The 57,671-nt window shown below is 44.9% G+C and carries 46 protein-coding genes, 1 pseudogene and 1 other annotated feature (1 of these 48 running past the window's edge); of the genes and pseudogenes, 20 read left to right on the top strand and 27 right to left on the bottom strand.

The features are described from left to right. Nucleotides 1–776: the beginning of a methyl-accepting chemotaxis protein gene (locus RH88_RS11840; RefSeq protein ID WP_005596188.1), read on the bottom strand. Its footprint begins 856 nt before the window's first position; the window shows 776 of its 1,632 coding nt (coding positions 1–776); the start codon lies at nucleotides 774–776; its stop codon lies beyond the left edge, outside the window. A gap of 446 nt (nucleotides 777–1,222) precedes the next feature. On the opposite strand from RH88_RS11840, the gene RH88_RS11835 reads away from it, so the two are divergent. The 6 genes from RH88_RS11835 (at nucleotide 1,223) to yjjX (ending at nucleotide 8,811) form a co-directional block, all read left to right on the top strand. Next, on the top strand, nucleotides 1,223–2,668 hold the full coding sequence (locus RH88_RS11835; RefSeq protein ID WP_040757946.1) for an MltF family protein: 1,446 nt from the start codon (nucleotides 1,223–1,225) through the stop codon (nucleotides 2,666–2,668). Between the two features lie 360 nt (nucleotides 2,669–3,028). Further along, on the top strand, nucleotides 3,029–3,355 hold the full coding sequence (hpf, locus tag RH88_RS11830; protein ID WP_005596183.1) for a ribosome hibernation-promoting factor, HPF/YfiA family: 327 nt from the start codon (nucleotides 3,029–3,031) through the stop codon (nucleotides 3,353–3,355). A gap of 105 nt (nucleotides 3,356–3,460) precedes the next feature. After that, nucleotides 3,461–3,582 (top strand) — a sequence feature (Phe leader region). 13 nt (nucleotides 3,583–3,595) lie between these two features. Next, nucleotides 3,596–4,774 carry a prephenate dehydratase gene (gene pheA / locus RH88_RS11825; RefSeq protein ID WP_005596182.1) on the top strand — a complete coding sequence of 393 codons (1,179 nt, stop codon included), beginning with the start codon at nucleotides 3,596–3,598 and terminating at the stop codon, nucleotides 4,772–4,774. A 246-nt stretch (nucleotides 4,775–5,020) separates the two neighbouring features. Next, complete coding sequence (locus tag RH88_RS11820; RefSeq protein WP_005596180.1) at nucleotides 5,021–5,983, top strand: polyamine ABC transporter substrate-binding protein; 963 nt, start codon at nucleotides 5,021–5,023, stop codon at nucleotides 5,981–5,983. Beyond that, a complete protein-coding gene (locus RH88_RS11815) occupies nucleotides 5,967–8,312 on the top strand; it encodes a putative bifunctional diguanylate cyclase/phosphodiesterase (protein WP_005596178.1) in 2,346 nt (781 codons plus the stop codon). The genes RH88_RS11820 and RH88_RS11815 overlap by 17 nt, the downstream gene beginning before the upstream one ends. Further along, nucleotides 8,278–8,811 (top strand): inosine/xanthosine triphosphatase, encoded by a 534-nt coding sequence (yjjX, locus tag RH88_RS11810; protein WP_005596176.1) that lies wholly within the window; start codon nucleotides 8,278–8,280, stop codon nucleotides 8,809–8,811. The genes RH88_RS11815 and yjjX overlap by 35 nt, the downstream gene beginning before the upstream one ends. Nucleotides 8,812–8,874: 63 nt before the next feature. Here yjjX and trpR read toward each other — a convergent pair whose 3' ends face one another. Together trpR and sltY are read right to left on the bottom strand one after the other, a co-directional pair. Continuing rightward, a complete protein-coding gene (gene trpR, locus RH88_RS11805; protein WP_005596173.1) occupies nucleotides 8,875–9,177 on the bottom strand; it encodes a trp operon repressor in 303 nt (100 codons plus the stop codon). A 14-nt stretch (nucleotides 9,178–9,191) separates the two neighbouring features. Then, nucleotides 9,192–11,147 (bottom strand): murein transglycosylase, encoded by a 1,956-nt coding sequence (gene sltY, locus RH88_RS11800; RefSeq protein WP_005596171.1) that lies wholly within the window; start codon nucleotides 11,145–11,147, stop codon nucleotides 9,192–9,194. A gap of 253 nt (nucleotides 11,148–11,400) precedes the next feature. Between sltY and ettA the strand changes: the two genes are divergently transcribed. From ettA to RH88_RS11785, 3 genes are all read left to right on the top strand, one after another. Then, nucleotides 11,401–13,068 (top strand): energy-dependent translational throttle protein EttA, encoded by a 1,668-nt coding sequence (gene ettA / locus RH88_RS11795; protein ID WP_005596169.1) that lies wholly within the window; start codon nucleotides 11,401–11,403, stop codon nucleotides 13,066–13,068. Between the two features lie 227 nt (nucleotides 13,069–13,295). Then, entirely contained in the window at nucleotides 13,296–13,667 is a 372-nt protein-coding gene (locus RH88_RS11790) for a PilZ domain-containing protein (RefSeq protein ID WP_005596168.1), read from the top strand. A gap of 9 nt (nucleotides 13,668–13,676) precedes the next feature. Further along, nucleotides 13,677–14,660, top strand: a complete 984-nt coding sequence (locus RH88_RS11785; RefSeq protein WP_040757944.1) for a M23 family metallopeptidase — start codon at nucleotides 13,677–13,679, stop codon at nucleotides 14,658–14,660. A 39-nt stretch (nucleotides 14,661–14,699) separates the two neighbouring features. Here RH88_RS11785 and tyrA read toward each other — a convergent pair whose 3' ends face one another. Further along, a complete protein-coding gene (gene tyrA / locus RH88_RS11780) occupies nucleotides 14,700–15,827 on the bottom strand; it encodes a bifunctional chorismate mutase/prephenate dehydrogenase (RefSeq protein ID WP_005596164.1) in 1,128 nt (375 codons plus the stop codon). Nucleotides 15,828–15,848: 21 nt separating this feature from the next. Then, nucleotides 15,849–16,922, bottom strand: coding sequence for a 3-deoxy-7-phosphoheptulonate synthase (locus tag RH88_RS11775; RefSeq protein ID WP_005596162.1), 1,074 nt, complete (start codon nucleotides 16,920–16,922; stop codon nucleotides 15,849–15,851). 244 nt (nucleotides 16,923–17,166) lie between these two features. Between RH88_RS11775 and RH88_RS11770 the strand changes: the two genes are divergently transcribed. Both RH88_RS11770 and btsR read left to right on the top strand, forming a co-directional pair. Then, nucleotides 17,167–18,840: a sensor histidine kinase gene (locus RH88_RS11770; RefSeq protein ID WP_005596160.1), complete on the top strand. Its 1,674-nt coding sequence runs from the start codon at nucleotides 17,167–17,169 to the stop codon at nucleotides 18,838–18,840. Between the two features lie 9 nt (nucleotides 18,841–18,849). Continuing rightward, nucleotides 18,850–19,584 (top strand): two-component system response regulator BtsR, encoded by a 735-nt coding sequence (gene btsR / locus RH88_RS11765; protein ID WP_005596158.1) that lies wholly within the window; start codon nucleotides 18,850–18,852, stop codon nucleotides 19,582–19,584. A 128-nt stretch (nucleotides 19,585–19,712) separates the two neighbouring features. Here the strand turns inward: btsR and nagZ are convergent, their stop codons facing one another. Beyond that, on the bottom strand, nucleotides 19,713–20,702 hold the full coding sequence (nagZ, locus tag RH88_RS11760; RefSeq protein ID WP_005596154.1) for a beta-N-acetylhexosaminidase: 990 nt from the start codon (nucleotides 20,700–20,702) through the stop codon (nucleotides 19,713–19,715). A gap of 100 nt (nucleotides 20,703–20,802) precedes the next feature. Here nagZ and RH88_RS11755 point away from each other — a divergent pair, with 100 nt between their 5' ends. Further along, nucleotides 20,803–21,918: an anhydro-N-acetylmuramic acid kinase gene (locus tag RH88_RS11755; protein ID WP_005596153.1), complete on the top strand. Its 1,116-nt coding sequence runs from the start codon at nucleotides 20,803–20,805 to the stop codon at nucleotides 21,916–21,918. Between the two features lie 125 nt (nucleotides 21,919–22,043). Here RH88_RS11755 and RH88_RS11750 read toward each other — a convergent pair whose 3' ends face one another. Beyond that, complete coding sequence (locus RH88_RS11750) at nucleotides 22,044–22,391, bottom strand: DUF2799 domain-containing protein (protein WP_040757943.1); 348 nt, start codon at nucleotides 22,389–22,391, stop codon at nucleotides 22,044–22,046. A 211-nt stretch (nucleotides 22,392–22,602) separates the two neighbouring features. Between RH88_RS11750 and RH88_RS11745 the strand changes: the two genes are divergently transcribed. Continuing rightward, nucleotides 22,603–24,090: a carbon starvation CstA family protein gene (locus RH88_RS11745; protein ID WP_005596148.1), complete on the top strand. Its 1,488-nt coding sequence runs from the start codon at nucleotides 22,603–22,605 to the stop codon at nucleotides 24,088–24,090. Between the two features lie 90 nt (nucleotides 24,091–24,180). Here RH88_RS11745 and ispH read toward each other — a convergent pair whose 3' ends face one another. From ispH to murJ, 6 genes are all read right to left on the bottom strand, one after another. Continuing rightward, nucleotides 24,181–25,146, bottom strand: coding sequence for a 4-hydroxy-3-methylbut-2-enyl diphosphate reductase (ispH, locus tag RH88_RS11740; protein WP_005596147.1), 966 nt, complete (start codon nucleotides 25,144–25,146; stop codon nucleotides 24,181–24,183). Nucleotides 25,147–25,169: 23 nt separating this feature from the next. Further along, entirely contained in the window at nucleotides 25,170–25,601 is a 432-nt protein-coding gene (fkpB, locus tag RH88_RS11735) for an FKBP-type peptidyl-prolyl cis-trans isomerase (RefSeq protein WP_005596145.1), read from the bottom strand. Nucleotides 25,602–25,726: 125 nt separating this feature from the next. Further along, nucleotides 25,727–26,233, bottom strand: a complete 507-nt coding sequence (lspA, locus tag RH88_RS11730; protein WP_005596142.1) for a signal peptidase II — start codon at nucleotides 26,231–26,233, stop codon at nucleotides 25,727–25,729. 102 nt (nucleotides 26,234–26,335) lie between these two features. After that, nucleotides 26,336–29,176, bottom strand: coding sequence for an isoleucine--tRNA ligase (gene ileS, locus RH88_RS11725; RefSeq protein ID WP_005596140.1), 2,841 nt, complete (start codon nucleotides 29,174–29,176; stop codon nucleotides 26,336–26,338). A 64-nt stretch (nucleotides 29,177–29,240) separates the two neighbouring features. Beyond that, on the bottom strand, nucleotides 29,241–30,176 hold the full coding sequence (gene ribF / locus RH88_RS11720) for a bifunctional riboflavin kinase/FAD synthetase (protein WP_005596138.1): 936 nt from the start codon (nucleotides 30,174–30,176) through the stop codon (nucleotides 29,241–29,243). A gap of 66 nt (nucleotides 30,177–30,242) precedes the next feature. Beyond that, nucleotides 30,243–31,805: a murein biosynthesis integral membrane protein MurJ gene (gene murJ, locus RH88_RS11715; RefSeq protein WP_005596136.1), complete on the bottom strand. Its 1,563-nt coding sequence runs from the start codon at nucleotides 31,803–31,805 to the stop codon at nucleotides 30,243–30,245. A 259-nt stretch (nucleotides 31,806–32,064) separates the two neighbouring features. Here murJ and rpsT point away from each other — a divergent pair, with 259 nt between their 5' ends. After that, entirely contained in the window at nucleotides 32,065–32,325 is a 261-nt protein-coding gene (gene rpsT, locus RH88_RS11710; RefSeq protein ID WP_005596135.1) for a 30S ribosomal protein S20, read from the top strand. Between the two features lie 94 nt (nucleotides 32,326–32,419). Here the strand turns inward: rpsT and RH88_RS11705 are convergent. Then, a pseudogene (locus tag RH88_RS11705) lies at nucleotides 32,420–32,717 on the bottom strand (ArsR/SmtB family transcription factor). A gap of 118 nt (nucleotides 32,718–32,835) precedes the next feature. After that, nucleotides 32,836–33,726, bottom strand: a complete 891-nt coding sequence (gene nhaR, locus RH88_RS11700; RefSeq protein WP_005596132.1) for a transcriptional activator NhaR — start codon at nucleotides 33,724–33,726, stop codon at nucleotides 32,836–32,838. 425 nt (nucleotides 33,727–34,151) lie between these two features. Between nhaR and RH88_RS11695 the strand changes: the two genes are divergently transcribed. After that, nucleotides 34,152–35,297, top strand: a complete 1,146-nt coding sequence (locus tag RH88_RS11695; protein ID WP_040757945.1) for a Na/Pi symporter — start codon at nucleotides 34,152–34,154, stop codon at nucleotides 35,295–35,297. Nucleotides 35,298–35,816: 519 nt separating this feature from the next. Here RH88_RS11695 and RH88_RS11690 read toward each other — a convergent pair. The 5 genes from RH88_RS11690 to rppH are packed head-to-tail and all read right to left on the bottom strand — an operon-like array spanning nucleotide 35,817 to nucleotide 41,113. After that, a complete protein-coding gene (locus tag RH88_RS11690; protein ID WP_005596129.1) occupies nucleotides 35,817–36,668 on the bottom strand; it encodes a thymidylate synthase in 852 nt (283 codons plus the stop codon). Between the two features lie 9 nt (nucleotides 36,669–36,677). Beyond that, nucleotides 36,678–37,502 (bottom strand): prolipoprotein diacylglyceryl transferase, encoded by an 825-nt coding sequence (lgt, locus tag RH88_RS11685; protein ID WP_005596128.1) that lies wholly within the window; start codon nucleotides 37,500–37,502, stop codon nucleotides 36,678–36,680. Between the two features lie 42 nt (nucleotides 37,503–37,544). After that, complete coding sequence (locus RH88_RS11680) at nucleotides 37,545–38,336, bottom strand: sulfite exporter TauE/SafE family protein (RefSeq protein WP_040757942.1); 792 nt, start codon at nucleotides 38,334–38,336, stop codon at nucleotides 37,545–37,547. 9 nt (nucleotides 38,337–38,345) lie between these two features. Beyond that, nucleotides 38,346–40,592, bottom strand: coding sequence for a phosphoenolpyruvate--protein phosphotransferase (gene ptsP / locus RH88_RS11675; protein WP_005596125.1), 2,247 nt, complete (start codon nucleotides 40,590–40,592; stop codon nucleotides 38,346–38,348). Nucleotides 40,593–40,594: 2 nt separating this feature from the next. Continuing rightward, the gene (rppH, locus tag RH88_RS11670) at nucleotides 40,595–41,113 is read right to left on the bottom strand and encodes an RNA pyrophosphohydrolase (protein WP_005596124.1); all 519 of its coding nucleotides are present in this window, start codon (nucleotides 41,111–41,113) and stop codon (nucleotides 40,595–40,597) included. 618 nt (nucleotides 41,114–41,731) lie between these two features. Here rppH and mutH point away from each other — a divergent pair. Continuing rightward, nucleotides 41,732–42,397: a DNA mismatch repair endonuclease MutH gene (mutH, locus tag RH88_RS11665; RefSeq protein WP_005596122.1), complete on the top strand. Its 666-nt coding sequence runs from the start codon at nucleotides 41,732–41,734 to the stop codon at nucleotides 42,395–42,397. Nucleotides 42,398–42,418: 21 nt separating this feature from the next. Here mutH and RH88_RS11660 read toward each other — a convergent pair whose 3' ends face one another. Next, complete coding sequence (locus tag RH88_RS11660; protein WP_005596121.1) at nucleotides 42,419–42,730, bottom strand: DUF6482 family protein; 312 nt, start codon at nucleotides 42,728–42,730, stop codon at nucleotides 42,419–42,421. 218 nt (nucleotides 42,731–42,948) lie between these two features. Between RH88_RS11660 and RH88_RS11655 the strand changes: the two genes are divergently transcribed. Further along, nucleotides 42,949–43,983: an NADP(H)-dependent aldo-keto reductase gene (locus RH88_RS11655; RefSeq protein ID WP_005596120.1), complete on the top strand. Its 1,035-nt coding sequence runs from the start codon at nucleotides 42,949–42,951 to the stop codon at nucleotides 43,981–43,983. Nucleotides 43,984–44,023: 40 nt separating this feature from the next. On the opposite strand, the gene RH88_RS11650 is transcribed toward RH88_RS11655, so the two are convergent. From RH88_RS11650 to mnmL, 6 genes are all read right to left on the bottom strand, one after another. Beyond that, entirely contained in the window at nucleotides 44,024–44,275 is a 252-nt protein-coding gene (locus tag RH88_RS11650) for a hypothetical protein (protein ID WP_005596119.1), read from the bottom strand. 114 nt (nucleotides 44,276–44,389) lie between these two features. After that, on the bottom strand, nucleotides 44,390–44,512 hold the full coding sequence (locus tag RH88_RS24020; RefSeq protein ID WP_005596118.1) for a hypothetical protein: 123 nt from the start codon (nucleotides 44,510–44,512) through the stop codon (nucleotides 44,390–44,392). Nucleotides 44,513–44,822: 310 nt separating this feature from the next. Then, nucleotides 44,823–45,269: a hypothetical protein gene (locus RH88_RS11645; protein ID WP_005596117.1), complete on the bottom strand. Its 447-nt coding sequence runs from the start codon at nucleotides 45,267–45,269 to the stop codon at nucleotides 44,823–44,825. A 53-nt stretch (nucleotides 45,270–45,322) separates the two neighbouring features. Then, nucleotides 45,323–47,668, bottom strand: a complete 2,346-nt coding sequence (gene arcB, locus RH88_RS11640) for an aerobic respiration two-component sensor histidine kinase ArcB (protein ID WP_005596116.1) — start codon at nucleotides 47,666–47,668, stop codon at nucleotides 45,323–45,325. 80 nt (nucleotides 47,669–47,748) lie between these two features. Further along, complete coding sequence (locus RH88_RS11635; protein ID WP_005596115.1) at nucleotides 47,749–49,497, bottom strand: sensor domain-containing diguanylate cyclase; 1,749 nt, start codon at nucleotides 49,495–49,497, stop codon at nucleotides 47,749–47,751. 71 nt (nucleotides 49,498–49,568) lie between these two features. Next, nucleotides 49,569–50,498 carry a tRNA modification radical SAM protein MnmL/YtqA gene (gene mnmL, locus RH88_RS11630; protein WP_005596114.1) on the bottom strand — a complete coding sequence of 310 codons (930 nt, stop codon included), beginning with the start codon at nucleotides 50,496–50,498 and terminating at the stop codon, nucleotides 49,569–49,571. Between the two features lie 534 nt (nucleotides 50,499–51,032). Between mnmL and gltB the strand changes: the two genes are divergently transcribed. From gltB to RH88_RS11615, 3 genes are all read left to right on the top strand, one after another. Beyond that, a complete protein-coding gene (gene gltB, locus RH88_RS11625) occupies nucleotides 51,033–55,580 on the top strand; it encodes a glutamate synthase large subunit (RefSeq protein WP_005596112.1) in 4,548 nt (1,515 codons plus the stop codon). Continuing rightward, nucleotides 55,580–57,049: a glutamate synthase subunit beta gene (locus RH88_RS11620; RefSeq protein ID WP_005596110.1), complete on the top strand. Its 1,470-nt coding sequence runs from the start codon at nucleotides 55,580–55,582 to the stop codon at nucleotides 57,047–57,049. The genes gltB and RH88_RS11620 overlap by 1 nt, the downstream gene beginning before the upstream one ends. A gap of 173 nt (nucleotides 57,050–57,222) precedes the next feature. Further along, nucleotides 57,223–57,657, top strand: a complete 435-nt coding sequence (locus tag RH88_RS11615) for a DUF1499 domain-containing protein (protein WP_005596108.1) — start codon at nucleotides 57,223–57,225, stop codon at nucleotides 57,655–57,657. The last annotated feature ends 14 nt before the right edge of the window (nucleotides 57,658–57,671 follow it).

Raw genomic sequence — 57,671 nt, 5'->3', positions numbered from 1 at the left:
TCTTGTTGCATCGTTTGGCAGGTATCAGCCAACTGACCAAATTCATCACTACCTAATTTTTGACGGTCTATTTTATAAGTTAGATCGCCATTAATAATATGACTAGTCAGTGCCATAATACTTTGTAGCGGTGCTCTAATTTGCTTAACGAGAAGCACTCCTATGCCAATCAGGAAGATAATCACTGCAGCCATACCTATAAAACTCACAATAGAAGTATGCTTCACTCGCTCATCAGCAGTGAGAGTGTCTTCAGACATGTATATTTGGTTGAGTTTCTCTAACCCAGCCATCGCTTTAAATGCGTCTTGGTATTCATTGTAACCTTGTACGGTTAGATGATTGGCTTGATAAATATCACCTTGCATAAATGCCTGACGAAATAAACTCAACTGCTCTCTATAAACTTGCCAATACTGTTCTAAATTAGCGAAAGCAGCACGATCGCGCGCATCCCATAACCCTTCACGATAATTGTCTAAGCTAGCAACCACGCGCTTTTCGTAGTCATGCATATTTTGCTGCCAAATTGGTACAAGTTCATGATTTGGGTTAGCAACTAAAGCGTATTGATCACGGCGAATCTCTTCTAGCGTAATTTGCATATCTTTGACTAACAGAACACTTGGTACTGTTGTATCGGTAAAGACGACCAACGCATCTCTGACACTATCTACTTGCTTAACAATAAAAGTAACCAGAGAAGCGACTGAAATAATAATCGCCACAAAAATAAGGATAATCTTATTTCTTATTGAAATATCTTTAAATTTCATAATTAACAATTCTTAATGGTATATAAAAGGAAATAACCAGTATTAAATTTCACATTAAAGGTATAAAGCCAGTTTTATATACCACTGCAACTTTAAGGGGGGCATCGCAATATTTTAAATTCCCAGCCCACTTCACGGTTTACTCTGGACAATTGTAAATATTACTCGGTAAATTTTACGAATTAACTATTAATGGGGTTATTTTTAGTCTCAAGTTAACTTTTCGGAAATACATTCTGGAATGAACATCAAATTTCTTAGTGTTCAAGTAGCATAGCCAGACAACTGATAATTAAAGAGGCATGTCAAATCGCGAGGAAGTCTCCCATCATTGCCATGATAGAGTGCGTTACTGTTCAGCAGCCAATGCCTAACTTAGTGGTTAAATACTTGTTTAGATGGCATTCGCGTCTACCTTTAAGAGAACGATGTTTAAAGGTGAACGAATGATCCGAGCTCTAATCATGGGACTTTTGCTAGCAGTGCTTCCCTTACAAGTACAGGCCTTATCTCTTGAGCCGCTGACCAAAGATCCACACACCGGAGATCTAGCGGCATTGGAAAAAAAAGGCGTCATTCGCGTATTAGTCTCAGCGGATCTTGGTTTCTATTATATAGAAGCAGGACAACCCAAAGGGATCTTAGCCGAATTGCTTTATCATTTTGAAAAACAGCTCAAACAGCGTTCTTCCTATTTAAATCTACAGGTCATTCCTGTGAACCGTGACGAACTGATTCCTTCACTAGAAAAAGGTTACGGTGATCTCGTGGTGGCCAACCTAACCATCACAGATAAACGTAAACAGGAAATCGAGTTCAGCCGTCCGGTATTGAACGATGTACAGGAATGGCTGATTACTTCAAAACAAACACCGCAGTATTACCAACTCTCGCAATTAAGCGGCAAGGATATCTGGGTCAGGCCTAGTTCTAGTTACTATGAGAGCTTACAAACGCTTAATCAGCGTTTACATCAACTCGGTAAGCCTCTAGTGGAGATCCATTTTCTCGATGAAACGCTACAAGATATTGAAATTATAGAGCTGGTTAATCAAGGCCATATCGGAGCAACGGTATTAGACAGCCATAAAAGTGAACTTTGGCTCAAGGTAATGGATAACATTCACGCGCACAAAAAAGTGCCTTTGCGTCGCAGTGGGAAAATTGCGTGGGCACTGCGTAAAGATAGCCCACAACTCAAAAAACTGGTCGACAACTATTTAGATGAATATCGCTCTGGCACCTTACTTGGTAATGTAATTTACGGAAAGTACCTCGATAACACTCGTTGGCTAAAAAAGATCCTCGATCCTAAACACATTAGCCACCTCGAGTCACTTTCCAAACTGTTTGATCACTACTCCAACCAATATGATTTTGATCCGCTGATGATTTCAGCCCAAAGCTATCAAGAATCCGGACTCGATCAGAGTAAGGTTTCTCATCAAGGCGCGGTTGGCATAATGCAAGTGTTGCCCAGCACCGCCAGCGATCCCAACGTGAATATCCCCAATATTTATAAACTCGAAAATAACATTCACGCCGGTGTGAAATATATGCGCTTTCTGAAAGATCGTTACTTTAACGATGAGGCCATTACTCCAGATAACCAGGTCTATTTCTCTCTTGCTGCCTACAATGCAGGCCCAGGAAACATTCGTAAAATGCGTCGTCTCGCCAAACAACATGGCTATGATCCGAATGTGTGGTTTAAAAACGTAGAGATAATCGCGCGTAGAAATATCGGACGAGAGCCGGTGCATTATGTTTCTAACATTAATCGCTATTTCATCATCTATAAACAATTAGCATCATTGAAGAAAAATCGCGATGAGGGGAATAGTGAGCAACTTAACCCACTCTTATTTCCTATCGAGATGGGTTCGCCATAATCACATTTGATGACAAGTGAAGGATGAGACTAATTGATAGGCTGAACGTCGTCGACATGGAAAATTTCGTGTTGAAGATCACAAATAATTGCTGAACAAGGAATGAGCAGAAGGTTTGTTTAGGCCGTACTTGTTCACTAAAAAGCGAATGATTTTTAGCAAGGCACTTCTACCAATCTATAGCGTTTTTTGACTTTCTCAAGCACTTTCGTTCAAACGACTAAGGACAATTTGAGTTAGATCACAATTGACTTTAACTGGAAAAAACCCTCCCAAAAAGGTGATGTAGATCACGTTCTTTTAAACCTAAATCGTTAATCTGGAGTTAACCCATGAGGGATGACACAGAGGAAAACATTTATGAAAGTAAACATCACTGGTAAAAATATCGACATCACCTCTGCTATCCGCGATCACATTGAGAGCAAATTTAAAAAGCTAGAGAAATGGCAAGTAGACATCATCGGTTGCCAAGCTAGCTTCAGCGAAGAACCAAATAAACAGAAAAAGTTTGAAGCTGTTATTACCGTACCAAAAGGTAAGTTGGTTGCTTCAGCGATTCATGAAGATTTATACGCTGCCGTGAATGAGGTAGAACAAAAACTAGAACGCCAGCTGAATAAACTGCGCCACAAGCCAGAAGCACGTCGAACTGACAAGCCAGAGCTTGAAGAAGAAGTAGAATAAGTTAACGAATCGAGAGAGATAGCGCCGAAAGGCGCTATTTTTTTGCTTGACGCTGAAAACTCGGTTGCTTATTGTGGAGTGGACTCCATAAAGAGACTCATTTATGCCGCTGACTGATCTGTTCTTTTTTGACTTGTTTTTTCTCCACTAACCTTGGAGGCAGACTCGTTTTCGAAAGATAAGTCAAAAACGAATAGAAAGCCTCCCAAGTGGGAGGCTTTTTTATGTAAGGAAATTAGGATGACTGAACAACAATACTCGCTCGATGAAATTCGAACTCGACTCAATGAGCTAGACGACAACCTACTGCAATTATTGTCTGAACGCCGCCAAATGAGTATTGAAGTGGCGAAAAGTAAAGTTCAGACGTCAAAACCAGTGCGTGACGCTGAACGTGAACAGCAGTTATTGGTTAAGCTGATCAATAATGGCCAAGACAAATACAACCTTGATGCGCAGTATATTACTAAGCTCTTCCACACTATTATTGAAGATTCGGTGTTGCTGCAGCAATCTTATCTACAGAACCTAGCCAATCCAGAGATCAGCCGTAAACCGCTTGCCCGCGTCGCTTTCTTGGGTGCAAAAGGCTCTTATTCACACTTGGCAAGTCGTGAATTTTTCAGCCGTAAAAATACCGAACTGATTGAGCTTAATTGTGAAGGTTTCAAAGAAGTGGCGAATACGGTCGAGTCTGGTCATGCCGATTACGGGGTACTACCAATTGAAAATACCAGCTCAGGTTCAATCAACGAAGTCTACGACCTACTACAACATACGACACTTTATATTGTTGGTGAGCTGACCTTACCTATTGAACATTGCTTAGTCGCCACCAGCGATATTCGCTTAGAAAACCTCACCACCTTATATTCACATCCACAGCCGCACCAACAATGTAGTGAGTTTCTCAGCCACCTCAAAGGGATTGAGTTAAAAACCTGTGCCAGTACCGCTGATGCAATGCAGAAAGTCCGTCAGCTCAACCGTGACGATGTTGCAGCGATTGGCAATGCATCATCAGGTAAAATTTACGGTTTACAGCCAATCAAAGGCAATATCGCCAACCAAACCGAAAACCATACTCGTTTTATCGTTGTCGCGCGCAAACCGGTTGAAGTGTCACCGCAGATTCCGGCGAAGACCACATTGATCATGTCCACGTCACAAGAGGCAGGTTCACTGGTTGCGACGCTACTGGTATTGCAACGCTATGGCATCAACATGACCAAGTTAGAATCTCGTCCTATCATGGGTAACCCTTGGGAAGAGATGTTTTATGTCGATGTTGAAGCTCATTTAGACTCAGAATGCGTGCAAGATGCCATAGTTGAACTGACCAAAATTACCAAACACTTAAAAGTGCTTGGTTGTTACCCAAGTGAGAATATTAAGCCAACTCAGGTAAAATTAAGTTAAATAAAGTCTTACAGTTCAAAAAAAAACCAATAAGTGGCTGACACACCTTGTAAATATTACTAGCATCCTTGACCTGTTTTGAGCTTGCTGCTGTGTGTCGGTCACTGACTCTTATCAAAGCTCGGCGTTATCCAAACTACAAGGATCAGGTAACCCGCAATGCGTTTGACAAGAATACTACTACTCACTATTTCCTCTATTAGTGCTCATCCCGCGATATCTGCGCAGAATCAGTTAAATCTTTTCATGTGGGAAGATACCCTCTCTCCTGCCGTTATTGAGCAATGGCAAAAAGATACCGCAACCACTCTCCAATTGACCCATTTCGATAGTGATGACGAACGTAACGTCTTAATGAGTCGCAGTGAACAACTTCCTTTTGACATTGTCGTTCTTGATAACGTCTCGGCACAAGTTTATGGCCAATTAGGCCGACTAGAGAACCTCTCTGAACTTGATAATCGAAAGCATCAAAGTACTCAATGGCAACAAGCGTGTGGCGATTATGCGATACCCTACTTTTGGGGCTCAGTAGGCATTGTTTACCGCAAAGATAAAGTCCCGAAACCGCCTAAAACATGGCAAGAGTTTGTTCACCCACCACCGGAATTAGCCGGGCATATTGGGATGATCAACGATACGATTGATACTTTTCTGCCCGTTTTGAATAGTCTTGGCATTGCCCCTGATACTGAAGATGTTCAGCTGTTACAGCAAAGCTTTGCCGACATCATGGTCTTTAGCGCCAAAGTGCTAACCTACGAATATGTTCTCAGCTATGTACGCAGTAATCCCAATGCCGATAAGCTCCATATGGCACTCGCGTACAGTGGGGACGAACATTCGCTTAATCGATATCAAGATGAAATAGAATGGGGCTTTATTGTGCCTCAGGGCCCCCCTTATATTTGGGTGGATTGCTTAGCGATTAATCAAGCATCTAAAAATAAACAACTCGCCATCTCATTTTTAGAGTACCTTTCAGATCCCACTATTGCTGCAAAAAATGCAATCGACGTCAAAGCTGCAACCACCAATCGAAGTGCGCTGAAACTACTGCCGCAATGGTATTTAAATGATGCATCATTGGCAGTCCAAGGAACATTACCTCAGCAAGGACAAATTGATAGCCCACTCTCTGCCGCCAATATTAGTCTTAGAGCGAAGGTTATTAATCGCATATTGAAACATCATGAAACTCAACACTAGAGTCTTATTGTTGGTTGCCCCGGTAGTGTTGCTTAGCGCTGCCATTTCAAGCTATGGCATTTATCACAATCAAAAAGACGCATTGATCAAACGAGAAACCAGCTATTTGCAACTCACTATGGAGAAGCTGGCTGGTCACTTTAGGCAATCTTTCGCTCTCATCAATAGCTATTCACAAACGATAACCAAAAGTGAAATGGTCCGTCGCTACTTGCATCAGCAAGATAACCCTTTCAAAGAGATGGAGTTATTGACCAATATGCAGCGTATCATCTCTACCTTGCATTCCATTTCACAAGATACGATCGGGGTGGCCATTCTTGATAGTCAACGCAACACACAATTTTTTGTCGACAATCAAACCGATCCATTTAAGCAAATAGACGACAAAGCTCTACAATATGTCAAAGACACATATCGCTTGTCCGGCGCTCAGACCCACGTAGGATTTAGCAAGAACGACCAAGGGCAAAGTCTTCTTATCAGCTACAACGTACTTGATCCTCGCACCATGGAAGTCCCTCTTAGCTACAACAAAGAAGAAGTGTACTTTTTGGTGGTCTACTTAACTTTAAGTCAGTTTGATCAACTCAAACACATCATCGAATTCGACAACGATAGCTCACTGTTTTTTTCCGACCTGCCGGTCAATAAAAGTGGTTTAACCCAGTCAGTTGAATTGAAATCGACGTTATTCGCGACCCTCGACCCGGCGCAATATTTACTGGGTGATAAACTCAAAGCGATTGAAAATAAATTGCTGATTTCCTATGTCGCATCCTCAATTGCCACCGTACTGATCCTATTGCTATTACTCTATCGTCATGTCACTCGTCCAATTGCTGAGTTAGAAAAGCAATTGCTGGATGTTGAGTTACGTAAACGACATAACATTGAAAAACGCGATCATAATGATGAGCTCGGTCGGTTATCCAAGCGCTTCTACAACATGTATCAAGAGCTGCACAGCAGCTATCAAAAAACCAAAGCATTAGCCGAAAACGACCATCTAACCGGACTGGCCAACCGCTATCAATTTCAAACCTTTATTGAAACAAAGCTGAGCGACAATATTCGCCACCACTACGCGTGGATTTTGTATATTGACCTCGATAACTTCAAATACGTTAACGATAAATACGGCCATAACATCGGCGATAATCTCTTAATAAATTTCGCCCAACACGTTAAAAAAGTCTGCCGAGATTGGCAAAATAAACACGCGATTGATTGCTTAGCCTCACGCTTGTCAGGGGATGAGTTTGCTATTTTTATTGCTTCATCTCAGCAAGATGTCTACGCAGAATCACTTGCTGAAGCCATTCTAGAACCATTGTTAGTCAGTGGACGTTCGCCGCTAGGTAACTTCCCGATCACTGCCAGCATTGGTATTGCCGCCTACCCTAGCGATGGAGACAACTTTGCCAGCCTGCTTTCTAATGCCGATACGGCAATGTATCAAGCCAAACGAGCCGGCAAAAACCAACTGTCGTATTATTCCAAAGCGCTCGATAAGTCCGTTCGCCGTCGAACACAAATAGAAAGAGCACTGCGCAGCGGTGAATTTAACAAAGAATTCTCACTGCAATATCAGCCCTACTACAATCGAACGGGTGATAGGATCATGGGGGTTGAAGCGCTGCTGCGCTGGCACTCGCCAAAACTTGGTAAGGTCAATCCGGCAGAATTTATCCCAATATCGGAGCAAACGGGGATCTTTGGCCTTATCGACCGCTGGGTGATTGAGCAAGCATTCGCGAACTTTTTTGAAATTCAATCAATGTTTGAGCATGACATTCAACTCTCGATAAACCTATCATCGGCAGAACTCGACTCTCATCAATTGGCTCGTTATATCGAAGCGATGGCGCGTCACTATGATGTGCATCCGCCACTGGTTGATTTTGAAATAACCGAAACCTTTGCTACGGACTCACAAAGCTACTCTTTGTTACATGAGCTTTCGACCATGGGCTTTAAATTAGCGATCGATGACTTCGGTTCTGGCTATACATCTATCACCCAACTTGTAGAATACCCAGTACAAAAAATTAAACTGGATCGCGAATTCTTAGCAACCTTGATCAAAACCGATAATAAGAAAGTGGTGAAGCCATTAGTTGAACTGTGTCATTCTCAGTCGATGATCGTGACTGCCGAAGGCATTGAGTCGCAAGATATGCATCAATGGTTGGCAGATAATAACTGTGACTACATGCAAGGCTACTACCTTTCCTCCCCTGTCGACCTAGATCAGTTAAAAGAGCTCGTCGCCACACAAAAGGCTAAGGTACATGACCACCCAGACCGTTATCGTCGCTTCGCTTAATCCGGCAAAAATTAACGCAGTCGAAAGCGCTTTTACAGCCGTATTCCCACAGCAATCTTTCCAATTTATTGGGGTTAGCGTTCCCAGTGATGTCGCCGAACAGCCGATCAGTAACCAAGAAACGTATCAAGGGGCGCGAAATCGTGTCACCAATGCCAAACGGGCACAATGCCATGGTGATTTTTACGTCGGCCTAGAGGCCGGAATTGAAGGTGCGGTCACCTTTGCTTGGATGGTGATTGAATCCGATACACGACGCGGCGAATCTCGCTCAGCCAGCATGATGCTGCCTCCTGCAGTCGCGACACGTCTTTCTCCTGAGGTTGAACTCGGCAGTGTGATGGATGAGGTCTTTGGCACCACCAATATCAAACAAAAAGGTGGCGCGATTGGTGTACTTACCCAGCATCAACTAACACGCAGTTCGGTTTATCATCAAGCATTGATCATGGCTTTGATCCCTTTTACCAATCCTCAGCACTATCCTACTAACGTATAATCTGGTTATAAGCGAAGTAATAAAAAAGGTGCCCTAGGCACCTTTTCGTTAATCAATCTCAATTTAAAGCGACGAGCCTTTCAGCAAATCGGCGATAGCCTGCTTTTCTTCACTACTTTTCGATTTAAGTTCATTAGAACCACGAGTAATGGTCGCCACACCAACACCAAGTAATTGGCTGATTTGACGTTGGGAAAGATCACCTTTAAGCAGTTCGCGGAAAATGTTCACTCTCGCCACTAGAGCTTCTCTTTCATCTGGGGTCAACAACATGGTCAATAACATTTCATGTTGACCGGTATCGCTACTGTGCTTCACCAAATCTAAGATTTGTTGCCACTCTTTATACTCGGGTTGTAATGACATGATTTGCCGCTCGCTTAATACTTAGTATTCAATTCATTCTCATGGAGGAAGACGCCATCTTGCTTTAGCAGGCCTCGGTAGTATGTTTCAAACATCAAGATGTTTTGTACATAACCTCGAGTCTCATTGAACGGGATCGCTTCTATAAATGCATAAGCATCTAATTTTTCTTGTGTTCGTCCGCGCCACGTTTTCACTCTTCCAGGCCCTGCATTATACGCAGCAAAAGCGAAAATTCGATTGTTATCGTACTTCTCAAGCAGGCTCTGCAGGTAGCGACTGCCAATTTCAATATTTTTGCCAACCTTGTATAAATCATCCACGCCGGCATAGCCTAAATCATATTTCCGCGCGGTGTATTTCGCTGTCGCAGGCATAATTTGCATCACCCCACGAGCACCCACGGGTGATTTCGCTTCAATGTCCATGGCACTTTCTTGACGAGCAAGTGACATCAACGTCACCGGATCAACGCTGTGTTTTTCACCATAAAAATCAAACCACCAGCGATGTGCCAATGGGAAGCGTAAGGCTAAATTACCCCACATTTTGGCTTGAATCGTCGCGGTAACCGTCAAATGATGCCAACGCTTTTGTGCCGCATAAGCGGCAAGCATCTGCTTTTGCTCTGGCGTCGCGCGGTTAAGTAAATGGCGCCACTCACTTTTCGCTGCTGCTATTTTATCGCGCGCAATCAACTCTCCAATTCGTTCTAAACTGGCATTAAAAGGCTTAACCAGCGAGCGCTGTAAAGCTAGACTCGTCTGTGGGTACACCACTGCGCGGTTAAGTTGCTCTGCCGCCGCAACACTATAGAAGTTACGTTCACCCAGTATCGCCTCTAAACGGCGCTCACCTTGCGCCTTGGCGCCTGTCGCCATTTCAGATCGGCCCAACCAGTATTGCCAGCGTAAATTATTCGCTTGCTCCTCAGGCAGTGTGGCAATCCAATCCGCAATGCCAGACCAATCGGCCTCTTGAATCGCTAAACGAATACGACGCTCTTTAAGTTTGATACTACTTGAGATCGCAATCTGTTGATCACGCCACGAAATAAGCTCCGCAGAATCGGTGCTATTCACTAAGCGCAGAGCGATATAATCTGCCAATTTCTGCGCTTGCGGCGGCGTCAATTTTTGCCCATCAACCACTGTCGCCCAGGCTTGCTGCGCTTGCTCTACATTTTTACGAGCGAGTTTTTGCAGAGCCATTTCACTTTGCTTGCGATAAAAAGTATTGGCGGGCTGTTTTTTGGCAAACGCGGCAACATTTTCAGGTTGATTAAACAAAGCAATCATTTGCTGCGCTTGTTGTTGTGACTGTTTTGATTGCAGTTCTTTCGCCAGGTATTTTAATAACCCACCATTGCGCGCATCAAAGGCCAACAACATGCGATTCAATATTTGCTCATCACTACGCAGGCCTGCTTTTTGCCAAGCTTTAAACAACGGATCACACGCATCAGAAATACTGCGTCCATGTAGCCATAGATCTTCCGCACCTTTAAAGGCCAAAGCCTGATTACCCGTTTGATATTGGGCATTATAGTAATGACATTGATATTGCTCACCGCGTGGCAGATCAGCTTGAAACTCAAGTAATGTCTGCCACTGCTGTTTACGTGCAAGCATATCAATATAAGGCGCTCGAATGCGGCTCGAAAATGGAAAGCTCTTATGTTGCTCAATAAACCGTTCAACCTGTTGTGGTGACTGCTCATCCAACGTGGCTAACAAGGTGCGATAATCCACATAAGGAGTTAGTGGGTACTGAGCGATCTTTGACCGCATTGCTTGGTATTGGTCGACCTGCTTATTATCGAGCAACTGCTGTGCTTGATCGTAAAGTGCGCGCTGTTCTTCTAAATAAGAAGGGCTAGCTGCGAGCCCATTTACGCTGTATAGCATCGTTGATACGGCGATCAACGATGAAGGAAGGCGATACAACGTTTTAATAAATTTGGTTGTCATGTCTTCTCGTCCTGATGAGAAACGATATATTGAAATGCTATTAGGACTATTCTACTAAGTTCTGTAAAGCATATAGGTGTAAACAAAAATTATTTCACCTAAGTGTGACACATTTAATGAATCGTACATCAATATTAGGTAAATCCTACTGACACTTCATTTCCTGAAGCCAATGAAGATCATAGGTAACAAACCTAGATTGGTTGGTGTAAAATAGCCGTTTATGTGTAAAGCAATTTAGGAACGATCGGCAATGGCTGAATACGTATATACCATGTCGCGGGTGAGCAAGATTGTGCCACCGAAGCGTCAAATTCTAAAAGACATTTCTCTAAGCTTCTTCCCTGGTGCAAAAATTGGTGTTCTTGGCCTAAACGGTGCAGGTAAATCAACCTTGCTACGCATCATGGCCGGTATCGATACCGATATCGATGGTGAAGCTCGCCCTCAACCAGGTCTCAACGTAGGCTACTTGCCACAAGAACCCGTTCTTGATGAATCAAAAACGGTACGCGAAATCGTTGAAGAAGCGGTTGGTGATGTTGCTGGTGCACTGACTCGTCTTGATGCGGTATACGCGGCTTACGCTGAACCAGATGCTGACTTCGATGCACTTGCAAAAGAGCAAGGTGAGCTAGAAGCACTGATTCAAGCAAAAGATGGTCACAATCTAGAGAACGCTCTTGAGCGTGCAGCGAACGCACTACGCCTGCCTGAATGGGATGCAAAAATTGCGAACCTCTCTGGTGGTGAGCGTCGCCGTGTTGCAATTTGTCGCCTGCTACTAGAAAAGCCAGACATGTTGCTGCTTGACGAACCAACCAACCACTTGGATGCGGAATCAGTTGCTTGGCTTGAACGCTTCCTTGTTGATTACACCGGTACTGTTGTGGCAATCACGCACGACCGTTACTTCCTAGATAACGCAGCTGGCTGGATTCTAGAACTTGACCGTGGTGAAGGTATTCCATGGCAAGGTAACTACACCTCATGGCTAGAGCAGAAAGATGCACGTCTACAACAAGAGTCATCTCAAGAAAGCGCTCGTCAAAAAACCATCGAGAAAGAACTGGAATGGGTACGTAAGAACCCTAAAGGTCGCCAAGCGAAGTCTAAAGCGCGTATGGCTCGCTTTGAAGAGCTACAAAACAGCGATCACCAGAAACGTAATGAAACCAACGAATTGTTCATCCCGCCAGGTGAACGTTTAGGTGATAAGGTTCTTGAAGTAAACAACCTGACTAAGTCATTTGATGGCCGTGTACTGATTGACGACCTATCATTCAGCATGCCGAAAGGAGCTATCGTTGGTATCGTCGGTGCCAACGGTGCGGGTAAATCCACCCTATTCAAGATGCTAAGTGGCACAGAGCAACCAGATTCAGGTTCAATTGAACTGGGTGAGACGGTAAAACTGGCCTCTGTTGATCAGTTCCGTGACAGCATGGACGACAAGAAGACCGTTTTCCAAGAAATCTCAGAAGGCGCTGATATTCTTAAGATCAACAACTTCGAAATTCCTGCGCGTGCTTACTGTTCTCGCTTTAACTTCAAAGGTTCAGACCAACAGAAGATCATCGGCGAATTGTCTGGTGGTGAGCGTAACCGTGTCCACCTAGCAAAACTGCTTAAAGCGGGTGGTAACGTATTACTACTCGATGAACCAACCAACGATCTAGACGTTGAGACACTGCGTGCACTTGAAGAAGCACTGCTTGAGTTCCCAGGTTGTGCCATGGTTATCTCGCACGACCGTTGGTTCCTTGACCGTATTGCGACCCATATTCTTGACTACCGTGATGAAGGCCAAGTTAACTTCTATGAAGGTAACTACTCTGAGTACATGGATTGGTTGAAGAAAACCTTGGGCCCTGAAGCCGCTGAACCTCATCGCATCAAATACAAGCGTATATCTAAGTAATCACTTTTTGAGCGCGTTCATGACGTTAGCTGATTAAGTATGACCTATTGGTCCGGCAGAGAAGCCGCTTGAATTTTGTTCAAAGGCCGCTATCATAGCGGCCTTTATTGTATACGGTTAAAATGCCGTTTCATCAAAATCGAGCCTGATCACTAAGTTTGGATATTTCCACCGAGCTAGAATATTTAATCTGTTAAGCTATAAAAAACAGATCAAGAGAGCTCAGCATGATAGAACGTCGTCGATTTTCACGCATCGTATACCAAGCCCTAGCGGTTGTGACTCAAGGCCACACTCGAGTAGAGTCGAATGTAAAAGACCTATCACTCCATGGATTGTTACTGGCTTGTCCAGATCACACATCGTTAGATCCATTAACCCCGATCTCTATACAGTTTCAGTTGACCGATAGTGATATCACTATCCAACTACAAGGAAAGATTGTTGGCGTTGTTCAAGATCTCATTCGTGTCACGATTGAGCATATTGATATTGAAAGCATTGGCCATATTAAACGCATGGTTGAACTGAATGTGGGAGATGATGAATTACTTCATCGTGAAATAGAGCACTTATCCGATTTAGGTGAGTACTCCTAACAAAGTTGTATGTCGAACAAAATAATTATTAGCATCCCTACAAGTAAAGAGGTACAACACTTCTCTATCGGTAGAAAATCTCTAATCGCTTCCTTAGTGGCTATATTTGCCGTAATGGGGGGCGTCGCAGGTTACATCTCTCACAAACAAGAACATATCGAGGCATTGTCGCTACAGTTGCAGCAAAGCCAAGCTGAAAACGCAACATTAGATCAGCTCTATGCGGAACAAGTTGATGCCTCTCACTCCCTCTCCCAAGAGTTAGAAGAGAAACGTAGCCAGCTGCATATGCTAGGAAAACGCGTCTACGATGTAGAGTCGGTACTGGGTTTAGCACGAGAAGAAGAACTCGATGAAGCCAATATCGAAGATCGCTTAGATGCTGCTGCGGTTGATTCCGCCGTACGCGCGACCATGTTTCGTATGATCCCTAATGAGTCACCTCTCGATTACCAACGCATTTCGTCATCCTATGGTCGCCGTACCAACCCTATTTCAGGTAAACGCCATACCCATACCGGTATCGATTTAACTTGTAAGATGGGCACGCCAATCATCGCCCCTGCCGATGGCGTCATCGAGACAGTAAGACCAAGCAACAAAGGTTATGGCAACTACCTTACCTTGCGTCACTCATTTGGTTTTATGACCTCTTATGCCCACCTAAAAAACTTCAACGTCAAAAGTGGTCAGTTTGTCTCGAAAGGGGATGTGATTGCCAACTGCGGCAACTCCGGCAACTCAACCGGCCCACACTTGCATTATGAAACGCGCTTTTTAGGCCGCTCAATCAACCCGAAGAACACCATGGATTGGACACCGGATAACTTTAACTCTCTATTTGAAAAAGAGAAAAGCATTAAATGGGCACCATTGGTTAAATTAATTGATGATAATGTGCGCTTGCAAGTTAACCTGACCAACAATCCACCAAATGATCTTGCAGTGGAAACCGTCAGTAATTTAACTGGCGATGTAGCAAGCAGAAAATAAGCTAAAAAAGCAGCCATCGGCTGCTTTTTTTAATTGGGTTTAACCACGATGAATTGAGTCATTGGCTTGCTTAAGCAAGTTCTGACTTTCATGCATAAACTGCTGTGAATAATCACCGAACCAATCGCTGACCTTATCAAAACTTTCAATAAAGGCTTGTTTATCGCCCCCTTCTAAAATCTCGACGGCTTCACCAAAACTGCGGTGGAAACGTTTGATCATCTCGATATTCTGCTCAGAAGAAAAAATAATGTCACCGTATAGGTTTGGATCTTGAGCAAAGAGACGCCCAACCATCGCCAACTCTAAACGATAAATCGGTGAGCTAAGTTGTAACAGCTTATCAATATTAGGATTTTCACGACTTAAATGTCGGCCATAAGCAAACGAAGTGAAGTGGCGCAGCGCTTGAATCAGCGTCATACCGTGGTCATGTTCACTCGCCTCTATTTGACACAAGCTTGCCCCCCAAATAGAGAACTGCTTGAGTAGCCATTGGTAGTGCTCTTCTCCTCGACCATCACAATAAACGATGACCTGCTTCGCTAGGCTTGGAACATCAGGGCCAAACATTGGGTGCAAGCCAACCACTGGACCTCGATGAACATTAAGCATTGCTTGCAGTGGCTTGGTTTTAATGGAGGTGAGATCGCACAAAATGCAATCTTCTGGCAATGTCGATAATTTCTCAATCACACCTTCAGTAAGGTGAATAGGGACCGTGACCACCACCAAACCTGCACCATCAAGGATCTCCTCAGCGCGATGCCAATCTTGACTACCAAGGACTTTGACTTGGTAACCAGAAAGCGTAAACATACGGCCAAACAGACCACCTAATTGACCTTTACCACCGACAATCACCACCGAACGTAACTCTGGGTTTAAACATTTAAAACCTGAGTCCTTTTCACTCGCGTAAGACTCACGCATGGTGCGGCGCAAAATATCTTCGATCAGTTGCGGTGGCACACCAATCTTATCCGCTTCTGCACGTCGCGAAGCTAACATCGCCGCTTCGCGATCCGGCGCGTAAATCGGTAAACCGTGCTCGCTTTTTACTTCACCGACTTTTTCTACCAGCGCCAAGCGCTCTGCCAGTAAGTTTAATATTTGCTTGTCGACTGCATCTATCTGATCGCGCAGTGCATTTAACTGTTCAGCCATGAATGTCCCTATCTAGCTCAATTAACCTTTTAAGCGGTCTTGTAAAAATGGCACCAACTCACTGTGGGCATGTTTTAATAGTGCCTCAGTTGCTGACCAATTGATACATGCATCGGTAATTGAAACGCCATACTCCATCTCATTCAATGGCAAATCTGAAGACTGACTGCCCTCATTGATGTGGCTTTCAATCATCACACCAATAATCGATTGATTACCTTCGCGAATTTGGTGAATCACATCCTCAGCGACTAACGGCTGACGGCGGTAATCTTTACGTGAATTTGCATGGCTACAATCGACCATCAATGACGCATCCAAACCCATTTTTGCCATATCTTGCTCACACTCTGTGACAGAGACTGAGTCGTAATTGGTTTGTTTACCACCACGTAAAATAACATGGCCGTTTGGGTTACCTTGCGTGGTCAAAAGTGCGACTTGCCCTTCACGGTTAATCCCCATAAAACGGTGACTTGAAGAAGCGGCTTGCATGGCATTAATTGCAGTAGAAAGGCTACCATCTGTACCATTTTTAAAACCAATCGGCATCGAAAGACCACTGGCCATTTCACGGTGCGTTTGCGACTCGGTAGTGCGAGCACCAATCGCCGCCCAACTAAAGGTATCGGATAAGTATTGCGGGCTAATAGGATCAAGCGCTTCGGTCGCTAGCGGGATTTCCATTTCGGCGAGTTCGACCAATAGTTCACGGCCAATATGCAGTCCATGTTCAATATCAAAACTGCCGTCCAAATGAGGATCATTGATTAACCCCTTCCAACCAACGGTTGTACGTGGTTTTTCAAAGTAAACGCGCATAACAATATACAGTTGATCACTCAACTCTTCAGAGAGTGCTTTGAGGCGACGAGCATAATCCTTTGCTGCTTCAATATCGTGAATAGAACACGGGCCGCATACCACCAATAAACGGTGATCTTTTTTATGAATAATGTCGGCAACCGTTTGACGTGATTGTTGAATAAAACGACGGGCATTATCACTTAAAGGTAACTTTGCTTTCAGCGCCTCTGGGGTAATTAGCACTTGCTCGTCACTAATATTAACGTTACTCAATTCACTTTTTTGCATAACCACTACCTGTATATTATAATTTACACTCTAGCAATCCATTTGCTCAAGATTTAACTCTACATCTAAACTAACAGGATAAGACTAAATTTCAACCGTAAACAATAAAAAACACCATTGTAAATCCAAGTTTACAGCCATTCTTTTCGCTATCCAAGAGGTCTTTTATCGCTTGGCCTGTATTCTCTATTGCCGTTCTTGATTAAAATATTGAACTATTGGAATGGAATACAGGCTTGACGATATGGATCTCATCCTATCATTATTACAACAGATGTGTGTCTACTTAGTGCTGGCTTATATGCTCAGTAAAACCCCCATCTTTTTGCCACTACTGAATATATCTCACCGTTTTAGCCACAAGCTCACTATCTACATAGTTTTTTCGTTGTTCTGTATCCTCGGTACCTATTTCGGTTTACAAATCAATGATGCTATCGCCAATACTCGCGCGATTGGTGCCGTGATGGGCGGATTGTTTGGTGGGCCAGTAGTGGGCTTTTTTGTCGGTCTAACCGGTGGATTACATCGCTACTCTCTCGGTGGTTTTACCGATCTTGCCTGCGCGATTTCCACCACCGCCGAAGGTTTGATTGGCGGCTTACTGCATACTTATTTATTACGGCGCGGCAAAGGTACCTTGCTGTTTAGCCCCAGCATTGTATTTGCGATTACTCTTTTTGCTGAACTGGTACAGATGGCGATTTTGCTTCTGGTCGCAAAACCGTTTGATCAGGCTTACGTCTTGGTTTCTGCCATCGCTGCACCGATGATCATCGCCAATTCAATCGGTGCTGCGCTGTTCATGAGTATTCTACAAGATAGAAAAACCATCTTTGAAGAGTATTCCGCCAGCTTCTCTCGTCGTGCGTTGAATATTGCCGAACGTTCTGTCGGTATTCTTGCCTCTGGCTTTAATAGCGCCAATGCGGAAAAGATTGCACGCGTAGTTTACGAAGAAACCAAGGTTGGTGCTGTCTCTATCACCGACACCAGCAAAATTCTCGCCTTTGTTGGTATTGGTGACGATCATCATCGACCTGAAACCCCTATCTCCTCACAAAGCACTTTGGATGCCATTGAACAAAACGACATTATTTATCTCGATGGCAAAGAAAGGCATTATCAATGCTCGCTCTCAGCGGAGTGTAAATTAGGCTCCGCATTAATCATCCCGCTACGAGCGGGAGATAAAGTGATTGGCACGATCAAACTCTACGAACCAAAACGTAAGCTGTTTTCCACTATCAACATGGCAATGGCAGAAGGAATCGCGCAATTACTCTCTAGCCAAATTCTCTATGGTGATTATCAGCAAAAGCAATCCCTGCTCGCCCAAGCCGAAATCAAATTATTGCACGCGCAAGTGAATCCACATTTTTTGTTTAATGCTCTTAATACCATCAGTGCCGTGGTGCGTAGAGATCCCTCCAAAGCGCGTGAACTGATTCAGCACCTGTCGCAATTTTTTCGTAGTAACTTAAAGCAGAATATTGAGGCGGTAACACTGAAAGATGAGTTGGCCCATGTGAATGCTTATTTAACGATTGAAAAAGCGCGCTTTACCGACCGTTTAGAAGTGGAAATTGATATCGACTCAAGCTTGCTACAACGTAAATTACCGACCTTTACTCTGCAACCATTAGTAGAAAACGCCATCAAACACGGTATTTCGAATTTACTTGAAGGTGGAGTAATTCGAATTTACAGCCAACCAGAAGCACAAGGTCAACGCATTATCGTCGAAGACAATGCGGGTAGTTACCTCACGCCACAAAGTGAACATGCAGGTTTAGGTATGCAAATTGTCGCCAAACGACTGACCAATAAATTTGGCCAGATCAGTGACCTAAAAATTGATGTGAAAGCGAACCAATACACGCGAATGAGCTTTCTCATTCCTAATGATGATTGTTAAGGATTAACCATGCTATCTGCACTTGTGATAGATGATGAATTATTTGCTCGCGAAGAGCTTACGGAACTGTTAGAAGAAACGGGACAAATCGAGGTTATCGGCCAAGCTAGCAATGCCATTGAAGGACTAAAAAAAATCAATCAGCTCAAACCCGATGTGGTGTTTCTCGACATTCAAATGCCACAAATTACCGGCATTGAGTTGTTAGGCATGCTTGACCCTGACACCATGCCATATGTGGTCTTCGTGACGGCTTATGATGAATTTGCTGTACAAGCGTTTGAAGACAATGCTTTCGACTACCTGCTCAAACCCGTTGATACGCAAAGATTGGCGAAAACCGTACAACGACTCATCAAGTCCGGACAGTTCATGTCTGGCCCACAAAATCTACAACCAGTCAGTGCCATTGCGCCACAAAGCCTTGATCAAGTCCCTTGTATTGGCCTGAACCGCATCATGATTATCCCCACCCATGAGATTGAGTTTGCCTACAGTGATATCAGTGGCGTGCATGTACAAACTCCACAGCAGTCAGCCACTAGCCAGTTAACGCTTAAAATACTGGAAGAAAAAACGCCTTTAGTGCGCTGTCACCGCCAGTATTTAGTGAACGTTAAAGCAATCAAAGAAATCAAACTGCTGGAAAATGGCTTAGCCGAAATCTTAACTCATAGCCAGCAGCCCATTCCTGTTAGCCGCCGTTACTTAAAGCCGCTCAAAGAGCGTTTAGGCTTTCAGTAAACAGCGTTTGGATCATGATGAGTAAAAAGATCATCATGATCCAAATGCTCTAATGCTTCTCCATCTATCGCGTCTGCTGCGATCAAAAAGAGCCACATAATGTGGCTCTTTCACTCTGGGTTTATCCCTTATTCACCCTCAAGCATGCGCTTCATCGCTTCTGAGGCTTGACGCCACTTCTCACTACTTTGCAGTTCACTCAAAGAAAAGTTCTTTTTCTTCATTAGACCCAATGCTTGTGGGGTTTCCATGATCGGTAAGTTATCGAGTACTTCAATCTGTTGGTCGCGATTGTTACATAGCAGTAGCATGTCACAACCCGCCACCAGCGCTTGATGGGAGCGTTCCGCCGGGCCACCCATGATAGCAGCGCCTTCCATATTGAGGTCGTCAGAGAAGATAATGCCTTTAAAACCCAGCTGCTCGCGCAGTACTTGTTTAAGCCAAAATGACGAACCGCTAGCGGGCTGATCATCATAATGCGAGTAAATAACATGTGCCGGCATCATCGCATCAAGCGTGCCCGCTTCAATTTGGGCTTTAAAGATCGCCATATCCTTTGCAAGAATGGTATCACGCTCATCATAGGGCGTTTCCAAATGCGAGTCGGCCAACACGCCCCCATGACCAGGGAAATGCTTACCGGTCGTAGCCATACCAACCGCCTTCATACCGCGCATAAACGCACTGCTGTAGCGTAAGATGCTATCAACATCATCGCCAAAAGCGCGGTCGCCAATCGCTCGGCAATCGTGGCCTTTGTCCAGTACTGGCGCAAAACTCAAATCGATATCATGCGCGATCAGTTCCGCCGCCATTAACCAGCCACCTAACTCAGCTAATTGCTCGCCTTGAGCTTGCTCACCAAACAATTTCGCCGCCGGGATGCGGGAAAAACCTTCACGGAATCGTTGTACGCGCCCGCCTTCTTGATCAACACCAATCAGAATTGGGCGTTTTGCCGCTTTACGGATGGCGGTATTGAGTGCCAACAACTGTTGATTATCGTGATAATTACGCGAAAACAGAATCACGCCCCCAACGGTTGGGTGCTGTAAAATCTCTTTATCTTCGGCAGTTAACTCATACCCTGCTACATCCAGCCATAACGGACCCATAATTTCTCCTGATTGCGGTCGATTTTCGCTATGGTTTCGAGGTTATTCTGATTGTTCTCGGTTTACAATGGATATGTCACCCTATTGGTAAAAATTGGATATGAATACAAAACAACGCTTTATTGGTGTGATGTCAGGCACCAGCATGGACGGTGTCGACACCGCACTGGTCGAAATCGAAGGCAACCAAATTCAGCTATTGGCGGCGCATGATTTTCCGATGCCCGAGTCGCTCAAGCAGCGTCTGTTGAATATTTGTATCGGCCAACCGACCAGCTTGGCAGAAATTGGCGAACTGGATCATTTGCTCGGCCACCTCTTCGCTGACGCCGTCAATGCGCTATTGGCAAGCGCGAACTGCAGTGCCGAAAGTATTACTGCTATCGGTAATCATGGCCAAACGGTCTACCATAGGCCAGAAGGTGATGCGCCTTTTACTATGCAGCTTGGTGATGCCAATATCATTGCCGCTCAAACAGGTATTGATACTGTCGCCGATTTCCGCCGTAAAGATATGGCGCTCGGCGGCCAAGGTGCTCCGCTGGTGCCAGCCTTTCATCAGTGCTTATTTGAATCAACGAATTCGAGTGTGGTGGTGTTAAACATTGGTGGGATTGCCAATATCTCGGTACTGCGCCCTAATCAAAAAGTGATTGGCTACGATACGGGCCCAGGCAACATGCTAATGGACGCGTGGATACAAAAACATCGCGGGGATAAATACGATAATGATGCTTTATTTGCCCTGCAAGGTGTCATCAATCAGCCATTACTAGATGATCTACTCAATGAAGATTATTTTGCGCGCCAAGCACCAAAAAGTACCGGCCGTGAACTGTTTAATCTACCGTGGTTAGAGAAAAAACTCACTACACACACCTTATCGACACAAGATGTACAGCGCACCTTATGTGAGTACACCGCGGTGACGATTGCTAACGATGTGTCGCGTTATACGCACGGTGAACAGCCTGAGTTATTAGTCTGTGGCGGCGGTGTACGCAATCCTCTACTGATGCAGCGCTTAATTGAATTGTTGCCTAACTGGCGCGTCGCTTCCACCGAAGATAAAGGGGTCGATAGTGACAATATGGAAGCGATGGCTTTTGCTTGGTTAGCACAACGACGTATGCATAACTTACCAAGTAATTTGCCTGAAGTGACTGGAGCAAGCCAATTAGCTTCATTAGGTGTGCTTTACTATGCCGATAAGTAAAGCGGCTAGATTACCCAGGAAAAAAAACTAAACCGCTAAAACTAAACCGCTAAAATAATAAAGGCTTGGATAACCAAGCCTTTTCATTGCTGTCATGGCGTGACAGCAACGCATATGTCATTGGCTTAATAGCTATTTTGCTGATCGTTCCAGCCTCGTTGCCATTCCATACGAAATTTCTGTGCATCTTCAGTGCCTTCACAAACACCTTCATAATATTGGCCAGACAGACCAATTTGGTAAGCAAAATTGGGATTACAATACTCTTCTACACCCGTTAAATAACCTTGGGTATAATCCGCTTGGTTTGCCTCGCCCAGTTTGGCTAAATCTGAGAATGAACGCTCGGTGTTACCGCTCACACCATCTTGATAACCCACTTGATACCAATCACCCGTTTTAGCCAACTGCTCCACTGAACTGGCACAGCCAGCCAGAATGGTAAGTAGTGCCACTGCCATTAGCTTTCTCATTGTTTTTCCTTATTGTTCTTTCCTTGCTCTAGTGTAACCACTAATCACTATCGATGACCACTGATGGTGAGTGATGAGCAACAATAAAACCACTTAATACCAACCAGAACCACTTAAATCCCCATATGACCACTCAAGGTAAAAGCGGATGTTTCTCGCCTAAGCGTTGTTTATTATCGACCATGAATCCAATACCCAAGGGACAGAATTTATGTTGTGGTTTTTATCCTGTGTCGCTGCATTGATCGGCGGCTACTTTATTTATGGCGCTTTCGTTGAGAAAGTATTTGGTATCAATGAACAGCGCAAAACCCCAGCGCATACCAAAACCGACGGCGTAGACTATGTACCAATGTCGACCCCTAAGGTCTATCTGGTTCAGTTACTTAACATCGCAGGCGTAGGTCCAATCTTTGGTCCAATCATGGGCGCACTCTACGGCCCTGCTGCAATGCTATGGATTGTGATCGGTTGTATTTTCGCAGGTGCCGTACACGACTATTTCTCTGGCATGCTTTCTATTCGCAACGGTGGTGCTTCTGTTCCAACCATCACAGGTCGTTACCTAGGCAATGGCGCCAAACATTTTATGAACATTTTTGCCATTGTTTTGCTGCTTCTTGTCGGTGTGGTTTTTGTATCAGCGCCTGCTGGAATGATCACCAACCTTATCAATGAACAGACCAGCTTGAATGTCAGCATGACTACCATGGTTGTGATCATTTTTGCCTACTACATTCTGGCAACGATTGTTCCGGTTGATAAAATTATTGGTCGTTTTTACCCGCTCTTTGGCGCTCTGCTGATCTTTATGTCGATTGGCTTAATCAGCGCAGTGGCATTCTCAAGTGAACATCATATTTTGGGTGGCTTTGAAGTGACGGACATGTTCACTAACCTCAACCCAAATGACATGCCAATTTGGCCAGCCTTGTTTATCACCATTGCTTGTGGTGCAATTTCTGGCTTCCACGCCACTCAGTCACCACTGATGGCGCGTTGTATGGAAAATGAAAAAAATGGTCGCTTTGTTTTCTACGGAGCGATGATTGGCGAAGGTATCATCGCTCTAATTTGGTGTGCGGTTGCACTTTCTTTCTTCGGTTCTCTAGAGTCTCTGCAAGAAGCCGTCGCAAATGGTGGCCCGGGCAATGTCGTTTACAGCGCTTCATTTGGCTTACTGGGTGTGTTTGGCGGTATCATTGCCTTCCTAGGCGTGGTCATTTTACCTATCACATCTGGCGACACGGCATTTCGTTCAAGCCGTTTGATCCTAGCTGAATACTTCAACATGGAACAAAAAACACTGCGTAACCGCCTATTGATGGCTGTGCCTCTGTTTGTTGTCGGTGGCGTGTTGACCCAAGTGGACTTCGGCATCATCTGGCGCTACTTCGGTTTTGCTAACCAAACCACAGCCGTCATGATGCTATGGACAGCGTCGGCTTACCTACTGCGTTACAACAAGCTACATTGGATCACCACCATTCCAGCCGTATTTATGACTGCGGTGTGTGCAACCTTTATCTTGAACAACAGCACGCTAGGCTTTGGCCTACCAATGCAAATCTCAACTATCTCTGGTGTGATATTTGCCCTAGCGGCAATGGTTTATGTGATTAAGATTTCGAAAGGAAAAGGCGATAAAGACCTAGCTGACGAAGACTCAACGACCACTGCAGAAACAAAAACGGCGTAAGTTACCGATCTAGAAAATTAACAACGTTTGGCTTATCAATACAAAAGGCTCCCTCGGGAGCCTTTTGTTTATATCTATTTCACTGAGCGACTAATCAACTAATTTGATTTGCAGCTCTTTAGGCACTTCAAAGAACATGTTCTCTTCGCGGCCCGACACTTCTTCAACCGAGCGCGTACCAACCAATTCTTTGATACGTTCCAGAATTTTGTTCACTAGCTCTTCTGGCGCTGAAGCACCTGCGGTAACACCGACTTTGTGTTTACCATCAAACCAAGCACTATCGATATCTTCAGGACAATCGGTTAAGTAACCCGGTGTGCCGAGTTTTTCCGCCAGCTCTTTTAATCGCGTTGAGTTTGATGAGTTTTTCGAACCAACTACAATCACCACATCAACATCACCGGCCATTTCACGTACTGCGTCTTGACGGTTTTGCGTCGCATAGCAAATATCATCTTTGCGCGGGCCTTGAATCTCAGGAAATACTCGGCGTAGTTCCATAATGACATCGGCCGTTTCATCCACCGATAAGGTGGTTTGACTGACATAGTGCAGCTCGCTTGGGTCTTTGACTAAGCTTAATAATCTTTCGACATCTTGCGGCTTTTCAACCAAGTACATGCCACCTTCAAAGCTAGAGTACTGTCCCATCGTACCTTCAACTTCAGGGTGACCAGCATGACCAATCAACACCACTTCCATATGTTTACGGCTGGCACGTGCAACTTCCATATGAACTTTTGTCACCAATGGGCAAGTCGCATCAAAGACGGTTAATGCGCGCTCTTTTGCTTCCTGACGAACGGCTTGTGATACGCCATGAGCTGAAAAAATGACGATGTTGTCATCTGGCACTTCGCTAAGTTCTTCAACAAAGATCGCGCCACGCTGTTTTAAGCCTTCCACCACAAAGCGATTATGTACCACTTCATGACGTACATAAATTGGCGGCTGGTAAAGTTCTAAAGCGCGCTCAACGATACTAATCGCGCGATCAACACCCGCACAAAAACCACGTGGGTTGGCTAATAGGATTTTCATTTCATTGCTCATGGAATTGTTATCTTCTTGGGGCGTTATTCTACTGACAAAATTTCGACTTCAAAAGTCACATCTTGTCCTGCTAAGGGGTGATTAAAGTCAACGGTGACCGAATCGCCAGCGATATCGGTAATAATACCAGGGATTTCCATCCCATCGCGGCCACTAAACGCCATTATTGTTCCCACTTCCACTTCAGCATCACCAACAAATTTGCTGCGATCCATGTAGTGAATATTATCTGGATTTGGCATACCAAAAGCATCAGCAGCGGGTAAATCTATCGCTTTTTTATCGCCAGTTTGTAAGCCAAATAAACACTGCTCAAAATTCTCACTCAAGCTACCATCACCAATGACTAACTTAGCCGGCTTGCCCATATTGTAAGTGCTGTCGGCTACTGAGCCATCTTTCATTTTAATCGTAAAGTGCAATGTTACTGCCGATTGTTGAGCGATTATCGTCACGAGACTGCTTCCTTGTCATTGTTATGCTGCGAAGGGGAATACTTCAAAACAAATAGAGACGTCTATTAAATGAAAAAGCGCCGTCCAAATCAACAGACAGCGCTTAGGGTTATTCAATATTTGCTCTATTGAGCGGTTTGTTTATCTTTGTTGCGAAAGCCATCAAGAATAATCATCGCCGCGCCAATACAAATTGTGCTATCAGCAAGATTAAAAGCGGGCCAATGATAATCACCCCAGAAGAAATCAAGATAATCGACCACAAAACCATGCACGATACGATCGAACACATTACCGACTGCGCCACCAATGATCATCGCGTAGGCAATATTGTTCCATTTCTCTTTCGCGGGTAGTTTGCTCATCCAGTACGTCAGCATCGCGGTCACAACAAAGGCGATCGCGGTAAAGAACCAGCGCTGCCATCCAGCTTGATCGCTTAGAAAACTAAAAGCCGCACCGTAGTTATGGACATAGAGAAAATTAAAGAAAGGCAACACCTCAACTCGATTTGCCCAGCCATAACCCATGTTATCCATAACAAACAACTTGATAGCAATGTCTGCCACAAAGATTACGACAGCAAGCCAAAGCCAACGTACGCCTGATTGTTTTAGTGGAATGTTACTCATTAAAGTTCCTATAAAATCATGAACGAGACACTACAGTTAAAAATAACCCCAGCAAATACTGGGGCTATAAATTTCTAATAAAGTTCAATCGCTAAAGCGAGATTACGCAAACTTACGTACTTCGCCTTCACCATCAACGTTGGTCACACAGCGGCCACAAATTGTCTCGTGTCCTGCGATAGTGCCTACGTCAGCAGTGTGGTGCCAACAACGGTCACACTTCTCGCCTTCTGAAGCTGCAACTTCAACCAATAGGCCTTCGATGTCAGTTTCTTTCGCCGCTTCTGTCTTCTCAGATAGAGGTTTAACAGCCGCTTTTGACGTTAGTAGAACAAAACGTAGTTCATCTTCTAGCTTATTGATCTTCGCCGCTAGCGCTTCATCAGCAAACAGAGTGATCTCAGCTTGTAGTGCGCCACCAATCACTTTCTCGCTACGTGCAGCTTCTAGAAGCTTGTTCACGCTGCCACGAACCGCTTGGATTTCTGCCCAGAATTCGTTGTTCAGCTCTTCGTTTTCAGTAAGACCGAATAGACCATCGAACCATTCGCCAGTGAAGACAAACTTATCGCGTTGACCTGGCATTTCATTCCAGATTTCATCTGCAGTGAACGACATGATTGGTGCCATCCAACGAACAAGTGCTTCTACGATGTAGTAAAGCGCAGTTTGACAGCTACGTTGGGCATGACCACCACGTTTCGCTGTGTACTGACGGTCTTTAATTACGTCTAGGTAGAATGAACCCATTTCGATTGAACAGAATTGCATTAGACGCTGAGTTACACCATGTGTGTTGTACTCTTCGTATGCTTTCACAATCTCTTCTTGAGCCGCTAGAGCACGACCTACTGCCCAACGATCCAATGCCACCATTTCTTCAGCGGGTACTAGATCGGTTTCTGGGTTGAAACCGTTTAGGTTTGCTAGGAAGAAACGTGCTGTGTTACGGATACGACGGTACGCATCTGCAGAACGTTTTAGGATTTCATCAGAAACCGCAACTTCGCCAGTGTAGTCTGTTGAAGCAACCCATAGACGTAGAATGTCTGCGCCTAGTTTGTTGGTCACATCTTTTGGTGCCACAACGTTACCGATAGATTTAGACATCTTACGGCCGTGACCATCAACCACGAAGCCGTGCGTTAGTACTTGTTTGTATGGCGCAACGTCTTTCATCGCGATAGATGAAATTAGAGAAGATTGGAACCAACCACGGTGTTGGTCAGAACCTTCTAGGTAAAGATCCGCACTGTGGCCATTGAACTCTTCACGAGCATCAACAACGGCATAGTGTGTTACACCTGAGTCAAACCATACGTCTAGTGTATCAAGCACTTTTTCGTAGTTTGCAGCGTCATCAGCGCCCATCAGTTCAGCAGCATCAACATCCCACCAAGCTTGAATGCCTTTTTCTTCCACTAGCTGTGCTACTTTTTCAATGAGCTCTAGTGAATTAGGGTGTAGCTCTGCGGTCTCTTTATGAACGAATAGAGCAATTGGCACACCCCAAGTACGTTGACGAGAGATACACCACTCAGGACGACCTTCAATCATACCTTCGATACGGCTTTGGCCCCATTCAGGCATCCACTGAACACCTTTGATTGACTCTAGTGCTTTTGCACGTAGGCCAGCTTGATCCATTGAAATGAACCATTGTGGTGTTGCACGGAAGATGATTGGCGTTTTATGGCGCCAGCAGTGTGGGTAGCTGTGCTCGTAAGCGTGGTGATGCAGTAGCGCGCCTTTTTCTTTAAGCACTTCAAGCACTGAATCGTTCGCTTTGAAAACGTGTTGACCAGCAAATAGCGGAGTATCTGGTAGGTAAACGCCGTTTGAACCAACTGGGTTTGCCACTTCTAGACCGTACTTTTGACCAACCACGAAGTCTTCTTGACCGTGGCCAGGTGCAGTATGAACCACGCCCGTACCTGATTCAGTCGTTACGTGATCGCCAAGGATCGCTGGAACGGTAAAATCGTAGAATGGGTGGTTGAATTGTAGCAACTCAAGATCAGCACCTTTCGCAAAACCAAGGTTATGGAAATGCTCGATACCCGCACGATCAATTGCATCTTTCGCCAGCTCAGAAGCGACGATGATACGTTGCGCAGGCTGTTCGCCATTCGCTTCAACTTGAATCAGTGCGTACTCTAGATCATCACGTAGACATACTGCGCGGTTTGCTGGCAGAGTCCATGGCGTGGTTGTCCAGATAACGATTGAAAGCTCACCTTCACCGGCATGACCATCCGCTAGTGCAAACTTAGCCAGTACAGCCGCTTCATCCGTCGCTGCAAATTTCACATCGATAGATGGTGATACTTTATCTTTGTACTCTACTTCTGCTTCAGCCAATGCCGAACCACAGTCTGTACACCAGTGAACAGGTTTGAAACCTTTTAGTAGATGGCCTTTATCAGCAATCTTACCTAATGCGCGAATGATGTTTGCTTCTGTAGCAAAATCCATCGTGCGGTATGGTTTGTCCCACTCGCCCATGATACCAAGACGTTTGAAGCTCTCTTTTTGACCTTCAACTTGACCGGCTGCATATTCGCGACATTTTTCACGGAATTCTGCTGCCGTTACTTTTTGGCCTGGTTTGCCGACTTTCTTTTCTACCATCAATTCGATAGGTAGACCGTGACAGTCCCAACCTGGAACGTACGGCGCATCAAAACCCGAAAGCGTTTTGGATTTAATAATAATGTCTTTAAGAATCTTGTTTAGCGCGTGGCCAATGTGAATATCACCGTTAGCGTATGGAGGGCCATCGTGTAATACGAAAGATTTTTTGCCTTTCTTCGCTTTACGGATTTCACCGTAAAGATCTTCTTTATACCAACGCTCAAGCATTTCTGGCTCACGATTGGCCAGATTACCACGCATTGGGAACCCTGTATCAGGTAGGTTCAGGGTATCTTTATACTCACTCATCGATTCTTAATTCCGTTGTATTGGGCGAAAGTTAGACATTATGGTTAACGGTGGAATAAACCGATTAACGCTTAAACTGACGCAGCCACACCCTTGCTGCCTCAGCATCCAATTCAATTTGCTGTTTTAAAGCATCGAATGACTCAAATTTATGTTCATCACGAAGCTTTTGCAAAAGTACTATTTCTAGTTGTTTGCCATATAAATTGGCCTGGAAGTCAAATAAGTGTACTTCCAGTTGCTGACGAACGCCATTGACTGTTGGTCTTTGGCCAATATTCGCCACCCCTCCTATCGCTTGTTCTCCAAGCCCTAACGCCTGTACAACATACACACCTGAAACAGGTGAGACACAACGTTTTAGAGGGATATTTGCCGTAGGAAAACCGATCGTTCTCCCCAGCTTGCGGCCATGTGAAACACGGCCACTAATACTGTAATCACGCCCCAACATTTGTGCGGCGGCTGGTAAATCATCTTGCGCGAGGGCATTGCGAATTGCAGTACTGCTAACACGCAGTTGCTGCAAACAAAAACTCTGCGTACTGACGACGTCAAAGCCGTAGCGTTTTCCGGCTTGTTGCAGCATCGCAAAGTCACCTTTGCGGCCACGGCCGAAACAAAAATCATCACCAATGACGAGAAACTTAACACCCAATCGCTTGACCAACAAGTCAGTAATAAATTCATCTGCCGTTAAGCTGGCAAAATAAGTATTAAAACTAACGCAGAGCAAACGATCGATATCCAACTTATTCAGTTGAACAAACTTGTCTCTCAATCGAGTTAAACGCGCCGGCGCTTTGTCTTTGGCAAACAATTCCAAAGGCTGAGGTTCAAACGTCATCACCATTGAAGGTAGATCTAACGCCTTGGCTTGCAGGGAGACTTGTTCAAGTACTGCCTGATGACCAAGATGGACGCCATCAAAGTTTCCTATGGTAAGCACACACCCTTGATGGTGCGGCTGAATGTTGTGAATGCCTCGAATCAATTCCATTGGGAGTTGCTTACTGCCTTTTCAATTTGCACGACGTGAAACCGACGGATTATATACCAAGCGCAGCTACTCTGTCGCTGCTTTTAAATCTTTAAGGCGCACACCTAGTACCAGTAGACAAACCAGATAAACCGTCGCACCTAGGCCGATCAGCATGGTTAGCGCCATCACTCGTTCAACAAAGCTCCATGCTAGCCAAACATCGATTTCTTCTAGTTGCCACACAATCGCCGCCACCATTGCACCACCAGCAATCACCAGACGAGCGATGAAAAATAAGGTTTTCTTGCTGATCTGATAAACACCTTGCAGATGTAGTCCTCTATATAGCAACGCCATGTTGACCAAGGCAGACAGAGCCGTTGCCATTGCAAGTCCTACGTAACCATAGAAATAAGCAAAAATCGCGTTAAACACCATATTGGTGCTCATTGCGATAATGCCGTATTTCACTGGCGTCTTGGTATCTTGTCGCGAGTAATAGCCAGGCGCTAACACCTTAATCAACATAAAGTTTAAAAGACCCGAGGCATAGGCAAACAATGAGAGTGATGCTTGCTGAACATCATGGGGAGAAAATTCCCCCCGCATAAACAGCACCATCAGCATCGGTTTTGCCAGCACCATTAAACCTAGCATAGCGGGTAAACCCAGTAAGATAACCATGCGCACCCCCCAATCCATGGTGCTAGCAAAGCCTTCGCTATGCGCATCAACGTGTTTACGGGATAAAGCCGGTAGGATTACTGTCGCAATCGCGATGCCAAATAGGCCTAATGGAAACTCCAGTAGACGATCAGAGTAGTACAACCAACTGATTGAGCCGGTTTGCAAGAAGCTGGCAATAAACGTATCAAGCAGTAAGTTAATTTGGCTAACCGAAACGCCAAATAACGCCGGGATCATCAGGGTACGTATTTTCACTACACCCGGATCGCGCCACCCCCATTGAGGTTTCACCATCACACCCGCTTTGATTAGAAACGGAATTTGAAACAGGAACTGTACTAAACCGCCCAGAAAAACCCCAATCGCCAAACCAATCTCAGGCTGCGACAACTGTGGAGCGATAAACCAAGCCGAAAAAATGATCATTACGTTTAGGAAAACCGGCGTAAATGACGAGACAGCAAATTTACCTAAGGTGTTGAGTATCGCCCCAGAGAGTGCGACAAAGGTGATGAACCATAAATAAGGAAAGGTAATTTTGAGCATGAAGCTCGCCAACTCAAACTTTTCAGCAGAAGGACCACCGTTAAGCCAATCTAAAAACCAGCCAAAGCCAAATAAAGCAGTGACAACGCCAGAACCTAAAACCCCCAGCAACGTCACAATAGAGACAATCACACCAAGTGTCCCCGCCGCCCGAGCAATAAGTTGACGGGTTTTATCCATATCGCCTTGGGCGTAGTTTTCAGTTAATACCGGTACAAAGGCCTGTGAAAAAGCCCCTTCCGCAAACAAACGACGCAGGAAGTTCGGGATTTTATTGGCAAAGAAAAACACATCGGCACTCGCCCCTGCGCCCATTAAATTGGCAACGACCACATCGCGGACTAAACCAAGCACACGAGAAATTAAAGTCATCGCGCTGACGATCATGCCAGACTTGAGTAGACGTTTACTCACAAACACCTCAAAAATATGCAATACTTGGTTAATCTGACCTAATAGATGAAGGAAAGTCGGATTCAAGGCAGATAAGTATTAGCATTGAAAAAAAAATACTGATAGAATCCCCGCCATCTTAACCGTGATGACTCGTTGAATCCAAAATTTGTTTTGGCTGAGACTGGTTTTTGCACAAATCAATTGACATTTCGGCGCAAATAAGGGATATTCCCTGCCCTTAAATTGTCACCGAACTAAGTTTTTGGGAGTTAGACCCTTGGCAAATAGTAAATCTGCTAAGAAGCGCGCTATCCAAGCTGAGAAACGTCGCCAGCACAACGCTAGCCGTCGTTCTATGATGCGCACTTACATGAAGAAAACTGTTGCTGCTATCGAAGCAGGCGACAAAGAAGCTGCAACTGCTGCATTTGCATCAGTTACACCAATCCTAGACCGCATGGCGACTAAAGGCCTTATTCATAAGAATAAAGCTGCTCGTCACAAGTCTCGTTTTGTTGCTGCGATCAAAGCTCTTTAATTAGAACTCTGATTCCCAGTGAAGAAAAACCGGCTCTCGCCGGTTTTTTTATATCTAAAATTTGGTTGTTCTGACCGTTTCCGTGACTATCCACTTAATCGCTACAATAAATATTGTGCAATAGTTCGATCATCGCCTTCACTTCTTTGCTGCTTAACGTGTAATAGACGGTCTGCGCTTCTTTACGTGTATTGACTAACCCATCACGACGTAGCCACGCCAAATGCTGAGATAACGCTGATTGGCTCAATGCCAATTTATTACACAGCTCACCCACCGACATTTCCTGATTATGCAACATGCAGAGGATCTGTAAACGCCGTTCATTCGCCATGGCTTTTAATAACACCACCGCTTGGGTAGAGTTTTTTTTCCATCTCTTGCACATTCATCAGGTACTACTCCTCGGAACAGCAAAACTTCTCACAAGAGGTTTTGGGTAAATTAGACTAAATTATCAATTAGATGTCTCAATGATGTTAATCGATCTCGTTTGCTGAGTAAAAGCGATCAATTAAATAGAGTGCTAAAATCCGCATCACATACGTTTTTTACCGCAGGGTGTTGAATCATTCTCTCTGCAAATATGACGTAGTACTCTTCTTTGAGCTCATCGATGTGGCCAATTAACTGTAATGGAATGTCATCGCCCACTTCAGTCATATATAAAGAGGGCGCTAAAAAAATCACATCTTTGTGGTAACGAGCAAAAGCCTTCATTAAGGCAACATCATCAAACTCACCTAACACATTAGGCTGAATACCTTGCCTATCAAACCACTCTATGACTTTACGCCCCATCGCGGTGCGACTACCGGGGATCAAAAGCTTACGCTGTTCTAAGATGGCAGGAAACGACAAGTCATCAACATTGCCGGAGCAGAAAAAACTCATGCGACTTTCACCGAGTTTTTTACTAAACAAACCAGGGCTCTGGCCAGAATCCACTGGGCAATCCGATAAAATCATATCCAACTTATGCTGCGCGAGTTGTTCCAATAGCATTTCGTGAGTCGATTCAAAACAGCGTAAATGGATGCTGTTATCGCTTGGCACCGTGGTCATTAAAATTTTACTGACGAGCCGTTTTGACAATGCATCAGCGACACCGACATCAAATAAAATGTTTGAGTGCTGGCTGTAATTGACAATATCCAGCATTTCATAACTAAGGCCGAACATGCGATCGGCATACTTAAAGACCAATTGCCCCAACTCTGTTGGCTCAACACTGCGGCCATTACGCTTAGTTAACTTACCATCCAAGCGTTCTTCGAGCGCTTTGATTTGCCCTGTGACTGTCTGTGGGGTAAGGAAAAGAGCCTCCGCCGCTTTCGTCACTGAGCCTTGCTTGCAGACCATCCAAAAATAGTACACATGGTTATAGTTTAAATGGGACATAAGACTTCTTTCGCACTCAATTCGGTAATGATATCTCTGCTTTAGATTATCTCAGCTGTAAAAAATGACAACAATAACTCGCTATATACGAACAATCTCCGGAATTTGGAAAGTTTTTCCGAATCCAAAAAAGCATTTATGACAGCGTACTGTCATAAAACAGCTGATAAAAATGGCTTTAAACGCTTTTTTTGATAATTTTTGCGACTTGCACAACATTTAAACATACCAATAAAATCCAATTGTAATCAGCAACTTAAATGCAATTCATTTCCCTGTAAACATAGATCACCACCTATACATCATAAAATTCGATTTGTTACATCGAACTGTAATATTACTGAAATATTTCCACTCTAGTATCGCCCTCAGATTAAACATACAGACCAAAACGAAGATTCTAACGGTCAATGGAGAAAATTATGATGAACCAAGCTACTTCTACAGCAGCGCCAATTTCGAGCACTACTCGCTGGTTACGCTGGGCTAACTTGGCATTCATGTTGTACTTACTACTGCTTGCAGTTTCTATGGTAGGTACAGGTTTTAAATGGTCAGTCGGTGATCAAGCGAAGGTTCTATTTGAATTTGCTTCGCACCCAGTCGCTGGCTTAATGATTGGTCTTGTTGCTACGGCACTGATTCAATCATCAAGTACCGTTACTTCTATTATCGTCGGCCTTGTAGCTGGTGGTTTACCTGTAGAGACAGCAATACCTATGGTTATGGGTGCCAATATCGGTACAACTGTAACAAATACTCTTGTGTCTCTTGGTCATATGCGCTGTAAAGAAGAGTTCCGCCGTGCGTTTGCTAGTGCAACCATTCACGACTTCTTCAACCTATTGGCAGTATCTATTTTCCTACCACTTGAGATGATGTTCGGTATTCTGGACAAGATTTCTCATTGGTTAGTATCGCCACTGCTAGCAACTGGTGATATGAGCATGGGCGGTTTTGACTTTATCAAGCCAATCACTAAGCCAGTGATCACCGCTATCCAAGGTCCTCTAGGTTCATTTGGTAACACGGTTGGCGGCGTAATGCTAATCGTACTAGGTATCGCGACTATCTTCCTAGCTATCACCGTAATGGGTAAACTAATGAAAGGCCTAATGGTTGGTCGTGCTCGTGACATTTTGAAGAACGCGATTGGTCGTGGCCCTATCCACGGTATCGTTTCAGGTTCAATCGTAACAGTGTTGGTTCAGTCATCTTCTACAACAACAAGCCTAATGGTTCCACTAGTAGGTACTGGTGTGTTGAAAGTACGTGATGTTTACCCATTCACTCTAGGTGCGAACATCGGTACGTGTATTACAGCTCTACTGGCAGCAACAGCAGTTTCAGGTGAGTTTGCAGTATTCGCACTACAGATTGCTCTGGTACACCTAGTATTCAACCTAATGGCAACCGTATTCATCTTTGGTATCCCGTTCCTACGTGAGATTCCGGTGAAATGTGCTGAATGGCTTGCTGATATGGCAATCAAAAACAAAGCAGTTGTAGCCGCATACTTACTATTCGTATTCATCGTGCTACCAGGTTCAATCCTAGCGCTGACTGTATAATAAAACGTTCCACACCTTTGCTTGCTAAGCCCCCGTCGAAAGTCGGGGGCTTTTTTTCGTTCTTAAGAGTGAAAAGGAATCGAGAATCTAGAGATGAGAATCGAGAAAAGAGCAGGAGGCTCTGCTGCGAGCAGCGAGAAACTGAAAGGAGCGCCGAGAATCTAGAGAGCAGAATCGAGAAAAGAGCAGGAGCGCTTTGCTGCGAGAAGCGAGAGACAAAAAAGAGCGTCAGAATCTAGAATCGGGAAAGGCAACTGGATCGGTAATTGATGGTTTTATCGTATCCAACAAACCAAAGGCTAGATTCCCTATCCTGTGCTGACGCACTGTAGGGAATGACATCAGCACGCTTCATCGTGGTAAAAAATCGGCTACCTATAACCTCAAGAGATGAAGTCGAGTCCCCATCTCGATTCCCAACTCTCTACTTCTCGCCTCTCAATTCTGCTCCCCCCACCTTCTGCAAGGCAAAAAAAAGGCTGACACTCGGTCAGCCTTCTCTCATAACGCTCTTGGGAGTTAAACCGAGAACGGGAATTTAATTGCTTCGTGTGACTCGTAGCCTTCGACCCAAAAGTCATCCAAGGTTACCCACGTTTCTAAATCTTCCAATGACTTAATTTCTGGGTTGATATGGAAAGTCGCTGGTGCCAGCGGTTCACGCTTTAACTGCACATCACGCATCAGCTCTAACTGATCCTCGTAAATATGTGCATTCACAATCTTATGGTAAGCCACACCCGCTTTCTTACCGGTGATTTGCGCCATAATCGCGAGGAAGACGTAAACCTGAACCATATTGAAGTTCAAACCAAGAGGCACATCACATGAACGCTGCGTGCTGTTGAGATACAGAGTATCACCGAGCAGTGAAAAATGGTGGCTGTACATACAAGGACGCAGACAACCCATATGGAACTCACCCGGGTTATAGAAATTCAAAATTTCACCACGGTCATCCACGCCACGCGTTAGATCATCAACAATCTTACGCAATTGATCGATATGACCACCATCTGGTTTTGCCCACGCACGGCCTTGTACACCGTAGACGCGGCCCATATCATCTTCACCTTTACGGTATGGGTTATTAAGCCAAGCGTCGTTCAAGTTTGCGTTGGCATCCCATGTTTTGGTGCCTAGCTGACGAAAATCTTCTGCATTGTCGTAACCACGAATGTAGCCAAGCAGCTCAGCAACCGCTGATTTCCAAAAGCTCTTACGCGTCGTCACTAACGGGAATTGGTTGTTAGCCACATCGTAGGTCAAATCGGCATTAATCACCGTAAGGCAACGCTTACCCGTACGTTCATTTGCTACCCACTCACCATGGTCAACGATTCGCTGACAGAGATCTAAATACTGTTTCACACCAATTCCTTACTTCGCGTTCTGTTGAGGGAGTTCATCTTTGTAGTGACCACGTTTGTATGCCCAAACCATCAGGGATACACCAATCACAATCATCGGCGTCGATAGAATTTGTCCCATAGAGATAAATCCACCAAACAAGCCTAGCTGTGCATCGGGCTCACGTACATACTCGACTAAGAAGCGGAATGTACCATAACCGGCTAAGAAGAGTCCTGACACAGATCCAAGTGGGCGTGGCTTTTTGATAAACCAGTTCAAAATAAAGAACAACACGATGCCTTCAAGCGCCATTTCATATAGCTGAGATGGGTGACGAGGAAGCGGTCCGCCATTAGGGAAAACGATCGCCCAAGGCACATCAGTCACGCGGCCCCAAAGCTCACTGTTCATGAAGTTCCCCATGCGTCCCATACCTAAACCAAACGGTACTAATGGCGCGATAAAATCAGCAACACCAAAGAAAGTGCGACCGTTTTTACGTGCATACCAGAACATGGCCGTGATGACACCTAATAAGCCACCGTGGAATGACATACCACCGGTCCACACTTTGAATAGATAAAGTGGGTCTTGCAGAAATAAATCAAAATTATAAAACAGCACGTAGCCAATACGGCCACCAATCACAACCCCTAAAAAACCAGCAAACAGGAGATCAGAAACCTGCTCACGATTCCAGCCACTCCCCGGCTTATCTGCACGGCGATTCGCCAGCCACAGAGCAAAAGCAAAACCGATCAAATACATCAAGCCATACCAGCGAATAGACAGTGGGCCGATGGAAACTAAAACAGGATCGATATTAGGAAATTCAAAGTATCCCTGAGACATAAACAGATAACTCTTGTAATGATTGATTTAGATGAGATTACGTTATAGCAGCATAGTTCCTGCTACGAACATCAAAAATAGTGCAAATATTTTTTTCAGTACTGTTGTTGGCAGTGAAGTGGCTAACTTAGCACCAACACGCGTGGTCAACATCGACGTTGAAGCAATCGCAGCCAATGCTGGCAAGTAAACATAGCCTAGGCTAAAAGCTGGCAAATTATCCGCACTGTAGCCATTGAGGATGAAGCCTATCATGCCTGAGATAGCAAGAACACAACCGCACACCGATGACGACCCGACGGCCTTGCGCATTTCAACACCATGACGATTAAGAAATGGCACGGTAAGAGAACCACCGCCAATGCCCGCTAGACTCGAAACAAGTCCAATCAGCGAGCCATAAAACGCCGTTAAACCGCTTGCTGGCATGCTTCTTTGTGTGATGCTCTTCATTGACATTAACATCTGTAACGCTAAGCAAAGCACTATAACGCCAAACACTTTCGGTAGATAATCGGCAGGAATCCATTCAGCGATATTGGCTCCAATGAAGCCACCAATGACGACACCGGGCATCAACCACTTAATGACGAACATATCGACATTGCCCAGTTTTAAATGATTGAGTGCAGATGAGCCGGAAGTCACAATGATGGTCGCGAGGGAGGTTGCAAGCGCAATATTCATTGAAATTGCAGCATCAATGCCTGCTTGTGGTAACAGAATCAATAAGGCAGGTACGACGATAAGCCCGCCACCAATTCCAAGTAGCCCGGCCATAACGCCAACAAAAGATCCCAAGATTAACATTAGGATCAACAATTCTATCGTCACGCTATACCCTTATTTGTTACCAGCTCGAATAAAGCCAGAGAAGCCTTTCTGCTCGAAAAAATCTTGCATCATAGTATAAATATCTTTGCCGTATGGCTGCATCAGTGCTTTGTCAGCTAACTGTTTTAATTCATCCACTTGTGTATTGCGCAGTAAGTATTTTACCTTGGCCACATTAGAAGTGTTCATACTCAAGCTGCGATAGCCAAGGCCAACCATCAATAATGCGCCAATCGGGTCACCCGCCAACTCACCACAAATACAAACGGGTAGCCGCAACTGTGCGCAGCTTTGATGGATATGATTCAACGCCATAATCACCGCAGGATGCATCGACTCATACACATCCGAAACCCGTGAGTTATTGCGATCGACGGCTAACAGGTATTGAGTTAAATCGTTAGTTCCGACGGAGACAAAATCGACTTTATCCGCAATCAATGGCAACAAATAAAGCATCGATGGCACTTCAATCATAATACCGATGTGTGGTCTAACGATTCGGGGATCAAGCAATGACAGCTCTTGATAGGCTTGTTCAATAAAAACAATCGCATCATCCAGCTCTTGCGCTCCAGAGATCATTGGCAACAGAATGCTCAAGTTCTGCGTCTCTGCACTCGCCTTCATCATGGCGCGAATTTGCATTAAAAAGATATCGGGATGATCGAGCGTAAAACGGATACCACGCCAACCTAAAAAGGGATTGTCCTCTTCAATTGGCAAATAAGGTAATGCCTTATCACCGCCGATGTCCAAAGTCCGCATCACCACACGTTTGTCAGGGTAAGTACTTAATACTGAATGATATTGCTGTGTTTGCTCTTCTTCTGAAGGAAAGCGATGCTGCAGCAAGAAACTAATTTCGGTGCGATATAAACCCACGCCATCAACGCCTTGGTTAACCGCAATATTGGCATCGGCACTCAAGCCTGCGTTGAGTAAGATTTCGATTCGTTCGCCATCAGCGGTAAAGGCCGACTCTTCAATACGTTGATTGACCATGTTGGCCAATTCACGCTCTTCGTTGGCTAAAGCGCGGTATTCTTTTAATAGTTGGCGACTTGGCGAGACTAAAATTTTGCCACTATAACCATCGACAATGCCTTTTTTACCATTAATGCTATCGAGGTTAAGGTTAACGCCCATCACGGCAGGAATGCCTAATGCGCGCGATAAAATGGCGGCGTGAGAATTAGCAGCGCCTTCAAGTGAAATCACCGCCAGTAACTTGTCTTTGGGAATAGAAGCAATCAGCGACGCGGTCAGTTCACGGACGACAAAAATAACCGGTTGCTCAAATTGATGTTGTTCTTGCTCGGCATTGTGGAGGAAAAACAGCAACCGCTGGCCAAGTTCACGCACATCTTGCGCGCGCTCTTTTAAATAGCCATCGGTCATACGAGCAAAACGGTTGGAATACGTTTCAACCACTTGGCGTACCGCCCAGTCAGCGCGATCACCTTCTTGGATCTGTGCCTTAAGATCTTTGCGTAACATGGGATCATTAAGCAAGTGAGTAAACAGATCAAAAATGGCTAAGGTCTCTTTATTGATTTCGTTATCAAGCTTTTTACGCATTCTGCGGAAATCACTCAATGCCTCTTCAATCGCGAGCATTAACCACTCTTGTTCACGCTCAATATCAAGCGTAGAGGCCGGACGAACATCAGCGAGTTGCGGCTGTGAGTCATCCCACCAAAATGTGCCGATAGCGACACCAGAAGAAGCTGGTATACCACGAATGGCTTGCTGTTTCTTCTCTAAACGCCACTGACCTTGGGTTTGTGCATGCGCGATGATGACCGCCAACTGTGCAGCCAACGTGACAAGGAAAGACTCTTCCATTTCATCGAACTGACGGGGAGCCTTCTGCTGCACAACCAGCACGCCCAGCACTTGTTTTCGATAAATGATCGGCGTACCGAGAAAGCTCTGGTAAACCTTTTCACCTAGCTGAGAGAAGTATTTGTAGTTAGGGTGTTTTGATGCTTCAGCAAGGTTAAGTGGCTCGGCACTGCGTTTCACCAGCCCAACCAAACCTTCTTTGAAATGAATGTGGATTTTTTTGCCTTTGAAGCGCAAGCCTTGAGTTGCCATCAACTCAAGGCGCTGCATCTCTTCATTGGCGAGGTAGATGGTGCAACACTCCGTATTCATCGCAAGACACGTTTGTTGAACCAATAGCTCTAACGCGCTATGCACGTTTTCCACTTTGGAAACTTGTTCAACTATGTCCCTTAGTTGAGAAAGCATCACTACCCTCTTCGCGGTTTACGCTTACCTTTTGCTCGACGTTCTTTAAACGGCATAGCCATAGAAGCAAACTCCTTCATCGCTCGACGATATACATCGCGCTTAAAAGAGACGACTTGACGCACTGGGTACCAGTAACTCACCCAACGCCAACCATCAAACTCAGGGGAATTGCCACGTTGCATATTAATTTTGGACTCTTCACAATCCAAACGCAGCAAAAACCATTTCTGTTTTTGGCCGATACAAACAGGCTTTGAATCCCACCTCACCAATCGCTTTGGTAACTTATATCTTAACCAATGACGACTGGTCGCAACGATTTTGACGTCTTGCTTAGTGAGACCGACCTCTTCATACAATTCACGATACATGGCCTGTTCTGGGTTTTCCCCATCATCAATCCCCCCTTGAGGAAACTGCCATGAATGTTGTCCGTATCGTTTAGCCCAGAAGACCTGACCATGGTTGTTACAGATTACAATTCCCACATTTAAGCGGTAACCATCGCCATCTATCACTGGCCAACCTCTAATAAAATCTTTAATTACCGCGATTTTTCCACATATCCCCAAACGGAGCAAACTTACTAGTGTGACTAACACAGAAATTATCGCCGAATATCACCAAACTGGATAACTATTCGTCAGTTATGCGGTTATTCACACACTAATGAGACATAGACCACATTTATTCACCTTTTCTGTGTATAACTATGTGAAAAAGCGATCAACAAACATTTCCGTTGGAATAACACCTTGTTTGCGCAACAACAACACCATCAAAAACAAACTACAAAAACGAACAAAAACAAAACCTTAAACAAACAAGCGCATGAGTTGCCATTCTAAAATCAGTGATTATTAACACCAAGCAACGGAACGGTCAAAGATCAACCAACTGCATGTTTATCCACACACAGAGCAAAACGAATTAGGATCACCACAGAAAATCAAGCGTTATATGATCACAAAAACCTGTAAATTCATACATATGTCACCAAGATTAATAATTTTTACCATTTGCTTGTGGATAAACCCTGAATGACGATCTTTTCAGCAACTCGATGAGATTGACAGCAAGTCGCTATTTTTTTAGATCTCGCTACAATATCGGTAACTCAATCACGATATGACATGATGAAGCCAGAACCTCAATCCGAACAAGAACTGCTCGCACGCGCTCGCGATATTGCCGGGATCACTTTTGCCGAACTTGCCAATGAAGCAAAAATCAAAATACCGGCCGATCTTCGACGAGATAAAGGCTGGGTTGGCCAACTATTAGAGTGGCATTTAGGCGCAACCGCAGGAAGTAAGCCTCAACAAGATTTTGAGCAACTCGGTATTGAGCTAAAAACTATTCCGATTGGTTATCACGGTAAGCCACTTGAAACGACCTTTGTTTGTGTCGCGCCACTGACAGGCGTGCATGGTTTAACGTGGCAGCAAAGCCATGTTCGCAACAAGTTATCACGGGTATTGTGGGTGCCTGTTGAAGGCGAGCGCGAAATCCCGCTAGCCGAACGTCGAGTAGGCTCTCCGTTAATTTGGTCTCCAAACCAACAAGAAGAGCAGCAACTACAAACTGACTGGGAAGAGTTGATGGAGTTAATTGTCCTCGGCCAAGTTGAAAAAATTACCGCCAAACATGGTGAAGTGTTGCAACTCCGTCCCAAAGCGGCCAACAGCCGAGCACTAACCGATGCTTATGGCGCAAGTGGTAAAGTCATCAAAACGTTGCCACGAGGCTTTTATTTACGCACTCAATTTACCGCCAAGATCCTCAGTAATTACTACGCATAAGTCGACATAAATGTTTAGCGCTTAATGCGTCGTTAATGACATTTCAATATCGTGATACATCGGTCCATCAGTGGCACCAAATTCGTCATAAGTATTGTGCAAGCGCAAAAAAGCACGTTCGACACCTAAACGCAGCAACTCATCTTTCACCTGATCAAGCGACTCAAAATGAATGGGTTCGTTATCCACCAGCACAGGCTCAACCTTATGTTTGTACTCCACCGCGAGTAAATAGCACGATAGATCAGAACAACTGATAACAAACACCTTCGGTGGCTGATAACTCGATTGATGAAATCCATGAATCCACTTATCTAGTTGCTTACGATGCATAACTCCCCCTACTGTATTTTTTCACGGCAGTGAGCTCACTGGTTCAAATTGATGTTCATCCGTGAAACAGAGACTCCCTAGGTAAGTATAGGAACAGAATTGTCATTTTGTGCTTTAGCCATTTGGCTCAACTTATAAGCTGACTTATATTGAGCTAAAGCGTGAAATGTACAAAATTCAAACACGCCCATGAGCGTTACACAAAACAAGGAAAGCTTATGATCTATCACAAACTGCCGCATTCAAATTTAGAGATCAGCAAGATTTGCTTAGGGAGCATGACTTTTGGAGAACAAAACAGCCAAGCAGATGCCTTTAATCAGCTAGATTACGCGCTAGAGCGTGGGGTGAATTTTATTGATACTGCGGAAATGTATCCGGTGCCACCCAAACAAAATACTCAAGGTGCGACCGAACAATACATTGGCAATTGGTTAGAAAAATCAGGCAAACGTGAAAAAGTGGTGTTAGCTACCAAAGTCGCAGGGCCACGCAATGTGCCTTACATTCGTGATGATATGAAGTTAGACCGCCGTCATATCCATCAAGCTATTGATAATAGTTTGACGCGATTAAAAACCGATTATGTCGACTTGTACCAACTGCATTGGCCACAGCGACAAACCAATACTTTTGGTCAACTCAATTACCCTTACCCAGATGAACAGCAAGAAGTCACGTTAATCGAAACCTTAGAAGCCTTGGCGGAACTGATCCGCGATGGCAAAGTACGTTATATCGGTGTTTCTAACGAAACGCCATGGGGAGTGATGAGCTTACTCAAGTTAGCCGAGAAGCATAATCTGCCCCGTATTGTCTCAATCCAAAATCCCTACAACCTGCTAAATCGAAGCTTTGAAGTCGGCTTGGCTGAGATAAGCCACTTTGAAGGCGTCGAACTGCTGGCTTATTCACCTTTAGCATTTGGTTGTTTAAGTGGAAAATATCTCAATGGTCAACGACCTGAAGGTGCTCGTTGTTCTGTGTTTGAACGCTTTGTTCGTTACTTTACACCGCAAGGCATTGCCGCAACTCAAGCGTACGTTGAACTTGCCCGAGATCACGGCCTAGATCCCGCACAAATGGCATTAGCGTTTGTTAATCAGCGTCCATTTGTTGCCGCTAACATCATAGGCGCGACAACAATGGAACAACTGAAAATGAATATTGATAGTGTTTCTATCAAACTAAGTGATGCGATACTCGCAGATATTCAAGCAATTGGGACCACTTACTCCAACCCTTGCCCTTAACTATATTGGGGTGAACCAAATCAAAGGCTCACCCCTTTGCTTACGTCGTTATTCGAGCCGTTAAGACACGACGAAGATGACGGATGCGACGTTCGGCTTTGACCTGAGGCGCCTCACTGCGGCCGATTGGACGACCATCTAGATCAAGGCCAATATCACGCAGTAGATGCTCATTGTGCCATGGGATTTCATAGGCACTACGACGCACTTTACGCTTCCAAGCTCGCTCTTCACGACGTAAATCGGCTTTGACTAACACAGTGGCCAGTTTTAGATAGATAGAATGACTCATGGTTTTTCTCCCGTTGGGTATTTTGCTGGGAAAAAGGCCACAAATTAAAAATAGGATATTTGACTATTTAATCAGCTGCCTTGTTTCCGCAGCCAATTAATATTGGTGTACGGATTATTGTTTTGCTTGTTTCGATTTTCGATCACAACACGTGGTCGCCATTGGCGAAAAACCATTCGGTTTACACATGGGATCAATAGAGGCACAAACGGTTTGAATGACATTGAAATGGTTCATTGTGCGCCTCCTAGCAAAGTAATAATCCAATAAATTTGAGGGTATGAGCCTGCAGCTCATGGTTAAATTTTATGCAGATAAGAATAATATTCAACCACCAATTGTTAAAAAAATGAAAAACAATTTTTTAAACTAAAATAAAGTCTTTCTATGTTAAGTGCATAAGATATTCCTCTTAGAAATAACACTCACCCCGTAGATTTGTTTTGTACACAAAAAAACCAGCTCTGATGAACTGGCTTTATTTTCAATTAGTTAACTATACGGCGTTTAGTAAAAACCGTCACCGTACAGACTACCTTACTCAATGCTAGTAAACGGTGTCGATTACAACCCCTTTCTCAACCAGCCATTCAACATGCTCATCATTGTTAAGCATTACAGCAACATCAACCGGCTGTTCAGGGTTAAAAGCGAATTGCCATACAAATGACACTTCCCACTGGTTTTCGCTGTGACTGCGTAGCTCAAGTAAATCACCATCAATCAACCACGTTTCATCACCTTGACGCAAAGAAATGCTTTCCACGTCAAGCTCGGCGGGCAAAGTAGTACTCGTTTCCAAAACCAGCGCACCATGCAATGCTTGCTCTTGCATCTCACCAATGGTCGGCATTTTATTCAGCCAAAGACTACTGGTTAAATGAACTTTTGCCTGATTTATCTCGATTTGATTGTCTTGATCCCAACCAACTTGCGGTGAAGAGCACCCGGCTAACAAAGCTATGCCCAGCGAAATTACAGCTATTTTTTTCATTTGTTCACCTTCAGTTTTATGATCACAGCAGCGATGGTTTCTTACCTTACCACTCAACGTTCACTTAACCACTGTTTAAGTATTTGAATATCATTCTGATACTCGTTCTTTATTTCTTCAACCCAGTCATCAATATTTTGCCACCAGGTTGGGTGCTCCGGTGATTGCGCTTTTTGTGCAACTTTCTGGATATGCTTCAAGCCTATAGAGCCTGCCGCTCCTTTGATTTTGTGCGCTTCAGAAACAATGCCATCTTGATCTTTGGCGGTCATATTCGAGTCAAGCAGCTCAATATAATCCGGCATCATATCTTCAAACATAGCGACGCTTTCGAAAACCGGCTTGGTTCCAACAATGCCGATGTAAGAATCCAACATTTCAAGATCGAGCAAACGCTGATAAACCTCATCGTTAACAGGCGGCTTTTCAACCACTGCCGTGACTAATGGTGCAGGGTTTTCAAACTCTGGAGTCATCATCGCAATCACCTCTTGGACCGCCGAGACAGACAATGGCTTGCTTATCGCTTCATCCATACCCTTCTCGTAATATTCTTCTTTGTTCTTAAGTACGTTAGCGGTCAGCGCCACCAGCGGCGGCACGATATCGTAGTTATCACGATAGTAAGCAGCAACATCGAAACCGGTCATATCTGGCAACTGAATATCCAAGAACACCAGATCATACAAATCAGGGTCAAAGTTATCGATCGCTTCTTGTCCGGTCATTGCCACCGTCACACTGTGGCCCATGCTTTCCAACAATGAGCGCGCGACCGTAATGTTCAGTTCAATGTCTTCGACCATAAAGATATTTAGTTGATGCTGAGCAGGCTCAACATCCACCACTTTGATTTCATCACTACTGGCTAGCGGCACTCGAAGGGTTACCGTGAAAGTACTACCAAAGCCTTCTTCACTGCTGACCGAAATATCACCATCCATCTTCTTGATCAGTTGTTTTGATACTGCCAGACCGATACCCGTTCCCACCGCATGAAGATTATCTTTGCCCGACTTCACTTGGTAATACATAGCGAAGATTTTAGATAGCTCTTGCTCTGGAATACCAACACCAGAATCTTCAACTTCTAAAGTCAGATGTGCAAAATCTTCATCGCAATCAGCACTGACAGACAACACCACGCCGCCTTCTTTGGTAAATTTCATCGCATTGCTGATTAAGTTCCACAGCACTTGGCGCAAACGGGTGGCATCCACATTGATTGCCACAGGCAGGTCACTCAATCTTTCCAAGTCAAAGCGTAAGCCTTTTTGCTCAGCCATCAGCGCTGCAATGCTTTCAATTTCAACGATAAACTCATCAAAGTTAAGTGCCGCTGGGTACAGCTCCAGTTTGCGGCGATCAAACTTATCCATATCGATAATATCGTTAAAGATACTGCCTAGCGTCACCGCACTGACATTGATGGTTTGCATGTGTTTGCGCTGTACATCCGTCATTGGGGTATCAAGTAACATGCGACTCAAACCGACAATACCGTTCAGCGGCGTGCGTAATTCATGGCTAATAGTGGAAATAAACGTCGTCTTATCGCGACTGGCTTTTTCTAACGACTCTTGATGACGCTTGCGCTCGGTAATATCACGACCAAAACCGACCAAGCCTAAGTGACGACCATCTTTGCTGTAGAAGGGAACTTTACGTAACTCAAAGTAATTTTTATGGCCATCTGGGTATTCCAACCATTGCTCATAAGTGAGTGCTTGATTGTTCTTAAAGACCGCTTCATCCGTTTCAACAATGTGTTGGGCATCTTCTTTGCTGTACACATCCCACGGCGTCAAGCCCACTAACTGTGACTCTTTCATCCCTGTCAGTTCTTCTAGAGCTCGGTTACAACCGGAGAAAACCCCTTCCGCGTTACGGTAATAGATTAAGTCTGGTGATGCATCAATGAAAGAACGCAACAATGCCGTACGCTCTGCCAATTCAACTTGGGTACGCTCACGTTGATAGACTTCATTCTCGAGATCTTTCATCGCTTCTTCACGTGCCTCTTCGGCTTTTTGACGCTCTTCAATCTCTTGATTTAACTGGGTGATATTGTGTTGCAGTTGGTTATTTAACTCTTGATCTCGAGAACGCATATCTTTTAGTTTTGAGACCACTTTTGATAAACGCTGGCGTGATTCTTCCAATTGATCAACCACCACCGAGAGAAAATAGACAGCCCAAGGCGTGATGAGTAAACCAAAGAAGACCGAACGAACAATATCGATATCATCGACATGACCACTCAACACTAAGGTAATGCCAACCTGCACCACGACGGCCAATGCGACAAGGGCAAGTGCGAGTAAAATAGAGAAACGCAAAATGCCCAGTTTGACTAACAAATCAACATAATACTGGGCAAGGTTTTTGATGGTATTCATTCAGCGCTCCGGCGACAATCTTAGCTAGATCTTACCTGTTTTGCCTGAAATCGGCTAAAGATTCCATTGGCTCGCGGAGCTTAATTTTCGGATGTGTGATGTACACAAGTTTGATTACGACCATTGGCTTTGGCTTGATAGAGTGCGCTATCAGCCAGTGCCACCATTGATTCGGCATCATCTTGAGGATGAGGTTTGAGCGAAATAAGACCGATACTGACCGTAATATGCGATGCTACTCGTGAGTTTTGGTGCGGAATCGCCAACCTTTCCACTTCAGCATGGATGCGCTGTGCCAGCAACTCAGCGCCTTCTGCTGTGGTATTTGGCAAGATAAAACCGAATTCCTCGCCCCCATAACGAGCAACACAATCACTAGAGCGCGAAGCCACACGACGAAAAGATTGCGCCACCGCAATCAGGGCTTCATCGCCTTTTTGGTGGCCATAATGATCGTTGTAACCTTTGAAGTCATCGATGTCACACATCATCACTGTTAATGGCTGTTTTTCACGTACGTGCAAATGCCACAGAGTATCCAGTTGCTCATCAAAACGTCGACGGTTAGATATTTGCGTTAAGCCATCAATAAAACTCAAACGCTCTAGCTCTTGATTGACAGCTTCCAATTTTTGTTCCGCTAAGTAACGCTCTGAGACATCACGCGCCATTACCAATACGCCGTTCGTGCCCGAGGCAGGATCGCGAAATGGGGATTTCACCACGTCATACCAAGTAATCTCGCCATTACTGTGGAATACTTGATCGATGTAGCGTAACGAAATGCCTTCGCTTAGCACTTTTTGATCACTTTCCGATAGACGGCCATACGCGTCATCAGCAATCACGTCTTGTAAGCGCTTGCCGATCAAATCATCGACATCAGAGATACCCAGACCTTTTACAAACGGCTTATTACACGCTTGGTAAACCATATTCTCATTAAAGATGCCGATAGAGTCCGGGCTAGATTCTAGAATATTTTGTAAAATCGTATCACGTTGGGCCAGTGCCACTTCAGTATCTTTACGCTTTTCCATTTCATCACGTAGATTCTGCTGCATGTTATGCCAATCGGTCACATCATGGCTGATACCAAGCATGCCTAATGGCTTGCCTTGATCCGACATTAAGATACTTTGGTGGCTTTCCAACAAACAGCTGCGCCCTTGTGGGTCAACGGTCCAACGACGGTTCGACGCTCGCCCTTTCATCATGCCGCCGATCGCACGATAGCCTTCTTCAGCGCGCTCCCCCCAGAAACGATCAAAAGCGCGGTTACTCACCACCGAGTCATCTTGTTTTTTGATAAAGATAAGTTCAGACAAACTATCAAAAGCACTTTTCACCATCGTCAGCGACTGCATCTCAGCCATCACTTCAACGGCACTGGATTTATAAGGTGTGACATACAATAACCACACCATACGACCACGGTAACGTGTTTGACGCCCAGTAATTTCCACTTTGATGGTTTTGCTAGCAGAGACAGCCCAGTCGAGTTGATAGCCAGCAAAGCCACTACCAGAGAATTGCTTGATGAGCTTGAGAATAAAAGCTGAAGATAAAAGTTCGGGTAATAAATAGGAGCGACCAACACGTCGAACTCCCAGCACTTGGGTGGCAAACGCATTGGAAAGCAGTAACGCGCCCGATTTGGCATCCACTAACAGCAGTGGCGTGGGCGCATCTTGAATTAATGTTTTTAATTGCTGATTAAAACGAAAATAGAGGCGAGCTATCAACGCGAACACAATCATCACGATCAGCACTTCAAATCCATGGAAATGAAATGTATTGGATAGCTGTTCGATGGTCTGTTCTATCATAACCCTCTATCTTTCTAAACGAATTTAACGCGCTAAAAGATACCAGCTTATGTGCACTTAGTCTCGGATAATCAAGGTTTAACGTATTGGAAAGGTCGCTCGAGTAATGAACCTTGAGCACCGTCGCGATTTAATGCACGACCGATCTCAGTCATTGCGAGCCAACGATTCTCACACCATAGTGGCGACAGCAACGTTGGACGACGAGCTGCGGAAGAGACGCGATGAAAGACCACTTCCGGAGGTGTCATGCGGATCATTTCACTGGCAATCGCGACATATTCTTCCAGCTCTGGCGCTTCTAATCGCCCTGCTCGCCATGCTTTCGCCATGGTGCTGCCTTCAACAATATGTAGCCCATGCAGCTTGATTCCGTCCGTTCCCACCGCTAATACTTTCTCTAACGTTTGCACGTTATCATCACGGGTTTCTTTCGGTAAGCCGACAATCAGGTGAGTACATACTTTAATGCCAAGGGCTCGTGCTCGCTGAGTGATTTCTGCATAGCATTCAAAATCATGGCCTCGGTTAATATGCTTTAAGGTTTGGTTGTTTGCGGTTTGCAAGCCCAACTCAAGCCAGATTTCATAGCCTTGTTCCACGTAACCAGACAAAAGATCCAACACAGCATCAGGCACGCAGTCAGGACGAGTCCCCACACACAAGCCAACGATATCCGCCGCCTTTAAAGCCTCTTCATACATATTCTTCAGCACTTGCACTTCACCGTAGGTACTGGTGTAGGCTTGGAAATAAGCGAGGTATTTTTTGGCACGGCTAATTTCACCGGCGCGATCAGTTAATTGCTCGACAATAGTTTTAACTTGCGTCTGCTCATCAGCAAAAGAAGCCACATTGCAAAATGTGCAGCCACCTTTACCTATAGTGCCATCTCGATTTGGACAGCTAAAGCCGCCATGAAGGGTGAGCTTATGGACTTTTTCACCATAACGACGCTGAAGATCTTGGCCGATGGTATTAACTAATTCGTGTAATTGCATCTTATTTAAATACTAATGATTATCATTCTGTTTAGTGTAATTTGATTACACCTTTGAAACCTTTTTTTAGCACCTGCGATCTAACCATATTTATTAATTTGATCCCTATCACAAATCAATAAACATGCAGAAACACGTGCTTCACACTAAGAATTAGTCAAAAAACAAACATAAAATCTATTTATTGCGCGAAAAAACTGCGCAACAGTGCGGAGTTTTGATTGATTTTTAGGCCTAGTAAATTGTAGGATACTTACAGGTTTTACTTGCTCGGCGTAAGCCAATTAAAAAACTAACTGCAAGAAAATCGGTGATAGACAGATCCCACCTATATAAATCACTACTTTAGTGATGCAGTAAATTGGATATCACCAAGGATTGTCTTTCTCGCAACATTTTTCCTGTGAGAAGAAGAAGAAGGGAATCAAACTTGAACAACCTCGTTCAGGTGCGAATCAAATTATAAAAGGAAGTGACGTGCGATTAAGTTCGCTTAATAGAAGTGCGTCCAAATTAGATTGGAAGGATGTATCTATGGTAGATAGAGAGCAGAGCGCACGAGGTCTGTATACTCCTGAACTGGAGCACGACGCTTGTGGTATCGGTTTTGTCGCTCACCTAAAAAACCGTAAATCTCACGAAGTTGTTACTCAAGCTCTTGATATGCTGGCACGTATGGAACACCGTGGCGGCCAAGGCTGCGATCCATGCAGTGGCGATGGCGCAGGTATTCTACTTCAGAAGCCTCATGAATTTCTGTTAGAAGAAGCCGTTAAGCTTGGTATCAAGCTGCCTTCTTTTGAAAAGTACGGCGTTGGTGTGGTTCTTTTCCCGAAAGACCAACACAAACGCGAGCAATGTCGCGACATTTTAGAACGTAATGCTAAACGTTTAGATCTTGAAGTGATTGGCTACCGCGTGTTGCCAACCGACAACTCAATGATTGGTGCAGATCCACTCAGCACTGAACCTCAATTCGAACATGTATTTGTTACTGGCGGCCCAGGTGTGACACCTGAAGAGCTTGAGCGTAAGCTTTATGTACTGCGTAACTACACCGTACGTGTTTGTTTAGAAAGCGTATCGAACATTGGTGATGACTTTTACATCAACTCAATGTCGTACAAAACGCTTGTCTACAAAGGCCAGTTGACCACAGAGCAAGTCCCTCAATACTTCTTGGATTTACAAAATCCGACCATGGTAACGGCATTAGCGCTGGTTCACTCACGCTTCTCAACCAACACCTTCCCTCGCTGGCGCCTAGCGCAGCCTTTCCGTTACATTGCCCACAACGGTGAAATCAACACTGTACGCGGTAACTTGAACTGGATGAAGGCTCGTGAAGCGATCATCGAATCGGATCTGTTTACCCAAGCAGAAATCGACATGCTACTGCCTATCTGTCAGGAAGGTAGCTCGGATTCATCTAACTTTGATATGGCACTTGAGCTCCTAGTTCTTTCTGGTCGTAGCCTGCCACATGCATTGATGATGATGATCCCGGAAGCATGGCAAGAAAACAAAAACATGGATCCAACACGTCGTGCATTTTATCAATACCATGCCAACGTAATGGAACCATGGGATGGCCCTGCATCAGTCTGTTTCACCGATGGTGTGCAAGTTGGTGCGACGCTTGACCGTAACGGTCTACGCCCTTCTCGCTACACAGTCACTAAAGATGATTTCCTTGTGATGGCATCAGAGTCTGGTGTCGTAGATATTGCTCCTGAGAACGTTGAGTTCCGTGGTCGTCTACAACCAGGTCGTATATTCGTTGCTGACCTTGAGCAAGGCCGTATCATTTCTGATGAAGAAGTGAAAGACGGTATCGCAAACTCACAGCCATATGAAAAATGGGTTGAAGAAAATCTACTGAGCCTGAAGAAGCTGCCTGACGCGAGCAATGAATTTAGCCAGCCATCGCCAGAAAAACTGCTGCACAAACAGCAATCATTCGGTGTGAGCTCAGAAGAAGTGAATGAGATCATTCTGCCTCTTGCGAAAACAGGCTACGAGCCACTTTCGGCAATGGGTGCCGACTGGCCTTTGGCGATTCTTTCACACCAATCTCAGCACCTTTCTAACTACTTTAAGCAGTTATTTGCTCAGGTAACCAACCCACCAATCGACCCAATTCGTGAGCGTATGGTGATGTCTCTGAACACTTACTTAGGTAAAGATCAGAACCTGCTAGCAGAAACCCCGCAGCACTGTCAGAAAGTTGAGCTTGAATCTCCAGTTCTCTCTAACTCTGAGTTAGAAAAACTGCGCGCGATTGATAACGAGCACTTGCAAGCGAAGACATTGGATATCGTATTCCAAGCCAGTGAAGACGAAGGCAAGCTTGAGCGCGCGCTAAAACGTATCTGTCAGTACGCTGAAGACGCGGTGGTTGATGGTTACTCAATCATCTTACTAACGGACCGTGCGGTTAACTCTAACCACGCAGCGATTCCTGCCATGCTGGCTGTCGGCGCAGTTCACCACCACCTAATCCGTAAGGGATTACGTGCTAAGTGTGACATTGTGGTTGAAACTGGTGACGCACGTGAAACGCATCACTTTGCAACACTGGTCGGTTACGGCGCGAATGCCGTTAACCCATACCTTGTGATTGAAACCATTGTGGAGCTGCAACGCACTAAGAAACTTGATCCTACCATTTCAGCTAAAGAGTACTTCGATAACTACCGTAAAGGGGTTAACGGCGGCCTACTGAAAATCTTCTCGAAGATGGGGATTTCAACCCTACAGTCTTATCACGGCGCACAGATTTTCGAAGCGCTTGGTATTAGCAAATCTGTGGTTGATAAGTACTTCACCGGTACAGTAACGCGTATTGAAGGCTTGACGATCGATGACATCGCCAAAGAAGTTTTGGTTCGTCACCGCGTGGGTTACCCAATGCGTGAAATCCCAGTCCAAGTTTTGGATGTCGGTGGTGTCTACCAGTGGAAACAGCGTGGCGAAAAACACCTGTTTAACCCTGAAACTATTTCACTACTGCAAGAATCGACGCGTAACAAAGACTACGCTCAGTTTAAGCAATACGCCAAAGCGGTTGATGATCAAGGCGACAATGCAGCGACACTGCGTAGCCAACTTGATTTCATCAAAAACCCAGCGGGTTCAATCCCACTGGAAGAAGTAGAACCGATTGAAAACATCCTAAAACGCTTTGCAACGGGTGCAATGTCGTTTGGTTCGATTTCGCATGAAGCCCACTCAACCCTTGCGGTAGCAATGAACCGCATCGGCGCAAAATCAAACTCAGGCGAAGGCGGTGAAGATCCGGTTCGTTTTGAGCGTAAAGAAAACGGTGACTGGGAACGTTCAGCAATCAAACAAGTCGCATCAGGCCGTTTCGGCGTGACCTCTTACTACCTGACGAATGCTGATGAGCTACAAATTAAAATGGCTCAAGGTGCGAAACCAGGTGAAGGTGGTCAGCTACCGGGTGATAAAGTCGATGATTGGATCGGCGCAACACGTCACTCAACTCCAGGGGTGGGGCTGATCTCGCCACCACCACACCATGATATCTACTCAATCGAAGATTTGGCTCAGCTAATCTACGATTTGAAGAATGCTAACCGCGCAGGTCGCGTGAACGTCAAACTAGTATCAGAAGCGGGTGTTGGTACGATTGCTTCAGGTGTTGCGAAAGCTAAAGCTGACGTAGTACTGATTGCTGGTTTCGATGGCGGCACAGGGGCATCTCCAATGTCTTCGATTCGTCATACTGGTCTTCCTTGGGAGCTTGGTTTGGCGGAAACACACCAAACGCTGCTAAAGAACGGTCTACGTAACCGTATCGTTGTTCAATCAGACGGTCAGATGAAAACACCTCGTGACCTTGCTGTTGCAACACTTCTGGGTGCTGAAGAATGGGGCGTAGCAACCGCAGCGCTTGTGGTAGAAGGCTGTATCATGATGCGTAAGTGTCATAAGAATACTTGCCCTGTTGGTATCGCAACCCAAAACAAAACTCTGCGTGAGCGCTTTGATGGTCGCGTAGAAGACGTGGTTACCTTCTTCCAATACATGGCTGAAGGTCTACGTGAAGTGATGGCAGAACTTGGTTTCCGCTCTATTGATGAGATGGTCGGTCAGTCACAGAAACTGAAAGTTCGTGATGACATTGGCCACTGGAAATATAAGAACCTCGATCTATCGCCGGTGCTGCACATTGAGCCAGCACGTGCCGAAGACGGTGTTTATAACCAGACAGTACAAAACCATAACCTAGAAAACGTGTTAGACCGTCAGTTGATTCAAGCTGCCCTTCCAGCGCTTGAGAAAGGTGAAGCGGTTACGGCCGAATTCCCTATCATCAACACTGACCGTTCAGCAGGTACGATGCTATCGAATGAAATTTCGAAAGTGTACAAGGACCAAGGTCTACCTCAACCAATGAATGTGAAGTTCTACGGTTCTGCGGGTCAGTCTTTCGGTGCTTTCCTTGCTAAAGGCGTCAAGTTTGAAGTTGAAGGCGATGCCAACGACTACTGGGGTAAAGGTCTCTCTGGCGGTACGCTAGTTCTATACCCTGATGCGAAATCGACCATCGTCGCTGAAGATAATATCGTGGTAGGTAACGTTTGTTTCTACGGTGCAACTTCGGGTGAATCGTTCATCCGCGGTATGGCTGGTGAGCGTTTCTGTGTACGTAACTCAGGCGCAAAAGTCGTCGTTGAAGGTGTGGGCGACCACGGTTGTGAATACATGACTGGTGGTGTAGCAATCATTCTTGGCTCAACAGGTCGTAACTTTGCGGCAGGTATGAGTGGTGGTGTGGCTTATGTTTGGGATAAAGCAGGTGACTTCGAAACCAAGCTGAACCCTGAACTGGTCGACCTAGATCCTATCGAGCAAGAAGATAAAGATCTTCTACTGGATATGCTAACTAAGCATGTCGAATTCACAGGAAGTGAAGTTGCTCAATCTTTCCTAGACAACTTTGAAGCAAGCCTAGCCTCTTTGGTTAAGGTAATGCCGCGTGATTACAAAGCGGTGCTTCTTAAGCGTAAAGCGGAAGCAGAGCAAGCACAAACGGAAGAAGTGGAGGCAGTATAATGGGTAAGCCTACTGGATTTTTAGAGCATGGTCGTGAGCTTCCAAAGAAGCTCGACCCTTCAGTGCGAATTGAAGACAACAAAGAGTTCGTTCTTAACGAAGAGTTTGGTGACAAAATTAACACTCAGGCTTCTCGTTGTATGGACTGTGGTGTGCCGTTTTGTCATAACGGCTGCCCTATCGGTAACATCATTCCTGAATTTAATGATGCGGTTTACCGTGATAGCTGGGAAGAGGCTTGGAATATTCTAAGTTCAACCAACAACTTCCCTGAATTTACCGGTCGTGTTTGTCCTGCACCTTGTGAAAGTGCGTGTGTTCTTGGTATTAACCAAGATCCAATCACCATCTGTAATATCGAAAAAACCATCGTCGAAACCGCCTACCGTGAAGGTTACGCTAAGCCGAAAAAACCGCGTGTTCGCACGGGTAAGACAGTCGCGATCATTGGCTCAGGCCCTGCAGGCCTAGCGGCGGCAGAACAGCTTAATAGCGCTGGCCATTGCGTAACGGTATTTGAGCGTGATGAAAAAGTCGGTGGCCTACTGCGTTTCGGAATCCCTGATTTCAAACTGGGTATGGACGTCATTGATCGTAAAATCAACCTAATGGCGGATGCTGGCATTGAGTTCAAAGTTAACCAACACATTGGGGTTGACGTTAATGCACAGCAGTTACGCCAAGAGTTTGATGTGGTTCTTTTGACTGGTGGTTCAACCGTTCCTCGTGACCTTCCCGTTCCAGGACGTGAACTAAAAGGGGTGCATTTCGCGATGGACTTCCTTGGTCAAAACAATCGCCGTGCCAACGACATGGATCTAAAGGGTGAAGAAATCCACGCTAAAGATAAGCACGTTGTGGTTATCGGTGGTGGTGATACCGGTTCTGACTGTGTCGGTACTTCTAACCGTCATAAAGCAGCCAGCGTTACTCAGGTTGAGATCATGCCGATCCCACCAGAAAAGCGCCCTGCTAACATGCCTTGGCCTCAGTTCCCAATGATAATGAAAACCACCACTTCACATGAAGAAGGTTGTGAGCGTCATTGGAACATCCTGACCAAAGAATTTATTGGCAACGATAAAGGTGAAGTCACGGGTTTACGCATTGCCGATATCGTGTGGCAAGATGCGAAGCCTGGCGAACGCCCTGGTTTTGAAGAAGTGGCAAATTCTGAGCGTGTCATTCCTTGCGATATGGCTTTCTTAGCCATGGGCTTTTTGCACCCAGAACCAACCGGTGTGCTAGCGCAGCTTGACGTTAAGCTTGATGAACGCGGCAATGTAGCAACCAATGGTTTTGCAACGAGTCAGAAAGGCGTTTTTGCGGCAGGTGATATGCGCACAGGCCAATCTTTGGTCGTACGTTGTATCAATGAAGGTCGCGAATGTGCGATTGCCGTTGATAACCACCTAATGGGTAACTCAAACCTAGAAGCGAAAGCGAATTCATTAATGCTTTCTGCTTAATGCAACTCGGCGGGAGCTTACGCTCTCGCCAATCAGTTCCTTCAATCTATACCTTTGACCAGCCTCGTGCTGGTCTTTTTTATGCGCTAATTTGATTAGGCAATATTGAACGTTTTCGCCTATTTACCGTACTCTGCTACACTGAAACACTCATGAATTCAAAGACAAATAACATGAAAAAAATCGTATTCCTATTTGTTAGCAGTTTAGTCATGGCTGGTTGTAGCCATGGAGGAACAACCATGAAAAATAAAATAAACCAAGCTTGTGGTGATAAACCCAACTGTGTATCGACCTTAGATCAGCGTGAGAAGTTTCACATTGCCCCCTACCCACTAAAAGCAGGCGTAACCCTTGCTCATGTTGAACAAGTAGCTTTGAAGCTACCAGGAGCGAAAACAGCGGTGACTGAGGGCGATTACTTACGCATTGAGTGCACCAGCAAAATTATGCGTTTTGTCGATGATTTAGAGATACAGATTAAAGATGGCCAACTGATGGTCCGTTCTGAGTCACGCGTGGGTTATTCAGACTTTGGCGTCAACCGTAAGCGTGCTGAACAGCTAAGAAACTATCTTAATGACGCCGGTTTGCTTGGGGTAGAATAAAAGCGAGAAGCGAG

It is taken from the genome of Vibrio scophthalmi LMG 19158, assembly GCF_000222585.1.
Taxonomy (GTDB): Bacteria; Pseudomonadota; Gammaproteobacteria; order Enterobacterales; family Vibrionaceae; genus Vibrio; species Vibrio scophthalmi.
Note: the sequence above shows the minus strand (reverse complement) of the source record. Positions and strands in the feature narration are given on the sequence as shown.

Coding starts and splice junctions, on each gene's coding strand:
- RH88_RS11835 (WP_040757946.1), top strand. CDS start 1,223: ATGATCCGAGCTCTAATCATGGGACTTTTGCTAGCAGTGCTTCCCTTA.
- hpf (WP_005596183.1), top strand. CDS start 3,029: ATGAAAGTAAACATCACTGGTAAAAATATCGACATCACCTCTGCTATC.
- pheA (WP_005596182.1), top strand. CDS start 3,596: ATGACTGAACAACAATACTCGCTCGATGAAATTCGAACTCGACTCAAT.
- RH88_RS11820 (WP_005596180.1), top strand. CDS start 5,021: ATGTGGGAAGATACCCTCTCTCCTGCCGTTATTGAGCAATGGCAAAAA.
- RH88_RS11815 (WP_005596178.1), top strand. CDS start 5,967: ATGAAACTCAACACTAGAGTCTTATTGTTGGTTGCCCCGGTAGTGTTG.
- yjjX (WP_005596176.1), top strand. CDS start 8,278: ATGACCACCCAGACCGTTATCGTCGCTTCGCTTAATCCGGCAAAAATT.
- trpR (WP_005596173.1), bottom strand. CDS start 9,177: ATGTCATTACAACCCGAGTATAAAGAGTGGCAACAAATCTTAGATTTG.
- sltY (WP_005596171.1), bottom strand. CDS start 11,147: ATGACAACCAAATTTATTAAAACGTTGTATCGCCTTCCTTCATCGTTG.
- ettA (WP_005596169.1), top strand. CDS start 11,401: ATGGCTGAATACGTATATACCATGTCGCGGGTGAGCAAGATTGTGCCA.
- RH88_RS11790 (WP_005596168.1), top strand. CDS start 13,296: ATGATAGAACGTCGTCGATTTTCACGCATCGTATACCAAGCCCTAGCG.
- RH88_RS11785 (WP_040757944.1), top strand. CDS start 13,677: ATGTCGAACAAAATAATTATTAGCATCCCTACAAGTAAAGAGGTACAA.
- tyrA (WP_005596164.1), bottom strand. CDS start 15,827: ATGGCTGAACAGTTAAATGCACTGCGCGATCAGATAGATGCAGTCGAC.
- RH88_RS11775 (WP_005596162.1), bottom strand. CDS start 16,922: ATGCAAAAAAGTGAATTGAGTAACGTTAATATTAGTGACGAGCAAGTG.
- RH88_RS11770 (WP_005596160.1), top strand. CDS start 17,167: ATGGATCTCATCCTATCATTATTACAACAGATGTGTGTCTACTTAGTG.
- btsR (WP_005596158.1), top strand. CDS start 18,850: ATGCTATCTGCACTTGTGATAGATGATGAATTATTTGCTCGCGAAGAG.
- nagZ (WP_005596154.1), bottom strand. CDS start 20,702: ATGGGTCCGTTATGGCTGGATGTAGCAGGGTATGAGTTAACTGCCGAA.
- RH88_RS11755 (WP_005596153.1), top strand. CDS start 20,803: ATGAATACAAAACAACGCTTTATTGGTGTGATGTCAGGCACCAGCATG.
- RH88_RS11750 (WP_040757943.1), bottom strand. CDS start 22,391: ATGAGAAAGCTAATGGCAGTGGCACTACTTACCATTCTGGCTGGCTGT.
- RH88_RS11745 (WP_005596148.1), top strand. CDS start 22,603: ATGTTGTGGTTTTTATCCTGTGTCGCTGCATTGATCGGCGGCTACTTT.
- ispH (WP_005596147.1), bottom strand. CDS start 25,146: ATGAGCAATGAAATGAAAATCCTATTAGCCAACCCACGTGGTTTTTGT.
- lspA (WP_005596142.1), bottom strand. CDS start 26,233: ATGAGTAACATTCCACTAAAACAATCAGGCGTACGTTGGCTTTGGCTT.
- ileS (WP_005596140.1), bottom strand. CDS start 29,176: ATGAGTGAGTATAAAGATACCCTGAACCTACCTGATACAGGGTTCCCA.
- ribF (WP_005596138.1), bottom strand. CDS start 30,176: ATGGAATTGATTCGAGGCATTCACAACATTCAGCCGCACCATCAAGGG.
- nhaR (WP_005596132.1), bottom strand. CDS start 33,726: ATGTCCCATTTAAACTATAACCATGTGTACTATTTTTGGATGGTCTGC.
- RH88_RS11695 (WP_040757945.1), top strand. CDS start 34,152: ATGAACCAAGCTACTTCTACAGCAGCGCCAATTTCGAGCACTACTCGC.
- lgt (WP_005596128.1), bottom strand. CDS start 37,502: ATGTCTCAGGGATACTTTGAATTTCCTAATATCGATCCTGTTTTAGTT.
- ptsP (WP_005596125.1), bottom strand. CDS start 40,592: ATGCTTTCTCAACTAAGGGACATAGTTGAACAAGTTTCCAAAGTGGAA.
- mutH (WP_005596122.1), top strand. CDS start 41,732: ATGAAGCCAGAACCTCAATCCGAACAAGAACTGCTCGCACGCGCTCGC.
- RH88_RS11660 (WP_005596121.1), bottom strand. CDS start 42,730: ATGCATCGTAAGCAACTAGATAAGTGGATTCATGGATTTCATCAATCG.
- RH88_RS11655 (WP_005596120.1), top strand. CDS start 42,949: ATGATCTATCACAAACTGCCGCATTCAAATTTAGAGATCAGCAAGATT.
- RH88_RS11650 (WP_005596119.1), bottom strand. CDS start 44,275: ATGAGTCATTCTATCTATCTAAAACTGGCCACTGTGTTAGTCAAAGCC.
- RH88_RS24020 (WP_005596118.1), bottom strand. CDS start 44,512: ATGAACCATTTCAATGTCATTCAAACCGTTTGTGCCTCTATTGATCCC.
- RH88_RS11645 (WP_005596117.1), bottom strand. CDS start 45,269: ATGAAAAAAATAGCTGTAATTTCGCTGGGCATAGCTTTGTTAGCCGGG.
- arcB (WP_005596116.1), bottom strand. CDS start 47,668: ATGAATACCATCAAAAACCTTGCCCAGTATTATGTTGATTTGTTAGTC.
- RH88_RS11635 (WP_005596115.1), bottom strand. CDS start 49,497: ATGATAGAACAGACCATCGAACAGCTATCCAATACATTTCATTTCCAT.
- mnmL (WP_005596114.1), bottom strand. CDS start 50,498: ATGCAATTACACGAATTAGTTAATACCATCGGCCAAGATCTTCAGCGT.
- gltB (WP_005596112.1), top strand. CDS start 51,033: ATGGTAGATAGAGAGCAGAGCGCACGAGGTCTGTATACTCCTGAACTG.
- RH88_RS11620 (WP_005596110.1), top strand. CDS start 55,580: ATGGGTAAGCCTACTGGATTTTTAGAGCATGGTCGTGAGCTTCCAAAG.
- RH88_RS11615 (WP_005596108.1), top strand. CDS start 57,223: ATGAAAAAAATCGTATTCCTATTTGTTAGCAGTTTAGTCATGGCTGGT.